Source organism: Cupriavidus sp. U2 (assembly GCF_009663685.2).
Taxonomy (GTDB): domain Bacteria; phylum Pseudomonadota; class Gammaproteobacteria; order Burkholderiales; family Burkholderiaceae; genus Cupriavidus; species Cupriavidus necator_C.
Window position 1 is genome coordinate 57,672 of sequence record NZ_RCOG02000019.1, and the last position, 47,339, is coordinate 105,010.

Below are 47,339 nucleotides of genomic sequence, written 5' to 3' on the forward strand. Positions count from 1 at the left end.
TAGTTCGTTTCGAAAAGCCGCCGGTGATCTTCGAGCGGCACATCGTCGTGGCGGCCGAAGATCGTCACGCCCGCGTTGTTGATCCAGGTATCGAAGCCGCCGAAACGGTCAATGGCCGCCTGCGCGACCGCGGCCACGTCCTCGTGCTTGCCGACATCGGCCGCGACGGTGATGACTTCGGTGCCGTGTTCGCGAAGTTCCTCGGCCAGTTTCTGCAAGGCATCCTCGCCGCGCGCCACCAGCACCAGCCGGGCGCCCAGGGCGGCAGCCTTGCGCGCGGTGATAAGTCCCACGCCGCTCGTGGCGCCCGTCAGCACGATGACCTGCGAGCCAATCTTCTTCAGCGTCTTCATGTTGCCTCTCTAGCTGGGGTGGAATGGATCGGGCCCGAGCCCGTTGCTGCCAATCGCACATCCCGTGCCCGCACGGATGAGCCGCGTGCGCCGATGTGCACCGCAGCAAGTCCGGTCAGGAATTACAAACCCGGAAACAAACCCGGGAAAAATCCGCCCCCCGTTGTAGGACGGCTCCCGCTTTCGCACGCGGGGTGCGCTGCATAAGCTGAAATGACTCCACCGCCTCAGATCCAGTCCCATGGCCAAGTCCGCTGCAGCCTCCGCCTCAACAGACGCCCCGCTGGGCAAGTACCAGCGCAAGCGCGACTTCGCGGCCACGCCGGAACCGAGCGGCAAACAGGCCCCTCGGACCGCGAAGGCCAGCAAGGGCAAGGCCGCCGCCGGCAACGGCGCCCACGCGTTCGTCATCCAGAAGCACGCGGCGCGCAGGCTGCACTACGACTTCCGGCTGGAACTGGACGGCACGCTCAAGAGCTGGGCCGTGCCGAAGGGGCCCAGCTACGATCCGGCAGACAAGCGCATGGCCGTGCACGTGGAAGACCATCCGCTCGATTACGCCGATTTCGAGGGGGTCATCCCCGCCGGCCACTACGGTGCGGGAACGGTGATCGTCTGGGATCGCGGCGAATGGATTCCCGATACGGACCCGGAGGCCGGCTATCGTGACGGCAAGCTCAAGTTCGAACTGCGCGGTGAAAAGCTGCAGGGCCACTGGACGCTGGTGCGCATGGGCGGCAAGAAGGCGCGCGACGACAACGCCTGGCTGCTGATCAAGGAGCGCGACGAGTACGCGCGGCCCGCGTCGGAGTTCGATGTGGTGGAGGCCATGCCCGACAGCGTGCTGGCCGGCACGGCCAAGGCGCCGACGAAAAAGGCCGCTCGCGGGAAGGACAAGCCCGCCTCGAACAAGACGTCGAAGACGGGCAGCCAAGGCGGCAAGGCCGAGAGCAAGATGCCCGCGCTGCCAGCCGGCGCCAAAAAGGCCGCCCTGCCCCTGGCACTGGCGCCGCAGCTGGCCACGCTGGTCGACAAGCCGCCCGCCGACCCCAGCCAATGGCAATACGAGATCAAGTTCGACGGCTACCGCATCGTGGCGCGCATCGACGGCGCCGATGTACGGCTGTTCACGCGCAATGGCAACGACTGGACCTCGAAGCTGCGCGCGCTCGCGGCCGAGATCGCCGCACTGGGCTGGCCCGACGGCTGGCTCGACGGCGAAATCGTCGTGGTGGACAAGGACGGTATCACCGACTTCCAGGCGCTGCAGAATGCCTTCGAAACTGCGCATGCCGAATCGATCCAGTTCTACGTGTTCGACCTGCCCTGGTTTGCCGGGCATGATCTGCGCGCGGTGCCGCTGGCCGAGCGACGGGCCCTGCTCCGCGAGCTGCTGGCCAGTCACACGCCGGGCCGTGTGCGCTTCAGCGACAACTTCGAAGGCGCGCCGGCCGACATGCTCGATGCAGCGTGCCGCATGAAACTCGAAGGCATCATCGGCAAGCGCGTGGATGCGCCCTACGTAAGTTCGCGCGCGCCCTCATGGATCAAGCTCAAGTGCCAGAACCGGCAGGAATTCGTGATCGGCGGCTACACCGACCCCAAGGGCAGCCGCAGCGGGCTGGGATCGCTGCTGCTGGGCGTGCATGATGCCGACGGCAAACTGCGCTATGTCGGCAATGTCGGCACCGGCTTCGACACGGCCATGCTCGATGCGCTGCGCAAGCAGCTCGAACCGCTGCGCACCGACGACACGCCGTTCGACCCGCTGCCGCGCGGCATCAAGGGCCATTGGATCAAGCCCCGGCTGGTGGCCGAGGTGACCTTCGGCGCCTGGACCCGCGAAGGCCGCATCCGCCATTCCGTGTTCCACGCCCTGCGCACCGACAAGCCGGCGGCCTCGGTCACGCTGGAGGTGCCCGCCAAGGCGGACGCGCCGGGCCGCACGCCCTCGGGAAAGACCGCCATGAAAGTCGCCACGAAGACTGCCGCCAAGGCCGCCGTCAGCGCCGCCACCAAGACCACCACGAGTGCGCCCTCCCGAAAGGGAACCAAGGCCGCCATCGGCAATGTCGTGGTCAGCCATGCCGACCGCGTGATCGACAAATCCACCGGACTGACCAAGGGCGACCTGGTCGGCTACTACGCCCAGGCCTCCGATCTGATGCTGCCGTTCCTGCGCGGGCGCCCGCTGGCGCTGGTTCGCGCGCCCTCCGGCATCGACGGCGAGCAGTTCTTCCAGCGCCATGGCGACACGCTGCACCTGAAGGGCGTCAACGCCCTGGACCCCGAACTCTGGCCCGGCCATCCGCCCCTGCTGGAGATCACCTCGGCCGCCGCCATCGTCGAAGCGGCGCAGCTGAACGTCGTGGAATTCCACACCTGGAATGCCAGGGCACGCAACATCGACAAGCCCGACCAGATCGTCTTCGACATCGACCCGGGCGAAGGCGTCAGCTGGCGCGAGATCCAGGAGGCGGCCAGCCTGGTCAAGGCGCTGCTCGACGCACTGTCGCTGCAGAGCTTCCTGAAAACCAGCGGCGGCAAGGGGCTGCATGTGGTGGTGCCGCTGGCCGCGCGCGCGGGCTGGGATGCCGTGCGCGACTTCGCGCAGGACGCGGTGACGCACATGGCACGGACGATCCCCGAACGCTTCGTATCAAAGAGCGGTCCGCGCAACCGGGTTGGCAAGATTTTCATCGATTACCTGCGCAACGGTGTCGGCGCTACCACGGCGGCCGCCTTCTCGGCGCGGGCGCGTCCCGGCCTCGGCGTGTCGATTCCAGTCAGCTGGGATGAACTGGATGACCTGACGGGCGCCGCGCAATGGACGATCGCCAACGTGGCGAGCCGCCTGGACGAACTGGCGCGCCACGACCCCTGGGCTGGCCACGACAAGGTTCGCCAGACGCTGACCCAGGCCCGCAGGCAGCTCGACGCCGCCTGAAGCGCGGCACACGCATCCCCCACGCCACAACGCCCCTCCCCTGTCGGCGTCCGTCTGTCAGCCATCGCGCCATGCGCGGCACGGTTCTTGCCACACTGCACCCAGAAGCTGGGCCCGTCGCCGCCCCGGTTGGACTGGAAACGATGAAACAAGACCCCGATCCCTGGTACTCGAGCGAATTCTGGCAGCGCGCCCTGATCGGCGTGCTGATGCTCGCACTGGCTTATCTGCTGGCTTCCCCGGCGGACGCACGCGCCGCAGGTATGCGGCTGCACGTCTACGCGCCGGGCGGCTGACATCTGCCGGCCGCGCAACGCATAAATGTCATAAATACAATCGATATGGGCGGAATGAAGGTAAAAACTACAATTCAGGATAGGTCTGCGCCACCTCGGGACGCCGGCCGGGGCCGCGCTGTGCCGGTGCGGACCCTGTGCCCACCCGTCTTTGCCAATATCAAAGCCAAAGCGGCGTTGTCTGCCGCCCGTCAGCCATGAATGCCACGCCTGCCCACCACCCGACGCGTCGACCGCTCGTCCTCAATGTCGAGGGCCGCGAGGGGCCGCGCTACGTCAAGAGCCGTATCCTGAACCGTGCGGACTTCGCCGTGCTGGAGGCATCCGACGGCCAGGCCGCGCTGTCACTGGTTCGCCAGCACGCGCCAGACCTGGTGCTGCTGGCGGGCCCGCTTTCCGACATCGACGGCCTGGACGTATGCCGCCTGATCAAGAGCGATCCGCAGACGGCCCGGACCATGGTGCTGCTGACCTCGCCCGGCGTGACGGACTCGCATCGCCGCGTGCAGGCGCTGGACGGGGGCGCGGACAGCTTTCTGGTGGAGCCGGTGGAGCCCGAGGAACTGGTGTCGAACATCAACGCGCTGCTGCGCATGCGCGGCGCCGAGGACGCCTACCGGCGCACCTCGCAGGCGCTGCACGAGAACGAAGACCTGTTCCGCCAACTGGCCGAGGCCTTCGCCGATGTGGTCTGGATCATCGATCCCGCGGCCAACCGCTTCCTGTTCATGAGCCCGTCCTTCGAGGCCTTGTGGGGCCGCCCGGCCGATTCGGTCAAGCATGATCCCACCTGCTGGCTGAAGTGGGTGACATCCGACGATCGCGCGCGCCTGGAAGCCGAATGGCAGAGCATGCTGCGCGACGGCCGCCTCGATTCGGAATTCCAGCTCGAACGCCCGAACGGCGAAATCCGCGAAGTGCATATGCGGGCGTTCCCGGTACGCGGCGCCGACGGGCGATGCCTGCGCGTCGCCGGTATCTGCCAGGACGTTACGCGCCACAATCGCGCCGAGCGCACCCTGCATAACGAAGAGCGCCGCAAGGACGAATTCCTGGCCATGCTGGCGCACGAACTGCGCAATCCGCTGGCGCCGATGCGCAGCGCCGTAGACCTGCTTCAGCAGTTTTCGCCAAGCCGCGAAGACATGTTCCGGGCGCGCGACATCATCAGCCGCCAGTTGCATCATCTCACCCGCCTGGTGGACGAACTGCTCGATGTGTCGCGCTTCAACCAGGGCAAGATCACCCTGCGCCGCGACCTGGTGGAACTGCGCGGCGCCCTGAACACGGCGGTGGAAACCGTGCGTCCGCTGCTGGAATCGCGCCGCCACACGCTGCGCCTGGCGCTGCCGGAGCAACCGCTGCCGGTGCGGGGCGATATGGTGCGGCTCACGCAGATCTTTGCCAACCTGCTGCACAACGCGGCCAAGTTCACGCCAGAAGGCGGCCAGATCGCCGTCGAGGCCACTGCCTCCGATGGCAAGGTCGTGGTGCGCGTGCGCGACAACGGCAACGGCCTGTCGACAGATATGCAGCGGCAACTCTTCGACCCGCTGGCGCCTGCAGCGGGCGGCGGCGACGCGGACGCACACGGCGCCGCCGAACACGATGACCGGCCGGCTACCGAACGCGAGGCGCCGCAAACCGCTCAGCCATCGCGGCAGGCCCAGGCCGAAGACCCGCAGGCGGGCATCACGGACCCCGATGCCTTTGCCGCGCGCGAAGGCGCCGGCATCGGCCTGACGCTGGTCCAGAAGCTGGTGACCCTGCACGGCGGACGCATCAGCGCCGAAAGCCCGGGCCGGAACCTTGGCAGTACCTTCATCGTCGAACTGCCAGTGGAGCCCTGGCAGACCTGGCATCCGACAAGCGGCAAGACCCGCGTGGCCTCCACGGCCGCGCACACGATCATGCTCGTGGATGACAACATCGACGCCCTCGAGGCCATGACGATGACACTGGAGACGCTGGGCCACACCGTGGTGACCGCGCCCGATGGCCAGAGCGCCATCGCGTGCGCCGCCAGCGTGCGACCGGACGTCGTCCTGCTGGATCTGGGCATGCCGACCATGGACGGCTTCGAAACCGCCCGGCGGCTGCGCGAGATTCCCGAACTGCGCAATGCCCGGCTGGTGGCGTTGACCGGATTCGGCCAGCCCGACGACCGGCGCCGTACCCGCGCCGCCGGCTTCGACATGCATCTGGTGAAGCCAGCGGATCTCAACGCACTGACGCGCCTGCTCGAGGAACTCGATGCCTGAGTGGCAAGCGCCCGCACAAGGAACGCAATGCATATCACACCCGAACCGGATATCACGCCACCGAAGCCAGAAACGCCGCCGCCGGAGCCGCCTGACACGACGCCGGAACCGGTCAACGATCCGCCTCCCGGCGACCTGCCCCCACCACCGCCGCATCGCGCGGGCCTGGCAGCCCCGTGCGGCCTGGTCGGCTGACCGGCCATGTCGCGCGCAATCTGGAAAGGCGCCATCAGCTTCGGGCTGGTGAACATCCCCATATCGGTCAAGCCTGCGTCACGCACGCAGTCGCTCGATCTCGACTTGCTGGACAAGCGCGACATGGCGCCGGTGGGCTATCAGCGCATCAACAAGCACACCGGCAAGCCGGTGGAGCGCGACGATATCGTCAAGGGATACGAGTACGAAAAGGACGAGTACGTCGTCCTGACTGACGAGGACTTCCGGCAGGCCAACGTCGAAGCCACCCAGACGGTGGATATCGTCAGCTTCGTCGATGCCGCCGCGATTCCGCCCTATTTCTTCGACACCCCCTACTACCTGGAGCCGGACAAGCGTGGCGAACGCGGCTATGCACTGCTGCACGAAACCATGCGCAAGACCGGACGCGCCGCCCTGGCGCTGGTGGTGCTGCGTAACCGCCAGCATCTGGCGGCGTTGCTGGTCGCCGGCAAGGCGCTGGTACTCAACACGATGCGCTTCGCGGACGAAGTGGTGCCAGTGGCCGACCTGAACCTGCCCGGCGGCAAGAAGCACGCCGCCAGCGCCCGCGAAGTGCAGATGGCCACCAGGCTCGTGGAAGACATGAGCGAGGACTTCCACCCCGAGCAGTACCACGACACCTATCGCGAGGACTTGCTGGCCCGCATTCACGCCCGGGTCAAGGCCGGCAAGACGCATCTGCTGACGCCTGCCGCCGACGAGACCACCGCGCCCGCCCGCAAGGGTGCCAAGGTGATCGACATGATGGCGCTACTCAAGCAGAGCCTGGGACAACGGGACAAGCGCGGCGCAGCCGCTGGCGAGACGTCAGCCAACGATGGCGAGCCCGCGGAAGCGGCCCCCGCAGCGCGCAAGAAAACCGTCAGACGCGGTACGGCGGGCACCCGCAAACCGGGCACCACCGGGCGGCCAGCAGGCACGAAGGCCTCGTCGATGCCGTCTGCCACCGCGCCTGCCACCGCCAAGCGCAATGCCAGGAGCGCCGCGAGCACCGCAAAGAAAGCCCCCGCGCGCAAAGCGACCGCGAAGAAAACTGTCAAGGCCCCCGCCCGCACCACCGCCCGCAAGGCCGCCTGATCCCGGGCGTCCGTGCAGCAGGTCGCCCCCCTCGATACACCCCTGCCCGACGCACACGAAAAAGAGCCGCGACACGTGGGAGAGTCGCGGCTCAGCGCAGTGGCGACCTGGGTCGCCGCGCATCATCAACCGTTACTACCAATCTCGGACGGCAACACCTTCCTGCCTCAGCGTGACGACACCTTCAGGTTGTCCTTCACGGAGTCCACGCCTTCCACCGACTTCACCGTGTCCACGGCCATCTGCTTCTGTTCGGCGCTCGGCACCGAACCGGTCAGGTCCACCACCCGATCCTTGGTCTTCACGTGGATGCCGGTGGACTTCAGATCCTTGGTCGCCAGCAGCTTGGTCTTGATCTTGGTTGTGAGGGCCCCGTCCGTCACGGCCTGCTTGGCATTGTCCGCGCCAGCATCCGTCCTGGAATCAGTGGTGGCCCCGGTCGTGCGGTCACCGTCGGTACGGCCGGCCGTGCCAGACGCATTGTTGGCAGGGGCGGGGTGCATTGCCGATCCGCTGGTCGTGCTCTTATCGGCAATCTTCATGAAGCCGCCATTGTCGACTGCGTGGGCACCGCCCGCGGCAGCCAGCGCGGCAATCGTCAGGGCAATGCGAAGCTTGGGTACGATTTTCATGTGCGCTCTCCTTGTTGCGTTGGAATCGCAGATGGATGATTGCCGGAACCTTGGGCGGCCGCCTGGCGCTTGTACGGCTGTACGGCTTGCACGGTCACCGGCACCTTGCCCATGACTCTGCAAATAGCGTTCCAAATCCCCTACAAGGACGACACGTGGTGTGCCGAGGTCCGTACGGCAGGCCGCTGCCGGAGAGCAGGCGCCCACGTCGGCAGGCAGGCTCGCAGGCCCTGCGACCGTTCCCGCGTGAAAAGCATGCATGCGTTGTAAATCGCGGCAAAGCGCATGTCTCGCATGGGTTACCTGCGTGCCTGCCAGATGCCATACCCCCGACTTTGGCATTTGGCACGCGGATTGCTGCTCTGTCCAATGCGGCAGCCCGCCGCGACTTGGACTTGGAGACAGCAATGGGACAGCAGCAAGGTAGCCAATCCGGACAGCAAGGTGGCCAATCCCAATCGGGACAAAGGCAGCAGGAGCAGCAAGGCGGCCAGCGCGGCAACCAGCAGCAAGGTAGCCAGGATCAGCAACGCCAGCAAGGTGGTGGTCAGATGGGCAACCAGGACAAGAGCTCGGGCCAGCACCAGCAGCAAAGCGGCACAGGCAGCCAGCAGGGATCGCAGCAAGGCTCCCAGCAGCAGAAGGACCGTCAGCAGTAATCCTGCCGACTTCCTCTCCTTTCCGGGCCCCGCAGTGACATCTCCACGGTTGTCACACCACGTCTGAAGTCAGGACGCGGCCTCATGGAAGCGGGACCCCGCGCCGGAACATCCGCCATGGATGTTCCGGCGTCTTTCGTTTCTGGTTGGGCAGGCGTATCTTGCTTATTTGCTCGGGCTTGCAACCCCCTGCTCAGCCTAGCCGGCCCGACACCACCGCCAACGCCTGCCGCCACACTTCACGCTGCTGTTCGAGATAGTCGATGGCCTGCCGGCCGGTCAGGCTCAGCGGCTCGGCGCCGTCCTGCGCCAGGCGCTGCCGCAGCGATGGCTCGCGCAGTAGCCGGGCCAGTCGCGCGGACAACGCGATGCGGCGTACCTCTGGCACGCCAGGGGACGCCAGCACGCCATACCAGGCGTCTTGCTGCATGCCCGCAATGCCCGCTTCGGCAAATGTCGGCACCGCCGGTGCCAGCGGACTACGCGCCCTGCCCGTCACCGCCAGGGCACGCACGCGGCCTTGCCGCATCAATGGCAACGCGGCCTGCAAGGTACTGACGAGCACTGCCACGTGCCCGCCCTGCAAGTCCACCAGCGCACGCGCGCTGCCGGGATACGGAACATGGGCCATGAAGACGCCGGCCTGCCGGCACATCAGTTCACCCACCAGATGGGCGCTGGAATGCATGCCAAGCGAGGCATAGGCGATGTCGCCGGGACGTTCCCGGGCATCGTCGAGCAGGCGTTGCAGCGTGGCGCGAGCCTGCTCCGGCTGCGAGCGCGTGCCGTCGCCCGCCATCAGCAGCACGTGGGGCGTGCTGGCAACGATCGCCAGCGGATGCAGCTGGCGCGCCGGCGCCTCGGGGCTGCTGGCCAGCAGCGGCCCGATGCTGACCGAGCCGACCGTGCCCAGCAGCAGCGTCTGGCGGTCGGCGCCCGCGCGTGCGGCTTCATGCATTGCAATCTGGCCAGAGGCACCCGGTCGATTGTCGACGACCGTGGGCTCGCCGTCGGCGCCAAGACCGTCCGCCACGATGCGCGCGACATGGTCCGCGCCGCCACCGGCGGCATAGCCCACCAATAGATGCAGTGGCGTAACGTGAGACGGAAACGGGGCAGCGGCGGCAGGCCGCCACGGACGCGCGAACGGCATGGCCAGCAATGCCGCAGTGACGCGCCGGCGAGCACGAACTGACATGAAGGCGGCGGCATGTGTCGGGAAAACTGCGGCATCGTAGCACCGCGCGCCAACGTCTGCCGCCCGGACAAACCCGCCGGACGATATCAACGTGTCCAGGCGCCCGTCATCTCATTGCTGCGGGGCGCGACAGGCCGCCCCGTTGCCGTTGGCGGCGGGGTCCATGCCGAAGACCGCCTGCGCGCCGCACTGCGAACCGAACATGCGGGCCTGGTCATGCCCCACGCCCACCACCTCGAACGATTGGTGCGCGCTGGCCTGCCCCGGCGTGGCCAACACCTGCTCATAGCGCCAGTAAGCGCGTGCCCGCTGCAGGCGCGTGGGACCTTCGGCTTCGGCGCCGCAAGCCTTGTCCAGAACCCGATGGTTGGGATCGTTGTCTTCGCTGCCCACCATGTAGGTGACCTGGCGCTGCATGTAGCGCCGATAGAGCGTCATGCCATCGGCGCCGCGCGCGTAAGCCACCATGTCGCGCATGCCATAGCGGTACTTGTCGTAATCGGCACAGGTACTGGTGTTGTATGGCGCGAAGCGGCGGTAATCCGGCGCCACCGGACGGTCCGGCGTGAAGTACAGATAGGACGACGGATTCGCCACCACGTAGCGCAGGTCGATGCCGGACGCCCGCACCTTCTCGTCCACGTTGTTCAGCACGGCGTACCGATGCACGATCTGCGCCCCGCCCGAATGGCCGGCCACGGTGACCTTGCGCACCATCGGCAGGCGCTGCCTGTCGGTGACGTAGGCCAGCAGATCGTCGATCACCTGCAGCGAACTGACGCCTGCGCCGGGGCCGGACACCGCGTCTTCGCCGCCGATCCAGCCCTGCACGGTCCACACCGGCATGTTGTCGAAATGCTTGGCGGCGTCGGGCGTGCCCGGGAAATTGGGCGCCACCAGCAGCACCTCGTCGGGGTTCCGGCCGCTGGCCTTCAACAAGGCCGCGCCCGCGTCGTAGTAGTCGTCGCCATTGCGCTGCAAGCCATGCTGCACGAATACCACTTCACGGATACCGCGCAGGTCGCCGTTCAGCGCGTGATTGGCATAGACCGGAAAGTCATACCCAGCCCCGTTGCCCAGGTGCACGCGCTGCCACTGCGGCTTGACTGCCGGTGCGCCGGCGGCGCGGGGTGTGGCAGCCATGGCAGCCGTTGTGCCGGTCTGGCCGGCACAACCGGCCAGCACCGAGACCACCGCTACCACGGCGGTGACGGCCAAATATTGCGTAATGCGGCGCATGAAGCTGTCTCCTTTGATGTTCTGGCCGCCCGCGCGCATCGGGCGAAACGCCAATACTACGGCCACGCCGGCCGCACGTAAAATATATGCCTCCCAAGACTTCCATATTTTATGAATATAGATCCATGGAGCTGAGACATCTGCGTTACTTCCTGGCCGTGGCGGAAACCCGGTCCGTCACGCGCGCCGCCGAACAGCTTGGCATTCAGCAACCTCCGCTTTCGCAGCAACTCAAGGCGCTGGAAGCCGAACTTGGCGTGACCTTGTTCGAACGGCTGCCGCGCGGCGTGGCGCTCACGCCTGCCGGCACGGCGCTGCATGCCGATGCGGTGGACCTGTTCGCCCGGATCGAGCAGATGCGCGCACGCATGCAGCGCATGGCGCGGGGCGACGAAGGGGCGCTGGCCATCGGCTTCACCAGTTCCGCGGCCGCCCACAAGCTCACGCCCGAGGTACTGCGTGCCTGCCGCCGGCACTTTCCGCGCGTGGCGCTGTCCCTGACCGAATGCAACGCCGCGGAAGCCATCGAACGGCTGGCCGACGGCACGCTGAACGCCGCCCTGCTGCGCGCACCGGTATCGCATCCCGAAGGCGTGCGCTTCGACCTGCTGCTGGAAGAGGAGATGGCGATTGCGTTGCCGCTCGATCACGCCCTGCTGCGGCGCCGGGCGTTGCGCGGCCAGAACGCTGGGGCGCCTGTGTCGCTGAGCGAGCTGGCATCCGACCCGTTCATCCTGGTACGGCGACCGGGCGCGCCGGGCATGTACGGCGACCTGCTGCGCGAATGCGAGGCGCTTGGCTTCACGCCACGCATCGGCGCCGAAGTCGAACGGATGCTGACCAACCTGAATCTCGTGGCGGCCGGTGCCGGCGTGAGTGTGGTACCGGCATCCATGGCCGGCCTGAACCGTCACGGCGTGGCCTACTGCCGGATGGTCGAGGCCGACCGGCTGCGCGCACCGCTGACGCTCGGCTACCGCGAGGGCCAGGATGACGCTGCGCTGACGGCACTGGTGGCGCTGACCCACCGCATCGCCACACGCCACCGCAAGACCGCGCAGGAAGAAGCATAGCTGCCAGCCGGGATCGCCCCAACGCTCCCGCGAGCACGGGGGCGATCCCCTGGCAGCGCGGCGCGCGTCAGTGCAGCAACCCGACCTCGAAGCGCCCGGCGGCCGTGCCGATCAGCAGGCCGCTGTTGTACAGGTAGGACGCGACCACCCCACCCGTTGCACCGATCACGCCCGGCACCGGACTGTTGTAGGCCAGCGTGCCAGACGCTCCGTTACGCGCGATGCGCGTGCCGTTCAGGTCGGCATTGACCTGCTCGCCTGTGGTGGCCATCACGCGATAGGCGCCATCGGCGGCGCCGGCCGCCAGCCCTGCCGTCGATTGCTGCGCGTAGATGTTCATGCCGTACGCCGTGGCCGAACGCGTCAGGACCACCGGTACCGGCACCCCATTGACCATGCCGCTGATCAGCGACCCGCTCAGCGCGCCATCTCCCGCCGCGATGGTGCCGCCCACGAAGTAATCGAACGCGTTGCGGGCAGCGTTCCATACGATGTAGCCCTTGGTCGTGTTCGTACACGCGGCGTCATAGACGATATAGCCGCCGCTGGCCGTGGCCGCGCACGTCTGCCAGGTGGCCGCCGACGACCGCAACCGCGCCGAGCCGTTGCGCACTGTGACCGATCCGTCGGCGACGGCGGTCTGGATGCCGTTGACGTTGTAGATATCGGCCACCGCCTTGTAGTCGGCAGAAACGTTCTGGAACGCCACCAGCGGCAGGAACCCGCCCCCCGATACCGGCTTGACGCCGCCCGCCAGCACACCGCCGCCGGTCAACGAGAACTGCGCACCGTTTTCATCGCTGGCGTACGTGCAGCCACCCAGCGAGACGAGCTGTCCGTTCAGCACGGTGCTGGCCGCACGCTGGGCGCTGGCATCGATGGTCACGGTGTACTTGAGCGTGGCGGGGTCGATGCGGACCGACAGTTCCTCGCCATTGGTGTTGCCGCCCTTCCAGGTGGTGGCCACCGACGGCAGGTTCAGGCAGGACTGCACGATGCCCGAAGCCCCTTCGCACGTGTAGTTGACGGCGGCGTCCGCGCTGCCGGTGCCCTTGTACCTGGGCCACGACGGGTACTGGCACAGCGGCCGGGTGCGGCCGTAGGTGCCCGCGTTGGTGTCCATCACTTCACGGGTACCCGGCGCCACGCCCATCTCGACCCAGTTCTCGAGTGCGGTCAGCGAATTCCACGCCGGCAGGAAGCTGCCCGTACCGTGGCCCATGCCGGGCACGGTATAGAAACGGATGCCCTGGTCCACCGCCGCTTGCCCTACCTGCGAAATGACGGCCTTGTACCACGCGATGGTGGAATTGGGGCTGATGACTTCGTCGGCCAGACCGTGCAGCATGATCAGGCGGCCACCCCTGGACAGGAAGGCGGACAGGTCGGGGTTCGTGGCGTCGGTCAGCGCGGACACCGCCTGCACGCGCGACGTCCAGGTACCTGGACTGGCCGGATCGAAAGTCAGCGCATCGAACGTGGCATTGCGGGTGACGAAGTACTTCACCCACTGGTCGCCGGTCACGTACATGTTGGCGTCCGCCGTGGTGGCCGGATTGCCCGGCACCGCGCGCGTTCCAAGGTCACGCGTGGTGAATGGCCCCGCCACCAGCGCGCCTTCCATGAGGTTGTAGCCGCCGGCAACCGTCACGCCATTGGCCAGCGGATAGCCGAGCTGCAGCGGCTGCTCGATGGTCTTGACCGTAGCGATCTGCGCATCGGACAGGCACGTGTCGCCGGTATCGGCGCCACCCGCGCAACGCAGGCTGGCCAGCACCTGCATGGCGCCCACGCGGCAGCCCTCCACGTTACTGACTACCTTGTCGGCCACGCCGTCGAGCGTGTCGCACGCGTCCATGGCCGCCTTCTGCACCATCAGCGTCTTGTTGATATTGAGCCAGCCTGCACCGCCATTGAGGTACAGCGCGCGCCCCACCGCCACGTTCGACAGCCGCGTGCCCGTGTAGTTGAGCGCGGGCTCGTTGGCGATCACGCCGGCGTAGTCCGCCGGCCATCGCTGGATATAGCGCAGTGCATCGCGGCCGCCCGTCGAGGTGCCGAGGAAATACGCACGCACCGGCGCCTTGCCATAGCGTTGCGTGATCAGCGCGATCGCCACATCGTGCGTTTTCTTGAGCGTGTCGCCGCCATAGTTGGCCAGTTGCTCGTCATTGGTGGCAAAGCGGCCATCGGTGATGCTGGAACTCTGGTGACCCGAGTCGTCGCCCCACGTGGCGTAGCCGCGCGACAGCGGTGCGGGGTCGCCGGGCAAGGCAAAGCGCACGGTCTCGGTGCCGTCGATCAGCGTGCCGTCAAAGCCGCCACCGCCGAACTGGATGCCCTTGCCATTCCACTGCGTGGGCAGATTGACGGCGAAGCGGATGCTGGACGCCGACGCATCGACCGGGGCAATCGCGCCGCGCACCTGGCAGTACTCCCCCAACGAGTTGCCGGGGGCATCGGCCGCGATCAGCGTGGCCTTGCTGACGGTGGCGCCGCCCGAAGCCAGGGCCAGGCTCGATGCCGGCAGGCTCGCGCCATTGAGCGCGTTGCAGGCCTCCAGCGCACTGAGGGCCGGGACGGCCGGTGCCGGTCCCGCATCACCGCCGGCCCCGGTGTTGCCCGTGTTGCCTGGGGTGGCCGTGGCGGGCGCATCCTCGCCGCCACCGCAGGCGGACACCAGCAGTGCCATGGAAAATGCGGCGGCCAGCCGCCACGCGGGGTGGCTGCCCATGTATCCGGTTGTCATCGTTCGTCTCCTCCAGTCCAGCCGGTACTTGTGCCGGCATGCTGGAGCGAGACGGTATCACCGGGGTGATGCCACGTAAAATATATGCCAACCTATCCATTCATATTTATGGCATATGGATACGTGCCTTCAGCGTGGCAATCCGACATAGTTTTCCGCCAGTGACCGGCATGCCGCCTCAGAGCTGACCAGATACTCAAGCTCGGCCTGCTGGATGCGGTGCGCAAAGTCGTCGGCGTCCGGAAAGCGGTGCAGCAGCGATGTCATCCACCACGAGAACCGCTCGGCCTTCCACACCCGGCCCAGGCACTTCGCGGAATAGCGGTCCAGTTCGTGCGAATCATCGTGCAGGTAGTGGGCGATAAAGCCGTCAGCCAGGTAGAGCACGTCGCTGGCGGCCAGGTTCAAGCCCTTGGCACCGGTCGGCGGCACGATATGCGCGGCGTCACCGGCGAGGAACAACCGTCCGTAACGCATCGGCTCGCACACAAAGCTGCGCAGTGGCGCAATGCTCTTTTCGATGCTCGGGCCTGTGACCAGCGATTCCGCCGCCTGCGGGTCCAGCCGGCTGCGCAGTTCATCCCAGAAACGCGCATCGGACCAGTCCTGCGGCTTTTCGGTCGACGGCACCTGCACGTAGTACCGGCTGCGCGTCTTCGAGCGCATGCTGCACAGCGCAAATCCGCGTTCGTGACTGGCGTAGATCAGTTCGTCGGCCACGGGCGGCGTGTCCGAAAGGATGCCCAGCCAGCCAAACGGATACACCCGTTCGAAGATCCGCTTCGATGGCGCGGGCACGCTGGCGCGGCTGACGCCGTGGAACCCGTCGCAGCCAGCGATGAAGTCGCAGACCACCTCGTGCTCGACGCCATCCTTGCGATACGACACGCGGGGGCGACCGCCATCGAAATCGTGCAGTGCAACGTCCTGGGCCTCGTAGACGGTCGGCACGCCGGCCGCCTGGCGCGCCGCCATCAGATCGCGCGTGACCTCCGTCTGGCCGTACACGGTTACGTCGCGGCCGATCAGCGCGTGGAAGTCGATCCGGTGCCGGGCGCCACCGAACGACAGTTCGATGCCGTGGTGCACCAATCCTTCCTCGCGCAGGCGCCCATCGACGCCCGCGCGCCGCAGCGCCTCCACGGTCACGCATTCGAGAATGCCCGCGCGAATGCGGCCCAGCACGTACTCGGGGCTGCGCTGCTCGATAACGATATTGTCGATGCCGGCCACGGTCAGCAACTGGCCGAGCAGCAGGCCGGCAGGGCCGGCGCCGACGATGGCGACGCGGGTGGAACGGGAATGCGGCGAGCCATTGGGGGCCATGGCGTGTCTCCTGATTTGGAATGTGGTTATTGGGCTCAACGATAGAGCCTCGCGCGCCTGGCCGGAATGGACAGATCGAACCAAGAACGTGAAAATTCGAACATTCCCGGAAGCATGCAGCGCGCCCCCATGAGAACCGTCCCCACCTATTCGCTCTACGGCGTCAATTCCGCCGAGCCGTTGCTGGACCAGCTCCATTTCGAATCGATCGCGTCGCGCAGCCAGCTCTACGCGTGGGAGATCAAACCCCACCGGCACGAGCGATTCCTTCAAATTCTGTACATCCACAGCGGCAGCGGCGAGGCGCTGCTCGACGGCCGGCGCGAGCGCCTGGCCAGCGGATCACTGATCTGCGTGCCGCCCCACCATGTGCATGGATTCGTGTTCTCGCCGGACGTGGACGGCATCATCGTGACGATGACCGACAGCTACCTGCGCACGCTGCTGGCCGGCGTGCCGGGCACGCTGCCGCTGTTCGAGCATCCGCGCCACGAGCGCGTGGCGCGCAAGCATCCGCTGGCCAGTGCGCTGGCGATGTTCAGGATGGAGATGGCCTCGGTGGCCCCTTGGCGCGGCGCCGCGCTGTCGGCGCTGCTCACGCTGGTGCTGGTGGGCATCGCACGCATTGCGGAGGCATCGGCGCCTGCCGCCACGCGTGCCAGCAGCCGGCCCGCGCGCCATTTCCAGCAGTTCCAGCAGCTGCTGGAAACCGACTATCGCGAGCAGAAGGAGATGGCGTACTACGCCGACACGATCGGCATCACGCCGACCCAGCTCAACCGCATCTGCCGCCAGCTGGCCGGACAGAGCGCGCTGCAGCTGATTCACGCCCGCGTGCTGGCGGAAGCCCAGCGCGACCTGCTGTTCAGCGATCTCGATATCAAGCAGATCGCCATGACGCTGGGATTTTCGGATGCGGGCTACTTCTCGCGCTTCTTTGCGCGGCTGGCGGGCCAGACGCCCACCGCGTTCCGCGAATCGGGGCGTGCGCGCCTCCCCGCATTCGCCACGCGGGAAAGCTGAGCCCCGATGCGGCTGCGGCGCGCGTCACGCGCGCGGCTTGTCAACGTCCGCGAAGATTTCCTCGGCCATATGGAAGGCCGAATTGGCGGCCGGCACGCCGCAGTAGATGGCGGTCTGCAGCAATACCTCCTTGATCTCGTCGCGCGTCACACCGTTGTTGGCCGCCGCGCGCAGATGCAGCTTCAGCTCCTCCGAACGGTTCAGCGCCACCATCATCGCGATGGTCACCAGGCTACGCGTATGGCGCGGCAGGCCTTCGCGCGTCCAGATCTCGCCCCACGCATAGCGCGTGATCAGGTTCTGGAACTCCTCGTTCAGCGGCGTCAGCTTCTGCAGCGAACGGTCCACGTGGGCGCTGCCCAGCACCGCGCGGCGCACCGACAGACCCGCCTCGTAGCGCGCGTGGTCATCGGTTACGGGCAAGCGGCCATGGATGAAGTCCAGCAGCGCCGCCGTGAATCGCCCGGGCTGCTCGCGGTTGGAAAGATGCGCGGCCGGCAGCTCGACATAGCGTGCGCCGGGGATGGCATCGGCCAGCGCCCTGCCCTCGGCGGCGGTGGTCGATGGATCGTCGCTGCCGGCAATCACCAGCACCGGCACCGCGATCGTCTTCACGGCCTCGCGCAGGTCGGCATCGCGCAGCGCGGTGCAGCCCAGCGCGTAGCCGCGCGGGTCCAGTCCCTGCAGCACCGCGCGCAGATCGTCCAGCGCGCCGCCCGCGGTACTGCGGAAACTCTCGGTGAACCAGCGGCCCAGCGAGGCATCGACCAGCGGCGCCATGCCGTCGCGCAACACCCCGTCGATGCGCGCGCGCCACGCATCCGCCGTGCCGATCTTCGGCGCCGTATTTGCGACGATGACCTTCGAGAACCGCCCGGGCGCATTCACGGCCAGCCATTGACCAATCAGGCCACCGATCGACAGGCCGCAGAACACGGCCTGGTCCACCTGCAGTGCGTCCAGGATCGCCAGGACGTCGCGCCCCAGCACGTCGACCGTTGCCTCGGACGCATCGGTCGATGACCTGCCGTGTCCGCGCATGTCGTGGCGCACCACGCGGAAGCGGCCGGCCAGCGCATCGGCCTGCGGCTTCCACATGGTGTGGTCGGTACCCATCGAGTTCGAGAAGATGATGACGGGCGCGGTGTCGGGGCCGTCTACGGTATAGAACAGCCGGGCACCGGCGTGATCGAGGTAAGGCAAGGTCGTCTCCAGTCAGGCGTGGTTGCGGTGCGCCCGCGCGTGCCGCCAGGCTTGCACGGCGGCATCGGCGAAGCTTGTGGATTGGCCCGCGTACTGCGCGGGGTCGCTGAGCCTGTCGAGCGTGGCGTCGTCGAGCAGGCCTCGGTGCGATGGATCGTCGGCCAGCGTGCGCGCCAGCGCGTCGCGCAGCGTCGTACCGTCGGCCACGGCGCGACGCGACGCCCGCTCCACCAGATGATGGGCGGGCAGCCGGCCGATGCGCCGGCCGAGTTCGAGCATGGCGGCTTCGCCAAGGATCAGGCCATGCGTGATATCCAGGTTCTGGCGCATGCGGGCAGCGTCAACCTGCAGGCCGGCCACCACGTCGGTCATCTGGCGCAACGCGCCGGCTGCCAGCGTGACGATCTGCGGCAACGTGTCCCACTCGGCCTGCCAGCCGCCCAGCGCGCGCTCGTGCTCCTGCGTCATGCCGGCCAGCATCGTGGCGACCAGGGGCGGCACCCGCACGGCAGCGGTCAGCACCGCCGCGCAGCCCACGGGGTTGCGCTTGTGCGGCATCGTGCTGGAGCCGCCCCGGCCCGGCCCCGATGGTTCCGCCACCTCGGCCACTTCGGTCTGCATCAGCAGCGAGATATCGCGCGCCATCTTTCCCAGCGTGCCGGTCAGCATGCCAAGCGTGGTGGCCACTTCGACCATGCGGTCGCGGTGCGCATGCCACGGCAGCGCGGGAAGATCGAGTTGCAGCCCCTGCGCAAGCTGCGCAGCCACGGCCGGCGCATCGTTGCCCAGGCTGGCCAGCGTGCCGGCCGCACCGCCGAACTGCAACGCCCGCCCGTGCGTGCGCGCCAGGTCGAGTCGGGCCAGATCGCGGCGCAAGGCATCGAGCCAGCCGGCGGCCTTCAGGCCAAACGTGGTGGGCAGCGCGTGCTGCAGCCAGGTGCGCGCCACCATCGGCGTGGCGCGATGGGCGACGGCCTGCGCCGCACAGGCATCGCCAAGCGCCAGCAGGCCGGCGTCGATGTCCTGCAAGGCGTCGGCAAGCTGCAGCACCAATGCCGTATCGATGATGTCCTGGCTCGTGGCGCCCCAGTGCACGTAGCGGCCTGCTTCGGCATCGCGCTGCGTCACGGCGGCGGTCAGCTGCTTGACAAACGGAATCGCCAGGTTGCCAGCCGAGGCGGCGGCCTGCGCAAGCGCGTCGAAGTCGATGACCTGGGCCGGGTCGCCGGCACAGACCTGTTCGATGATCTGGGCGGCCGCTTCGGGAATGACGCCGCAGCGCGCCTCGGCGCGCGCCAGCGCGGCTTCCACATCGAGCATGCGGCGCACCGTGCCGGCGTCGGAAAAGATATCGAGCACGGCGGGGCTGCCGAACATCGGATCGGTCAGACGGGAAAACGTTGGCATGGTCGGTGGGGGGCGAACCGTTTGAGTTGCCGGCAAGGAATGCGCCGATTGTGATGCAAAACGCGGCACCGGTGTGAGCCGGCGCCGCGTTCATGCAAGGCGGGCAACGATGGCGACGTATCAGATATCGAAGAACACCGTTTCGCCCGGACCCTGCAGCACGACGTCCCAGCGGTAGCGGTTCTGGCCTTCGGCCCTGGCGATCAGCGTGTCGCGCCGGTCGGCGGGCACCAGCGACAGCACCGCATCGGCGCCGTGCGCGGCCGTGTCCTCGGGAAAGTACATGCGTGTGGCCACATGCTTGACCAGTCCCCGCGTGAAGACCGACACCATGATGTGCGGGGCCTGCGGACGCCCATCGCCATCGGGCACGGTGCCGGGCCTGACCGTGGTGAAGCGGAACGATCCATCGGCCTCGGTGGGCACACGGCCAAAGCCGGTGAAGCCCGGCACCAGCGGCAGTTCGCGGGGATCTTCGGGATGACGGTAGCGGCCGGCAGGGTTGGCCTGCCAGATCTCGACCATGCCGTCGGGCACGGGTTCGCCGCGACCATCGACCACGCGGCCTTCGATCACGATGCGTTGCGCGGCCAGGTCGGGCGCGTCGGCGGTCAGGTCGGCGCAGTTCAGGCCGGTCAGGCCGATATGCAGGTACGGACCTACGGTCTGGGATGCGGTGGCGTACAACATGGCCTTACTCCATCGGCGTGGCATCGCGGCCACGCAGCACGATATCGAAACGGTAGCCGAGCGCGTACTCGGGTGCCGTGGTTTCCCAGTCGAACGTGGCGATCAGGCGATTGCGCGCCTTCTCGTCGGGCACGCACTGGAAGATCGGGTCGTACGCCAGCAGCGGATCGCCCGGGAAATACATCTGCGTGACCAGCCGCGTGGCGTAGGCGTTGCCAAACAGCGAAAAATGGATGTGCTGCGGCCGCCAGGCGTTGTGGTGGTTACGCCAGGGGTAGGCGCCCGGCTTGATCGTCTTGAACTGGTACTGGCCGTTGGCGTCGGTGATGGTGCGGCCTTCGCCGGAAAAGTGCGGGTCCAGCGGCGCGTCGTGCTGGTCGCGCTTGTGCGTGTAGCGGCCCGCGGCGTTGGCTTGCCAGACCTCGATCAGCGCGTTGGGCACCGGGCGCCCGTTCTCGTCCAGCACGCGGCCCGTCACCAGCATGCGCTCGCCAATCGGCTCGCCGCCGTTGCCGACCGTCAGGTCGTTGTCGCCCTCGCGGACGAACTCGGGACCGAACGTCGGCCCCGTGACTTCGGACAGCGACTGCGGCAGCGCGATCAGCGGCTGGGCCGGCGAGCGCAGCTGCGTCGAGGCATAGGGGTCGAAACGGTATTCGGGCTGGGTGTTCCAGTACGGCCGGCGGTACTGGGCGGGGCGATCGGAGCGGTGGGGCATCGCGCTGTCTCCGTTGTTGGTGTGAATCGACGGGGTGGACTGTATGCAACGCCAGAAGTCATGTAAATTGAGATTTGGCGTAATTACGATGAATTTTTATTATGCAACTCCGGTCCCCGCCACATCCGGCCGTCGACGCCTTTCGCAGCCGCATCCGGCTGCGGCATCTGCACTGCTTCGTGGCCGTGGCCCAGGCGCAGCATCTGGGGCGCGCCGGCGAGCAGTTGGGCCTGACGCAGCCGGCGGTGTCGAAGACGCTGACCGAACTCGAGGAACTGGTCGGCGCCCGGCTGCTGGTGCGCCAGCGGGCCGGCACCAACCTGACCGCGGCCGGCATGCGCTTCCTGCGCCATGCGCTGCGGATCATCGAGGACATCGACGCCGCCGCCGACAGCCTCGCGGCCACCGACGCCACGCGCCACGAGCGCATCCGTGTGGGCGCCCTGCCCAGCATCGTGCCCGCGCTGCTGCTCGATGCCGTAACCGCCTTCCGCACCACGCATCCCGAGGTGGCGCTGGCCGTGCAGAGCGGCATGAACCGCACGCTGATCGACCTGCTCAAGGCCGACGTGCTCGACGTCGTGATCGGCCGCATGGACGACCCGGCTGCCATGGAAGGGCTGTGGTTCGAATCGATGGCGGCAGAGCCGCTGGTGCTGGCCGTGCGTGCCGGACACCCGCTGGCGGCCCAGCCCCGCCCGAGCCTGCGCGACGTGGTGGCGTGGCCGATGGTGGTGCCGGCCGTCGGCTCCATCCCGCGCCACAGCACCGAAAGCCTGCTGGCCCGCCACGGCTTTGCGCTGCCGGAAGGCTGCCTGGAAACCGCCGACGCCTACCTGGGCCGCCTGCTCACGCAGCAGGGCGACAGCGTATGGGCCGCGCCGTTGTCCGCCACGCGCCGGGCGGTGGCGGCCGGCGAAATGGTGCTGCTGCCGGTCGATACGCAAGGCACCGAGGAACCGATCGGCCTGCTACGCCGAAGCGACCGCACGCTGGGCCCGGTGGCCGAGGCGTTTGCGGAAACCATCCGGCGCATCGCGGCCCAGCCCGGGTGAGCCGATCCTGGCCGCCATTGAGCCGCCAGCCTGATCGCTGCGCGGCACTTTTGCCGTTCGTCCCGCCGCGCCCAAAAAAATCTTGCGACCCCTTCCCTCCCGCCGCCAGCCCTTTGGCCGCGCGGGCCAGCGCGCTTCGGCCCCGGTCGGCCGCCACCCCGCTTGCGGGTTAACGCCGATATTTCGCCTGGAAAAACGCTGCGTATGATCCGTTCCTATCGAGAACATGAGTTCGCCTTTAGAACAAAAAAGGCGAATCGCGAACAAAAACGCCCGACTGACCGCCAGATCGGGCCTGAAACGATCCGAAGAACGGAGACCCCATGTCCCAGCCCCCGCGCCCCGCGACTGGCACGCTCGACGTGCAGTCATTTATCGACAGCCACCGCTTCTCCGCGTATCAGTGGCTCATCCTGATTCTATGTTTCCTCATTGTCGCGATTGACGGCTTCGATACGGCGGCCATGGGCTATATCGCCCCGGCCCTTGTCCAGGAGTGGGGCATCGAGAAATCGTCGCTCGGGCCGGTCATGAGCGCCGCCCTGTTCGGGCTGGCGTTTGGCGCGATCTTCGCCGGCCCGATGGCCGACCGCGTGGGCCGCAAGCGCGTGCTGGTGCTGTCGGTGTTCTTCTTCGGCGCATGCAGCCTGGCCACGGCCTTCGCGCCGTCTGTGACGTGGCTGACCGTGCTGCGATTCCTGACGGGCGTCGGGCTTGGCGCCGCGATGCCCAATGCGGTGACGCTGATGTCCGAGTACGCACCGGCCCGCCGCCGCGCGATCCTGGTGAACACGATGTTTTGCGGGTTCCCGCTGGGGTCGGCTGGTGGCGGCTTCTTCGCGGCAGCCATCATTCCGCATTTCGGCTGGCACAGCGTGCTGGTCTTCGGCGGCATCGTCCCGCTGGTGCTGGCCGTGGTGCTGGTGGCCGCACTGCCGGAGTCGATCCGTTACATGGTGGTGCGCCAGTACCCCGCCGACCAGATCCGCAAGGTGCTGGCACGCGTGACCGGCGCCGCGCTGGGCGCCGCACAGGTGTTCACGATCCACGAGGCGGCGCCCGCAGCCAGGTCAGCCGTGGGCACGGTGCTGGCGCCGCGCTATCGCGTGGGATCGGCCATGCTGTGGCTCACGTACTTCATGGGCCTGGTGATCTTCTACCTGCTGACCAGCTGGATGCCGACGCTGATGAAGGACGCCGGATTCACGCTGCAGCGCGCCTCGCTGCTGACCGCGCTGTTCCCGCTGGGCGGTGGCATCGGCACGATTGCCGCCGGCTGGTTCATGGACCGCTTCAACCCGAACAAGGTGATCGCGTTCACCTATGCGCTGACCGGCGTCCTGATCTACGCGGTGGGCCATGGCGCGGGCGGCGACCAGTTCGTACTGGGCCTGCTGATCTTCCTGGCCGGCACGGCCATGAATGGCGCGCAGTCGTCGATGCCCACGCTGGCGGCGAGTTTCTACCCCACGCAGGGCCGTGCCACCGGCGTGGCCTGGATGCTCGGCATCGGCCGCTTCGGCGGCATTGCCGGTGCGCTGCTGGGTGCCGAACTGCTGCGCATGCACCTCGGATTCGACGCGATCTTCACGCTGCTGACGGTGCCAGCGTTCATCGCCGCAGGGGCACTGGTGGTCAAGCAGTTCTCCGGGGCGGGTGCCGCGGGGGATGGCGGCGAACCGGCCGGCCAGACCGTGGCCGGGCACTGAGAGGCGGCCGCAGCACCGCGCGGCGAAGCGCACCGGTCCCGCTTCGTCCCGCCAATCGGCTGCACTATGGCGAAAACGCCATTACGTGCTACCGTTGCGAAGAATGGAACGGCACGCTACGGCGCACACTTTTGGAACCCCGATCCGCGTCAGACAACCTCTTTTTCATCGGCTTCATGGGGGCCGGCAAGACGACGATCGGGCGAACCGTCGCGCGTCGGCTTGGCCGTCCGTTCTTCGATACCGACCACGAGATCGAATCGCGCTGCGGGGTGCGCATCACCACCATCTTCGAGCTGGAAGGCGAAGAAGGTTTCCGCCGCCGTGAAACCCGCATCCTCGACGAACTGACGCAACGGAGCGGCATCGTGCTGGCCACCGGCGGCGGCATCGTGCTGCGGCCCGAAAACCGCGAAATGCTGCGCGCGCGCGGCCACGTGATCTATCTGGACGCGGCGCTGCCCGAACTGTGGCGCCGCGTGCGGCGCAATCGCAACCGCCCGCTGCTGCAGGTGGACAACCCGCGCGCCCGGCTCGAAGCCCTGTTCTGCGAGCGCGATCCGCTCTACCGCGAAATCGCCCACCTGATCATGCCGGCCCATGCGGGCACCGTGGCACAGGCCGCCGCCAGCGTGCTGGCTCAACTGGGCCTGGCGACCGACCCCGCCGATCCTTCCGAAACCGGCGAACCTGGCGACCCTTCCGAACCTGGCGGCCAGACCGCCGCCCCTGACCCCGCCACGCACGATTGAGCCCCCGGCCGACACCGTATTCGGACTGCGCCGACACCGGCCCGCCATCGGACGTGGCAACGTCGGAACATGTCTGGGCGACGTTTGAACTTCGCGCCCGGCGCGTGTCTCTGACGGTGACACCACCCTGAATGCAGGAGGTTCCCCATGCGGCTGCAAGGCAAGACGGCTCTGGTCACGGGTGGCGCGGGTGGCATCGGCCGCGCCATCGCGTTGCGCCTGGCCCAGGAAGGTGCCGATATCGTTGTTGCGGTGCACAAGCTCGACGCCGATTCCGCAGAGACGGCCGATGGCGTGCGCGCCGCAGGCCGCCGCGCCCATGTGGTGGCGGGCGATATCGGCAATGTGGCGCAGGCCTTCGCCATCGTCGACCAGGCGGCGGCGGCCGTCGCGCCGTCCGGCAGCCTGGACATCCTGGTCAACAACGCCGGCGTCGAAGTACGGGCACCGTTTGCCGAGGTGACCGAGGCCGACTACGACCGCGTGCTCGATACCAATCTGAAGGGACCATTCTTTCTCACGCAGCAATTCGTGAAGCACCGGTTGGCGCGCAAGCTGGGGGGCAAGGTCATCAACATCAGCTCCGTGCACGAAGACCTGCCTTTTCCCCATTTCACGAGCTACTGCGCCAGCAAGGGCGGCCTGCGCATGATGATGCGCAACCTGGCCATCGAACTGGCACCGGCCGGCATCACGGTCAACAACATCGCACCGGGTGCCATCCAGACGCCGATCAACCGCAAGCTGATGGCCGACCGCGCCGAACTGCAGGCGTTGCTGGCCAACATTCCGCTGGGGCGGCTGGGGCAGCCCGACGAAGTTGCCGGACTGGTGGCCTACCTGGCAAGCGCCGATGCCGACTACATCACGGGCGCCACGCTCGTGATCGATGGCGGTCTACTCTGGAACTATGCGGAACAATAACGTCGAGTCGGCCGGCGGCACGCCGCACGTTCCCGCGCGAACCGAGCCCGCCAAGGCGGATGCCGCGCCGCATCCCGCAGTTGCGGTTTCCGCGCCCGCTGCCACGGCCGCAGCCTCGGGGCCGGGCCAGCCACCGTTGCCGCCGCATTGCCACGGGCACGCGCCTGCGATCACCCATTTGCCCACCCCCGCGCCGTGTACGCTGCCGGGGTGCGCGGACGCCGACACCATGTCGCCGGCCGAACGCTATGCCGAGCTGTTCGTCGCCGTGCAGGCCAGCGGCATGTTCGCGGACAGCAAGACCTTTCCCGACTGCATTCCGCTCGATGCACCCGAGGCCATCCTGTCGCGCTACCGCGCCGAGCGCGACGCGCCCGACTTTTCGCTCGAAGCCTTCGTGCGCCACTATTTCGCGCGCGAGACGGTTCCGGACGATCACTACCAGTCCGATCCGGACAATTCGCTGCGCGAGCACATCGACGGGCTGTGGCCCGTCCTCACGCGCGAACCGGCCGAACATCCGCCGCGATGCTCGCTGCTGCCGCTGCCCCAGCCCTATGTCGTGCCTGGCGGGCGCTTCCGAGAGCTGTACTACTGGGATTCTTACTTCACCATGCTCGGCCTGTCGGCCAGCGGCCGGCACGACCTGCTGCGCGCCATGGCCGACAACTTCGCCTACCTGCTGGACACCTACGGGCTGGTGCCCAACGGCACGCGGTCGTATTACCTGAGCCGTTCGCAGCCGCCCGTATTCGCGCTGATGACCGACCTGTTCGAAGACGAGGGCGTCGATGCGGCGGTACGCTACCTGCCCCAGCTCGAGCGCGAATATGCGTTCTGGATGGACGGCGCCGCCCACCTGGCCCCCGGCACCGCCTACCGGCGCCTGGTGCGCCTGCCCGACGGCGCATTGCTCAACCGTTACTGGGACGATCGCGCCCATCCGCGCGAGGAAGCGTACCTGGAAGACGTGGCCACGGCCCGGCGCGCCGACCGGCCCGCGCACCTGGTATTCCGCGAACTGCGCGCCGCGGCGGAATCGGGCTGGGACTTCAGTTCGCGCTGGTGCGACCCGGCGCCGGCCGGCGGTCAGCCAACGTGCGACCTGGCCACCATCCGCACCACGGCGATCCTGCCCATCGACCTGAACGCCCTGCTCTGGCATACCGAGTGCCGCCTGGCCGAACTGTGCGAGCGCGCCGGCGACATCGACCGCGCCACGCGCTATCGCGAAGCCGCGGACCGTCGCCGGCTGGCCATCGCCGCGATCATGTGGGACGCCGGCACGGGCGCGTTCGTCGATTTCGACTGGCATCGCGGCACGCCGCGTTCCTGCCTGAGCGCAGCCACCCTGATGCCGCTGTTCCTGGGCCTGGCCACCAAGGAACAAGCCGCGCAGGTAGCCGGCGTGGTGGCCGCCCGGCTGGTCGAGGAAGGCGGGCTGGCCACCACGGAGATCGATTCCGGCGAGCAATGGGACCGGCCCAACGGCTGGGCGCCGCTGCAGTGGATCGGCATCATGGGCCTGCGGCGCTATGGCTGCGACGCGCTGGCCGACGACATTGCGCACCGCTGGCTCCAGACGGTGGCCAGCCTCTATGTCTCTGAATACAAGCTGGTGGAGAAATACCGGCTGCAGCGACGCCGCACCGGGGGTGCCGAGGGCGGCGGCGGAGGCGAGTACCCGCTCCAGGACGGCTTCGGCTGGACCAACGGCGTGGTCAGCGCACTCCTGGCACTGTATCCATGGCACCCGGCGCAACGCAGCAAGGCGGGCCGGCCCGAGACTGGCGAATGATGGTTTGGCCCTGGGCGGGTCCCGATGAAACAACGGCTGGCGGGGCGTGCCACGGCCCTCAATCGGAATTTCGTTCCTTTGTTCAGAATTCCGCGATGCAGTAGGGCGTTTCCCAGGGATTGTTCCGCATACGCCAATAACTCATGTGAGTTATTGGCGTAGCTGGCAGGGAACGTCACACTGACGCGGGGTCATTTCGACACGACTCCAAACGACTTGGCAACTCTTACTACCCCGGCGATCCCGCGCGTCGGGGTATTTTCTTTTGGGACGCCGACTTGGCCTCCCAGCCCGCGCCAGGCACCACATTGCGCTGGATCAAGACTCGCTCACCCGTCACATCCGGACACAAATTTCGGGCCTTTCCGCATGCAAGATGGCGCCTCGTTCATTCACTCATGACGGAGGTCCAGCATGAAACAGCACGACAAACCCAATGCCGGTGGTCTCGATGAAGGCACGGCCGGCCCCGACGCGGGCGATCAGCCACGCAGCGGCGGCACATCGCGTACGAGCCGCGCCAGATCCGCCCGCAAGCCGACGTTCGCGGCGTTCCTCAAGACGATTCCGCCTGGCGACGCGTACGACGACCAGGACTTCGCACGGATTCATTGACGGGAGGGCCGGCACATGTACCTGATCGATACCGATGTCATCAGCGAAAGCCGCAAGGGGCGCCGGGCCGATCCCGGCGTGCGGGCCTTCTTCGACGATGCCGAGGCCGATGGCCACGCCCTGTTCGTGTCGGTGGTGACGATGGGAGAACTGCGGCGCGGCGTGGAACTGAAACGCTTCCGGGGCGACCGGCAGCAATGCCAGGCGCTGGATGAATGGCTGCTGGCGGTCCAACGTCGCTACGCACACAACATCCTTGGCGTGGACGGCCGCGTGGTCGAGCTATGGGGTCACCTGCGGGTGCCCCATCCGGAGAACCCGCTGGACAAGATGATCGCGGCCACCGCCATGATTCACGGGCTGGCCGTCGTCACGCGCAATGTGCGGGACTTCGCCCATACCGGCGTGCGGCTGATCGATCCTTTCGGCAGGGGGCCGCCGGGGCCACGCATGCCGGCCCCCTTGCCGAATTCACGGGCCGGACGACTGCCGGCGGCGACCCGCCTCAGCTTGCACTGATGCCCTTTGCCTTGACGATGGCGCTCCAGCGGTCGTAGTCCTTGTTGAGCCGCGCCTGCATCTGCCTGCCGTCCTGGAACGACGCGATCGCGCCGGCGCTGACCAGCTTCTGCTGCAGTTCCGTGTCCTTGCCGAGGATGTCGCGCGTTTCGCTGGCGATGCGATCGACGATAGGCTGCGGGGTGTCCAACGGCGCGATCAGGCCGCCCCAGGAATCGAAGTCAAAGCCCGGGAAGCCCTGCTCCGAGACGGTCTTCACGCCCGGCAGCAGCACCCGGGCGTTGGGTGAGCTCAGCGCGATGGCCTTGAGCTTGCCGGCGCGGATATGGGGCAACGCGGCGACCACGTCGGCAAACATGATGCCCACCTGGCCGCCCAGCAGGTCGGCCACGGCCGGGGCGCTGCCACGGTAGGGCACGTGCAGCACGTCGAAGCCGCCCAGGTCCTTGAGCTGTTCCATGGCCAGGTGACCAAAGCTGCCGGTCCCCGAACTGGTATAGCTCAACGGGGTCTTGCTGGCCTTGGCAAAGCGGATCAGGTCCGCCAGCGTCTCGACATGCGGCACCACGGCCGGGTTGATGACGATGGCCATTGGCAGCACATAGACCGTGGCCACGGACAGGAAGTCCTTCTTGACGTCGTAGGCGTTGGTCTTGTACATCAGCGGCGCCAGCAGGGCCGGCATGCCGAACATCGACAGGTTGTAGCCATCGGCCGGGCTGCGGATGAAGCTGGCCGTGCCGATCGACCCCGAAGCACCGGGCTTGTTCTCGATGATGACCTGCTGCCCGAGCCGTTCCGACAGCTTCTGCGCGACGATGCGCGCGGCGGTATCGGTGGGGCCGCCGGCGGGGAATGCCACCACCATCTTGATGAACTTGTCGGGCCAGCCGGTCTTGGCCAGCACCGAGGGCATCACGGCGGCCATCGACGCGGCGGCACCCGCTTTCAGTACCTGGCGGCGGCTCAGTAGCAGCTTGGTCATTGTCTTGTCTCCTGTCGATCGAAAATTCGGGGTGTCAGATCACGCCGCGGGATTGCAGATCCGCGATGGCGTTGTCGTCGAGCTTCAGCAATTCCTTGAACACCTCGTGCGTGTGCTGGCCCATGTGGGGAGGCGGCATGCGCACCGGCAGACGCTGGCCATCGAGCGCATACGGCGGCGCCAACACGGCTTGCGCGCCAGCCTCGCTGTCTTCGAAGCGATGCAGCAGGCCCGCCTGCGCGGTACGTTCGGATTGCAGGGCGTCGAGCATGCCCAGGACCTCGCCGCACGGGATTTGCGCAGCCGTCAGGCGCTGGAGCAGGTCGGCACGCGTGAAGCGTCGGAGCCGTTCGCGTACCTGCGCAAGCAGCACGTCGCGATGCGCCGAGCGGGCGGTGTTGGTGGCAAACCGTTCATCGTCCGCCCATTCCGGGCAGCCGATGACCTCGCGGCAAAATCGCTGGAACTGTCCGTTGTTGCCGACCGTGATGACCAGCGGACCGTCGGCCGCCTCGAACACCCCATAGGGCACAATGGACGGATGCGCATTGCCGAACTTGGGCGGATCGCCGGCCTTGAGCAAGGCCTCCATGCCGTAGTAGGACGTGATCATCACGCCGCAGTCGTACAGCGCCATTTGCACGTGGCGGCCGCGGCCGGTGGCCTGGCGCGCGAACAGCGCGGCCAGGATGGCCTGGGCGGAATACATGCCCGTGAACATGTCCACGGCCGCCACGCCGAACTTCAGCGGGCCTTGGCCAGCCTCGCCGTTGGTTGCCATCACGCCGGACTCGCCCTGCACCACCAGGTCGTAGCCCGGGCGTTCGGCTTCCGGGGTGAACCGTGCATAGCCGGAAATCGAGCAATAGACCAGGCGCGGATTGATCTCGCTGAGCTGTTCGTAGCCGAGGCCGAGTTTCTCGGCGCCGCCCACCTTGAAGTTCTGGATCACCACGTCGCACTGGGCGGCGAGTTGCCGCGCCAGCGCCAGGCCCGCTTCGCTTTGCAGGTCCAGCGTCACCGAACGCTTGTTGCGGTTGGCGCTATTGAAGTAGGAGGTATTGCGCGTGCCGATGCGCACGCCCCAGTCGCGGGTGTCGTCACCCCGCGCGGGATGTTCCACCTTGATGACGTCCGCGCCGAGGTCGGCCAGCGCCATCGCGCACATCGGCCCTGCCAGCACACGTGACAGGTCCAGCACCCGCACGCCGGCCAGCGGCAGCGATGCCATGTCTTCTTGCTTCATTTGGCTGCGTCTCCCCGCGTCCGGATCGGTTCCTGCCAGGGAGGTCCGGTTGTCTTTACGAGCAAGCATTGTCCATATGTTCCTAATCCTTGACAATTGCAACCGGTTTTCAACATATCTGCATACTCGAGGTTGACAATGGACCTGAACGCGCTCGCATTGCTGGTCGATATCATCGACGCCGGAAACCTGAGCCGCGCGGCGAGCCAGCTGGGCATGAGCCGCGCCAATGTGAGCAAGCGGCTCAATCATTTCGAGCGGCAACTGGGTGCCGAACTGCTCAGGCGGAGCACCCGGCAGCTCGAACCCACCGAACTGGGATGGCAACTCTACGAACATGGGCGCGCCATCCGCCAGGAACTGATGGCCGCCCAGGAATCGGTGCAGAGCCTGGGCAAGCGCCTGAGCGGCACGGTGCGGCTCAGCGTACCGAGCGGGTTCGGCCAGCACACCATGTCGGCGTGGTTTATCGAATTCATGACGATGTACCCCGCCATTACGCTCAACGTCATCTTCGATAACGACATCGAGGACCTGATCAAGGGTGCGGTCGACTTCTCCATCCGCGTCATGGCAGAAGCGCCAACCAATGCGGTGGCCCACAGCCTGGGCGATGTCGAATATGTCGCCTGCGCCACCCCGCAGCTCGTGCGGCAATACGGCATGCCGCGCACGCTCGACCAGTTTCGGGACCTGCCGCTGATCACGTCTGAACTGACCGGTCAGAAACTGCATGCGGCGGGCCGGGCGGGCGCGGCGGGCGGGGTGCCCAATATCCGCCCCCGGCTGATGTCGGCAAACTTCTTCTTCCTTCGCGACGCCATCCTGAAAGGGCTCGGCGTGGGGCTGGTGCCCCACTACATGGTCGATGGGGACCTGGCCGCCGGCACCTTGCTGCAATTGCCGCTGCCGCCCCAGGATCTGGCGTTCCTGCGCACCACCATGTACCTGTTGTACATGCCGGCCCGCTACCAGACACGTGCCGTCACGACGCTGGTTGCCTTCCTGCGCGACAAGGCGGCCGGCCGCTGACCGATGCCCGCCGAGCCCGGCCGGCGCCCGGGCAGGCCTGCCATCGGGGGCTACACTTACGGCTTTACACCCTGCCTGGCCCGGCTCTCGCCGGGTTGCCACCGATGTCGCATCCAACTTCCCCCGCACCCGTCTCCCTGGTCGACTTCCGTGCCGAACCGGCGCCTGCCCACGACAACCCACGCCCCGACCGCCTGGTGGCCGGCAATCCGGATCGCACCACCTGGACGCACTACAGCGCCGAGCAGGGCGATTTCGACTGTGGCATCTGGGCGTGCCAGCCGGGCGCGTGGCGCATCGCCTTTCCGGCCGGCAAGGAAGAATTCTTCTGCGTGATCAGTGGCCGGCTGCGCATCACCAGCCATACTGGTAGCGCACGGGAGTTCGGCCCGGGCGATGCCTGCGTGATCCCTGCGGGCTTCGAAGGCGTCTTCGAAGTCATCGAACCGGTGCGCAAGCATTTCGTCGTGATCGATCGCAACGCGGGCTGAGCGGCCCGCAGGAGTTCCTGCCATGCCCAGCCACCGCGCCCTGCCGACCGTCCCGACCCTGGTCCTGGCCATTCTGGTTCTCGCCAGTCCGGCACACGCCGCGCAGACAGCGGCCACGCCGAGCTTCGACTGCAAGAAGGCAGAGGGCCAGATCGAACAGCTGGTGTGCAAGGACGCCGCCCTGGCGCGGCTGGATCGCGAAACCACCCGGCTCTACGGCCTGGCGCTCGATGCCCGGTCGCTGCCGACCGCGCAGAAGAAATCGCTGATCGCCGAGCAACGGGCCTGGATCAAGGGCCGCAACGACTGCTGGAAGGCCGACGACGCGCACGCCTGCACCGCCACCACCTACCTGCAGCGCATTTTCGACCTGCGTCACGGCTACGCAGGCGCCCGCACTCAGGACGACCGAGGCATCAGCCGGGGCCCGTTCAATATCCGCTGCCCCGGCGTGGAGGCGGTGATCGCCGGCACCTTCGTGCAGACCGACCCCGGCTACGCCTATCTGCGATGGCTGGATCAGCAAATCGTGCTTCAGCAAGCCCCCGCGGCCTCTGGCGCGCGCTATGCCGCCACGCTCAAGGACGGCGAGGCCCAGTTCTGGGACAAAGGCCCAAATGCCCGGCTCGTCTTGCCCGGCAAACCCGAAATGGATTGCCGCGTGGAAATGACCGCGCACTGACGACGGCCCCACGTCCCCGAGCGTGGCACCGGCACGACGTTCGCCACGTGCCCCAGAAGTTCCATTTGCCCGCGGCTGCGTGCCTCCATATAATAACGATTCTCATTTCCACGGTATTCTTACCTCAGCAGGCCCGCCGCGGCAACAAGGAAAGGACAATGGCCGCCGACGCCGGTCCACATCAGGACATTCACGCGCTATACAGCAACCACTACCGCTGGCTGCTGGGCTGGCTGCACCGCAAGGTGGGCTGCTGGCACCGTTCGGCGGACCTGGCGCAGGACACGTTCATGCGCCTGCTGGCCCGCGAGGAGTCCCCTTCCATCCTTGAGCCGCGCGCCTTTCTGACCACCGTCGCACAACGCGTGATGGCCAATCAGTGGCGCCGCGACAAGCTCGAACAAGCGTATCTGGAAGCATTGGCGCACCAGCCGCCGTCGTTGGTGCCCTCGGTCGAGGAACGCGCCATCCTGCTCGAAACGCTGCAGGAAATCGCCGAACTGCTGGATGGCCTGCCCGTGCCGGTGCAGCGCGCCTTCCTGATGGCGCAACTGGATGGCCTGAGCCAGTCCGAAATCGCCGCTGCGCTGAGGATCTCCGTCACCACCGTCAAACGCTATCTGGTCCGCGCCGGCACGCAGTGCTATTTCGCGATGGCCGCGTCATGACCCGCGCAACTGCCCCGACCGTTGCCGTCAGGCCGGAAGTGGCGCATGCCGCCGTGGAATGGCTGGTCACACTGCAAGGCAGCGACGCCGATGACGCCACCCGTGCGGCGTGGCGCCGCTGGCGCGATCAGCATCCGGAACACGCCCGCGCATGGGCGCATATCGAAGCCGTCAATGCCCGGCTGGCGCGGCTGCGCGGCGTGGCATCGCCGCTTGCCAGCACCGTGGCCAGTGCCGCGCTGACGCCACCCCGGTCAGCCGGGCGCCGCCATGCCGTGCGCGCGCTCGCCACGTTGTTCGTGGGCGGCGGGGTGGCGTGGATGACGCGCGAACACACGCCGCTGCAGGGATGGCTGGCCGATGCCGCCACCGCCGTGGGCGAGCAGCGCCGGCTCACGCTCGACGACGGCACGCACCTGCGGCTCAATACCGATACCGCCATCGACGTCGCCTTCTCGGCAACCGAGCGCCGCGTGGTCCTGAAACGTGGCGAAATCGACATCGAAACCGCGCGCGATACCGCGCTCACACCGCGCCCGTTCGTCGTCGCCACGCAAGCCGCCACGCTGCGGCCGCTGGGTACGCGCTTCGTGGTGCGGCATCTCACCGATGCGGGCTGGATTGGTGTGACCGAAGGCGCCGTATCGGTGAGACCCGCCGAGACCGTGGCCGCCGAACGCATCGTCATGGCCGGCCAGGCCGCGCAGTTCACGGCACGGAGCGTGGCGGCACCCGCGCCGCTGTCCGACGCCGCCACCGCCTGGACCGACGGCATGCTGGTGGCGGCCGACATGCGGCTCGATGCGTTCCTGGCCGATGTCGACCGCTACCGCCCGGGCCATCTGCGCTGCGATCCGGCCATCGCGGATTTGCGCGTGTCGGGCACGTTCCCCATTGCCGACACAGACCGTATCCTCGACGCACTGCGCGGCATGCTGCCTGTGCGTATCCATTTCCTGACGCGCTACTGGACCACGGTACTGCCGGCCTGATCGTCGTTCCCCGTCGCGTTACATGGCCTCGCCGCTCCAGGCACGGATGATGTCCACCGCACCACCGTTCGCCGCACAGGCCGCCTGGCCGATCTCGCGGGCCCAGTATCGTTCCGAGCCGTCGGCCACACGCCAGGCGTGCAGCCGTCGCGTGTAAAGCTGCAGGTCGTATTCGGCGGTCACGCCGATGGCCCCGTGCACGGCGTGCGCCATCGACGTGACCGGCGCAACGGCTTCGCTGGCCCCGAACTTGGCGATGGCCGCGTGCATGCGATGCGGGGTCGCCCCATCGCCGGAGAATGCGATCTGCGCGGCCATGCGGGTGGCCGCCACCTGCTCGGCCATCACGCTGATCTGGTGCTGGATCGCCTGGAACTTGCCCACGGGCCGGCCAAACTGCACGCGGTCGTTGGCGTACTGCAGGGTCAGATCGAACACACGGGCGATGGCCCCGGCCATCTGCGCGGCATGCAGTGCGGCGCCTATCGTGCGCAGCGTGCCCGGCGGCAAGGCAAAGCCTGACGCCGGCGCGCCGGCGATGCTGACGGCAAGGTCGCCGTGCACCCCGGTCGGCGCCACATCGGCGGCGTCGCGCGGCAGCAGCCAGGCGCGATCGGCCCGCTGCGCCAGGAACCAGCTTGCCGTGGCGCCGTCGGCAGCCAGGGTCCGCGCTTGCTGGCCGAAACTGGCCAGCGCGATGGGGCCGTCCGGTATCGCGACGCCGGCCGCGTGCAGCAGCGCGCGCGCAAACATCGTCTGGCCCAGCGGCAGCGGGGTCGCGTACCGGCCGGTGACCCACAGCATCGGCAGCAGGTTGCGCAGCGCGAGTCCGGCGTCGGGCAGCAGGCTGTCCGCGAAGCCGCTGGCATCGAACTGCGTCCAGAGCGCGGATGCCGCGGACCCGGAACCAGCCTCGATGGCCCGCACCACGGCCGGCGTGCAGTGATCGCGCAGCACCGTTTCCAGCGCATCGGCGTAGATGTCGTCCATGCCCTCTCTCCGTGTCAGCGTAGTCCCAGGCCGCGCGCGATCATCCCGCGCAGGATCTCTCGCGTGCCGCCCCGCAGCGAATAGGTCGGCGAGATCTGGCTCACATAGGCCGCCGTGCGATACAGGTCGGCATCGGCGGCCAGGTCGGCATCGGCGGCCAGGTCGGCATCGGCGGCCAGGTCGGCATCGTCGCCCAATGCCGCCTCGGCCAGGGCGCCGATCGACTGTTCCAGCCCGGTGCCCAGGTCCTTGACCAGCGCGGCCTCGACCAGCGGGCTTTCGCCGGCCGCCAGCCTTGCCGTCACGGCCAGGGACATGGCGCGCAGCGTGGCCAGTTGCCCCATGATGCGGCCGACAGTGACCAGATCGCGTTGCACCGCCGGCTGCCGCCGCAGGGCGGCCATCCATGCATCAAGCAGCACCACGCTCGAATACAGCCGTTCGGGGCCGCTGCGCTCGAAAGCCAGTTCCGCGTTGACCTGCTCCCAGCCGGCGCCCTCCTGCCCGACCAGCGCGTCGGCGGGCAACTGCACGTCTTCGAAGCTGACTTCCGAGAAATGCGCGTCGCCGGCCAGGTCGTGGATCGGCCGCACGGTCACGCCCGGGAGCGACAGGTCGACGATCACCTGCGACAACCCCTTCTGCCGGTCTGCGGTCTCGCCCGACGTCCGCACCAGCGCCAGCATGAAGTGGCAGCGGTCGGCATTGGTCGTCCAGATCTTGCGGCCGTTCAGGCGCCACCCGCCATCGGGCAGCGGCACCGCACGCGTGGCCACGCTGGCCAGGTCGGAGCCCGAATTGGGCTCGCTCATGCCGATGCAGAAGAATGCCTCGCCGCGGCAGATGCGCGGCAGGTAGAACGCCCGTTGCGCGTCGCTGCCGTAGCGCAGGATCAGCGGACCGCTCTGACGGTCGGCAATCCAGTGCGCCGAGACCGGCGCGCCGCAGGCCAGCAGCTCTTCCACCAGCACGAAGCGCGAGAACGCGTCCAGACCGGCCCCGCCGTACTGCGCGGGCAGCGTGATGCCGACCCATCCGCGCCGGGCCAGCGCGCGGCTGAAGCCGGCATCGAAACCCATCCACGAGCGTGCCCGTACATCGGGCGGCAGCGCGGGCAGGTGATCCCGCAGGAAGGCCTTCACTTCCTGCCGGAACGCTGCGGCCCCGGCAGGCAAGGCGGTCAGTGCGAACGTGCCAAACAACGGATGCAATGTCGACTCCTTTACCGATCCATTCGCCGGCTGCCGGTCAGTCCAGCGTGACGCCGGTGTCCTTGACCACCTTCTGCCAGCGGTCGATTTCCTGCGTCAGGTATTTCGCGTAGGCATCGGGGCTGGAGCCGCGCGCTTCGGCGCCCTGCGCGGCCAGGCTGGCGCGCACGTCGGCCGAGCCCAGCGCCTTCAGCGCGGCGGCGTTGAGCTTGCGCACGATGTCGGGCGGCGTTTTCGCCGGCACCATCATGCCCTGCCAGGCACCCACCTCGAATCCCTGCATGCCCGATTCCGCCAGCGTTGGCACGTCCGGCAACTGCGCACTGCGCGCGGCGCTGGTCACGGCCAGCGCCTTCATGCGCTTGTCGCGGATAAACGGCAGCGACGAATTGATCGTATCGGTCATGAACTGCACCTGGCCGCTGGCCAGATCAGTCAGCGCGGGCGCACTGCCCTTGTACGGCGCATGCACCGCGTCCAGTCCGTTGGCCTGCAGGAACAGGAACGCGGCCAGATGCGTGACATTGCCGTTGCCGGCCGATCCATACGTCATCTTGCCGGGATGCGACTTGAGCCACGCCACGAATTCAGGCACCGTGTTCGCCGGCACCTGCGCGTTGACTTCCAGCACCAGCGGCACATTGGCCGTCATGGCCACGGGCAGCAGGTCGCGCTTGACGTCGTAAGGCAGCTTCTTGTACAGCGCCTGGCTCAGGGCAATCGACGACGTGTTGTACAGCACCGTGTAGCCATCGGCGGGCGCCTTGGCGACGATCTCGTTGCCGATATTGCCGTTGGCGCCCGGCCGGTTGTCGACCAGCACCGGCTGGCCCAGTTCGTCCGACATCTTCCGGGCGATCACGCGCGACACCAGATCGGTGGGCCCGCCGGGCGGGAACGGCACCACCAGCCGGATCGGCCGGTCGGGATAGGTGGCGGCCAGCACCGGGCGAGGCAGCGCGGCGACGGCCAGTGCGCACCCCGTCAATGCCAGCAGCCATGCGCGGCGCGTGGAAATGTTGATGCAATGCCTGGCAATTCTGCTCTGTGTGGGCATGGTTGTCTCCTCCGGTAAAAACCGTGTCCTGCCCCGCCCCGTCAGGAAGCGCAGCAGCGCGCGACCGGCGCAACCGGCGCGACTCGCCGTCACGCCATCACGCCGTCGGGCCGTGTCAGGCCTCGCGTCCGGCCAGCAGCCGCCGCGCGGTATAGGTCATGACCAGCGCCTGGCGCTGGTTGAACACCTCGATCGACGAATCCACCACGGCGCGGCCGCTCTTCGACGTCGGCCGCACGCCGGTCACGGTGATACGCGCGTGGATCGTGTCGCCCACCAGCACCGGGCCGTGGATCTTCTGGGTCAGCTCCAGCATGGCCAGGCCCGTGCCCTGGATCATCGTCTGCAGGATGAAGCCCTCGATCAGCGCATAGGTCAGCGCGGCCGGCACTGGACGGCCCTTGATCGCGCCGGCCTCGTAGCCTTCCTCGATAAAAATGGCCTCCAGCATGCCGGTGACCGAGATGAAGTTGACCAGGTCGGTCTCGGTCACGGTGCGGCGGAAGGTCTCGAAGACCTGCCCTTCCCGGATGTCCTGCCAGTAGAAGCCCTGTCCCAGGCGTTGCGGCTGTGCTGCGGTCATGTCGTCTCCGTGTCGTGTGTCGATGGGGGTGTTCGCGGCTCAATCGCCCAGCGCGGCAATCTCGGCGTCGCTCAGGCCCAGGCTGCCCAGCACTTCGCGCGTGTGCTCGCCCAGGCGCGGCGGTACGGCGGCATGCGCGCGCTCGCCGTCGAAGCGCACCGGCGCGCCCGGAAAGCGCAGCGTGCCCATGGCCGGGTCGTCCACCTGATCGAAGAAGCCCGTGGCCCGCAGATGCGGGTCATCCACCAGCTCGTCCAGGTCATTCACCCGGGCCACCGGAATCTGCAGCGTTTCGCACAGCGCCAGCCAGTCGTCGGTGCTGCGCTCGCGCACCAGTTCGCCGGTCATTTCGTAAAGCGTCTCGATATGGCGCGTGCGCGCAGCGATGTCGGTGAAGCGTGCATCGGCAGCCAGGTCGTCGCGGCCGGCGGCCCGGAAGAAGTCGCGCCAGTGGGCGTCGGTGTACGGCATCATGCAGACGTAGCCGTCGGCCGTCTGGTAAGGCCTGCGCAACGGCGCCAGCACACGCGGATAACCGGCCGTGGCGCGCGGCGGCTCGAAATGCTGGCCGTACAGATGCTCGACCAGGTTGAACGCCACCATGGACTCGAACATCGGCACTTCGACCAGCCCGCCCTTGCCGCCGTTGCGCGCACGGCCGGCCAGCGCGGCGGAAATCGACAGTGCGGCCACCAGGCCGCTGGTCTTGTCCGCCGAGATGGTCGGGAAGTAGCGCACGGTGCCGGTCTGCGCGGCCATCAGCGCGGCATTGCCGCACAGCCCCTGGATGATGTCGTCGTAGGCCGGGCGGCCGCCATAGGGGCCATCCTCGGCAAAACCCAGCAGGCTCACGTAGACCAGTTGCGGATGGCGTGCCATGACGCTGGCCGGGTCCAGGTCCAGCTTGCCCAGCTTGTGCGGGCGCATGCTGTGCAGGAACACGTCGGCCGTGGCCAGCAGCTTGTGCAGCGCCGCCTGCGCGGCCGGCTGCTTCAGGTTCAGCACCACGCTCTTCTTGCTGCGGTTCACGCCCAGAAAAATGGCGGACATGCCATCTTCGGTGGCCGGGCCGGTGCGGCGCGTGGAATCGCCGTCGGGCGTTTCCACCTTGATCACTTCGGCGCCCAGGTCGGCCAGCCACTGGCTGGCGTAGGGGCCCATCACGACTGTCGACAGGTCGACGACACGGATACCTGACAAGGGCAGCATCGCGGTGTCTCCTTATGGCTTTTATGGATCTGATGGGGGCCTAGCGTAGTCCACCCGGCCGCTTGCGTCTAATATTAGATATTTAGGAACTGATATCGCCTGTATATCACCATGGACCTGCGCCAGCTTCAGCAGTTTGTCGTGCTTGCCGAGACCGGCAACTTCCACCGCGCCGCCGAGCGCCTGCATATGGCGCAGCCGCCGCTGTCCATCTCGATCCGCAAGCTGGAAGCGTCGCTAGGCACGCCGCTGTTCGTGCGCACCACCCGTGGCGTGCGCCTGACCCAGGCCGGCGAGGCCGCCCTGAACGATGCGCGGCGTGCGCTGTTCCATGCGGAGCAGGCCCGCGCCGCCGCCCAATCGGCCGCCCATGGCGAGCGCGGCGCGCTGCGCGTGGGATTTGTCGGATCGGCCACCTATGCGCTGCTGCCCCGGCTGATCCCGGCGTTTCGCGGCGAACACCCCGGCATCGAGCTGATCCTGCATGAATCCACCTCGGCGGCGATCCTGGACCGCATCGAGCGCGGCCAGCTCGACGCCGGCCTGGTGCGTTTTCCGATCCTGAGCAGCGGGCCGTTTCAGCTGCTGCCGCTGGAGTCCGATTCGTTCATGGCCGCCGTACCCGCCGACAGCCGCTTCGCCAGCCAGGACAGCATCGCGCTGAAGGCGCTGGCCGACGAGCCGTTCATCATGCATCCCAGTGCCGACGTGCCGAACCTGCAAGCCGTGGCGATGCTGCTATGCCAGCAGGCCGGCTTCGTGCCGCGCATCACGCAGGAAGCCGTGCAGGTGCAGACCATCGTCAGCCTGGTGGAAAGCGGATTGGGCGTGGCGCTGGTGCCGGGCGTGACCGCGCGCTACACCAACCGGCGCGTGCGCTTTCTGCGCCTGTCGAGCCCGCGCCCGACCAACCGTATCGGCATCGCACTGGCCACGCAGCAGGACACCGACGACCGGCATGTGCAACGGTTTGTGTCAGTGGCGCAAAGGATTGCGCAGGGAGAGCCATGGCAGGAGTCAGGCAGCGATTAGCGTTCCGCGCGGCCGTTGGCGCCTGTTCATGGACTAATACTGATAAACCACGTGCATCCCCGCCGTCACCGCGGCGGTACTGAATGGCTCCGGCTTGTACACGGGCGTGCCCACGAACACGTCATACGACACGCCGCCGAACCGTTGCGAGCCCACGCCGCCGCGCATGCCGATCACCGCGCCGGCCAATTGCGTGCCGACCAGTGCCTGGGTCGATGGTCCGTACACGCGGCCATAATCGAGACCGACGTAAAGCGCCTGGCCGCTGGCTCCCAGGGGCGCCTGCAGTTCGTTGCGCCAATAGAATCCACGCTCGCCGGCAAGCTGGCTCTCGCCATCGAAACCCCTTACGGTATATCGGCTGCCAATCGTCAAGTCATCCACGTAATGCGGATCTTCAAGGCAACACCGGGTCATTCGGACCGGACAACCTGCCTGTCGCGCGCTTAGCGTTTCAACCGGAAAAGTAAATCGAAACGGCGCGCAGGTTACTGGAGGCGACGAAGTACCGAAAGACCCTCTATTTATGAACGTCCGTTCATTTTTGGTCACACGTTTGTCACGGGTGCAACGGCGCGAGCGGGCGCGCCCGCCGGCAGAAGAAGCCTAAGAGACAGTTTCGAAAAATCGCCAGATCCGTAGGTGAAAACGGCCGATCTGAGACTTCTTTACATCTGACTTCAGTGGCGTATCGACACAACGGAGTGCAATGATTTGGCGACAGGCGTACCAGGCTTGTGCTGGTGCAGAAAGGGCCAATGCGAAGAAGAAAGACCGCCAACTGCGACGCTCCGCCACTCCGCATGGATTCCGTGTGTATTCAAAAAAATCGTCGAATTACGATCCGCGATATCGCGTGGATTCGGAGAATTCCGATGTCGATGCGCGGTGCGGCGCGGGCCTGCGGGGCTTCTTTGCCGTCGCACGCTGCGCAACTTGTCGGGGGACAAGTGCCTGCGCAGCGAATCGCTGCACAATCCGGCCTCATTGCAATACCGCCTTGGGCAGCACGAGAATGTGGGACATTGACAAAGCAAAGCCGGACTCCGCACTTCCCGGCAGCGCACCGCGCCGCCCGCGTCTGGCGCGCTCCCTGCCGGTACGCCCGCCGGACAGCCTGCATGCGCCCCTGCCCATCCGACACATCAACACGGCCCAACTGCGCCGCTTTGTCATGCTGATGCAGCACGAATCTGCCATCGCGGCGGAGCGCCACACCGGCATCCGGGCCGCCTGCATCCACTATGCGATCCGCCGGCTGGAGGATCGGCTCGGCACCACGCTGTTCTCGCGCGAGGCCGCGTCGATGCACCCCACTGCCGCCGCGCGCCGGCTCTATCCGTGCGCCGTCCGGCTGCTGTCGATGTGGGACAGCCTCGTGGCGGAATCCACGGGTGCCGGCGACCCGCCCGCCACCGGCGGCCCCGGCACGGACTGAACGCCCGGCGGGCCGACCGCCACGGCGCCATTCGGCAAACATCGTAGAATGGCCATTGGTTCGCAATCTGAGGCTCGACCCATGGCCGACCCCGACGGTCTGCATCACAAGACGTTCCTGCTGTTGCTGGCGATAGTCACCATCGCATTTTTCTGGATTCTTCTGCCCTTCTACGGCGCGGTGTTCTGGGGCGCGGTGCTGGCCATCATCTTTGCGCCGCTGCAGCGGCGGCTGGTGTCGGCGCTGCGTGGCCGCAACAACATCGCGGCGTTGCTGACGCTGCTGCTGGTGCTGCTGCTGGTGATCCTGCCGATGATCGTGATCACGATGTCGCTGATCCAGGAGGGCGTGAACCTCTACGACAACATCCGGTCCGGCCGGATCAACTTCGGCCACTACTTCCAGTCCGCCGCCGATGCGCTGCCGCCTTTCGTGCGCGACATGCTGGCGCGCGCCGACCTGGCCAGCATTTCCGACCTCAAGGACAAGCTCAGCGCCAGCGCGCTGTCCGCCAGCCAGATGCTGGCCACGCGCGCACTGAGCATCGGCCAGAACACGGCGCAGTTCATGATCGGCTTCGGCATCATGCTGTACCTGCTGTTCTTCCTGCTGCGCGATGGCCCGCAGCTGTCGCGCCGGATACGGCTGGCCGTGCCGCTGAGCGCGGCCCACAAGCAGCACCTGATCCAGAAGTTCACCACGGTCGTGCGCGCGACGGTCAAGGGCAATATCGCCGTGGCAGTGGTGCAGGGCGTGCTTGGCGGTGCCATTTTTGCGGTGCTGGGTATCCAGGGGTCGCTGCTGTGGGGCGTGGTGATGGCCTTCCTGTCGCTGCTGCCAGCCGTGGGCGCGGGCCTGATCTGGGCGCCGGTGGCGGTCTACTTCCTGCTGACCGGCTCGGTGCTCAAGGGCTGCGTGCTGATCGGCTTTGGCCTGGTGGTCATCGGGCTGGTCGACAACGTGCTGCGCCCGATCCTGGTGGGCAAGGACACCCAGATGCCCGACTACGTGGTGCTGATCTCCACGCTGGGCGGCATGGCGCTGTTCGGGCTGAACGGCTTTGTGATCGGGCCGCTGATCGCCGCGCTGTTCATCGCCTGCTGGGACCTGAACAACGCCGAAGACCCGGCGCCTCACTGACGCCAATCGCGAAAGACGCCGTGGACCGACTGCAAGCAATGAAGACCTACGTGGCCGTCGTGGAATGCGGCGGCTTCACGCCCGCGGCGCGCAAGCTCGATGCGTCGCTGAGCGTGGTCAGCCGAATCGTGACCGACCTGGAAACGCATCTGGGCGTACGCCTGCTCACGCGCACCACGCGTGTGGTCCGCCCCACCCCCACCGGCTCTGCCTACTACGAGAACTGCCGCCGCATCCTGGCCGAGATCGACGACGCCGAACTGGCCGCCGCCGGCGCGCACGAGGCGCCGCGCGGCCGGCTGTCGATCACCGCATCGGTGCTGTTTGGCCGGCGCTTTGTCACGCCGGTGGTGGTCGAGTACCTGCGCCGCTATCCGGAGGTCGATGTCGATTGCATGTTTGTCGACCGCGTGGTGAATTTCATCGACGAGGGCATCGACGTTGGCGTTCGCATCGGCCCGCTGCCCAGTTCTTCGCTACAGGCCATCCCGGTGGGCCACGTGCGGCGCGTGGTCTGTGCCGCGCCGGACTACCTGGCGCAACACGGCGTGCCAGCTTCGCCCGACGACCTGGCGCGCCATGCGGTGATCCAGACCACGGGCATCTCCACCGCGCCCGAATGGCGCTTCATGCGCAACGCCGAGCCGCTGCCCGTGCGGCTGACCCCGCGCCTGGCCACCACCACCAACGATTCCGCGATTGCCGCCGCCGTGGCCGGCTTCGGGCTGACACGCGTGCTGTCTTACCAGATTGCCGACGAACTGCGCGACGGCAGGCTGCGGATCGTGCTGGAAGACTACGAACCCGACCCGTTGCCGATCCACGTCATCCACCGCGAGGGCCGGCACGCCATGCACAAGGTGCGCGCGTTTATCGACCTGGCCGTGGCGCAACTGCGCGGCCAGGCCTCGCTGAACATCCCCGACAGCGCCCGAACCCGCTGATTCTTCTGGATTTCGCAAGAGTCCCTTCGGGCTTCACCGGTTTTTCCCGCCCCGCCGGGTGTCTATAGTCGATCCGTACGCAGCGTTTGCGTCCGACACCACAATAATCGACCAAGGACATCCATCATGAAACTGTACGGCCACCCGCTTTCCGGACACTCGCACCGCGCCTGGCTCTTTCTGTCGCTGCTGGGCCAGCCTGCCGAGTGGATCGACGTGGACCTGCTGGCGCGCGCCCACAAGACGCCGGAATTCCTGGCCATGAATCCGTTCGGCCAGGTACCCGTGCTGGTCGATGACGATACGGTGGTCAGCGATTCGAACGCGATCCTGGTCTACCTGAGCAAGAAGCTGGGCCGTACCGACTGGCTGCCCGAAGCCCCCGCCGAGGCCGCCGCCGTGCAACGCTGGCTGTCTGTGGCGGCGGGCGACATCGCATTTGGCCCGGCCCGCGCCCGCATCATCACCGTCTTCAAGGCACCGTACGACAGCAAGGACGCGATCGAACGCGCACACGTGGTGCTCAAGCGCGTGGACGACGCGCTGGTGGGCCGCGCCTGGCTTGCCGCCGATCATCCGACCATTGCCGACGTGGCGCTGTACAGCTACACGGCGCGCGCGCCCGAGGGCTTTGTCGACCTGAAGGACTACGCGAATGTGCGCCAGTGGCTGGCGCGCGTGGAAGCGTTGCCCGGCTTCGTCCCGTTCCAGACCACGCCAGTCGGCCTGGCCGCCTGAACCCGCCGGCCGCTCCCCGCCGTTCCGGCATCCCGCATAACTTCAGGAGTCCGTCATGACCCCGCATCCGGTTCCGCAAATGGAAATCCTGCCCGGCACGCCCTGGCATACCGGCGAGCGCCTGCTGCAGGCCAGCATCGGCGCCGAGGAACGCCTGGCCGAAGTGGGTTCGCGCGTGGTGCGCGACTACATGCCGGACCAGCATCGTGACTTCTTCGCCATGTTGCCGTCGATCGTGATTGGCACGGTGGCACCGGATGGGCGGCCCTGGGCAACGGTGCGCGGCGGTCAGCCGGGCTTCCTGCATTCGCCCGATCCGCGCCAGCTCGACGTTGCGATGGTACGCGACGCCGCTGATCCGGCCGACGCGGGCATGGAGGACGGCGACGCCATCGGGCTGCTGGGCATCCAGCCGCATACTCGGCGCCGCAACCGCATGAACGGCACGATCCATCGCGATGCCACGACGGGCGCGCAGGGCTTTCGGGTGGCGGTGGGCCAGAGTTTCGGCAACTGCCCGCAGTACATCCAGAAGCGCGCGCCCGTGATGACCCGCGACCCGGCCACGCCGGCCAGCGAGCCGCCCGAGATGCTCGATGCGCTGGATGCCCGCGCGCGGACGCTGATCCGCCATGCCGATTCGTTTTTCGTGGCGACCTATGTGGACCTGCCCGACGGGCTGCGCCAGGTGGATGTCTCGCATCGCGGCGGCAAGCCCGGCTTTGTGCGCGTCGATGACGATGGCACCCTGACCATTCCAGACTTCCAGGGCAACACGTTCTTCAACACGCTCGGCAACATGATGGTCAATCCGGTGGCCGGCCTGGTGTTCGTGAGCTATGCCACGGGCGACCTGCTGCAACTGAGCGGCCGCACCGAAGTCATCATCGATTCGCCAGAAATTGCCACCTTCGACGGCGCGCAACGGCTGTGGCGATTCACGCCCGAGCAGATCGTGCGGCGCGACCGCGCCCTGCCGCTGCGCTGGGACATCGATCCCGATGGCGCGTCGCCGCAGGCCCTGGCCACCGGCAGCTGGCGCTGATCAGGAAGTTTCAGGGAACGGCGGCAGGTGTGCCACAATCGCGCCAGTTTTTGGCCCGACCGGATGCCGCCCATGTCCCTGGAAGCCCTGCAAAACATCAATCCGCAATCGCTGCTCGATACCGCCATCAGTCTGGCCGCCGCCTTCATCCTGGGCGGCATGATCGGCTTCGAGCGACAGTACCGCCAGCGCACCGCCGGCCTGCGCACCAATGTGCTGGTTGCGGTGGGCGCGGCCATCTTCGTCGACCTGGCCAACCATATCGCGGGGCATGACGGCGCGGTGCGCGTGATTGCGTACGTGGTCTCGGGCATCGGCTTCCTGGGCGCGGGCGTGATCATGCGCGAGGAAGGCAACGTGCGCGGGCTCAATACCGCCGCCACGCTGTGGTGTTCGGCGGCGGTGGGCGCCTGCGCCGGCGCCGACATGATCGCGGAAGCCGGCATTGCCGCGCTGTTCATCCTGGCCGCCAACACGCTGCTGCGCCCGGTGGTTGACCGGATCAACCGCCAGCCGCTGGACACCACGGCCGTGGAGGTCACGCACACCGTGCATGTGATCGCGGCCCGCGACTACCAGAAAACGGCGATGCGCCTCTTGGAAGAGGCGCTGGAGGCGGCCCAGTATCCGACCCGCGACCTCGAAGTGCGCGCGTTCGGCGAACAGGATGTGGAAATCGAGGCGGCGCTGGCAGCCACATCGGTCGATGGCGATGTGCTCGACCAGATCGTGACCCGCCTGGGCGGCACCAGCGTGGTCAGCCAGGCGTTCTGGAGCGCGAGTACGACGGAGTAGGCGGCCGCTTGCCGGGCTGTTTGCTCCCCTCTCCCGCGCGGCGGGAGAGGGGTTGGGGGAGAGGGCAACGGTAGTTCTGCTTGCCGACTTGCCGCAGATTGAACGGCCCGCCCTCTCCCCCGCCCCTCTCCCGCAAGCGGGAGAGGGGAGAACACCGCACGCCATTCAACCTCCGTCGGCTTGCTCCCCTCTCCCGCACGGCGGGAGAGGGGTTGGGGGAGAGGGCAACGGCAGTTCTGCTTGCCGACTTGTCGCAGATTGAGCGGCCCGCCCTCTCCCCCCGCCCCTCTCCCGCAAGCGGGAGAGGGGAGTGTAGTGGTCAAGTTTTTTCAGACAGGTGTTAGGGTGGTCTGTTGGAACTTGTCCTCGTAGTCTGTTGGCGACGCGTAGCCCAGTGTCGAATGCAAGCGCACCGGGTTGTAGAAGCCCACGATGTACTGTGTGATGTCGCGCCGGGCTTCGGCGCGGTCGGCGTACCGCCTTTGCCAGACGCGCTCCATCTTCAGGTTCAGGAAGAAGCGTTCGGCTACGGCGTTATCCCAGCAATCGCCCGACCGGCTCATGCTGCAAACCAGGCCGTGGCGCGCCAGCAATCCCTGGTACTCCTCGCTTGCATACT

Annotated in this window: 44 protein-coding genes and 1 pseudogene (1 of these 45 only partly in view); 26 read left to right on the top strand and 19 right to left on the bottom strand. The window is 67.3% G+C overall.

The window, feature by feature from the left end:
• Window positions 1-353: the beginning of an SDR family oxidoreductase gene (locus tag D9X30_RS15600; protein ID WP_153949408.1), read on the bottom strand. Its footprint begins 649 nt before the window's first position; the window shows 353 of its 1,002 coding nt (coding positions 1-353); it begins with the start codon at window positions 351-353; its stop codon lies off the left edge, out of view.
• Between the two features lie 241 nt (window positions 354-594).
• Here D9X30_RS15600 and ligD point away from each other — a divergent pair, with 241 nt between their 5' ends.
• From ligD to ku, 4 genes are all read left to right on the top strand, one after another.
• Window positions 595-3,300, top strand: coding sequence for a DNA ligase D (gene ligD / locus D9X30_RS15605; RefSeq protein ID WP_153949407.1), 2,706 nt, complete (start codon window positions 595-597; stop codon window positions 3,298-3,300).
• A gap of 143 nt (window positions 3,301-3,443) precedes the next feature.
• On the top strand, window positions 3,444-3,596 hold the full coding sequence (locus D9X30_RS15610; protein ID WP_153949406.1) for a hypothetical protein: 153 nt from the start codon (window positions 3,444-3,446) through the stop codon (window positions 3,594-3,596).
• A gap of 197 nt (window positions 3,597-3,793) precedes the next feature.
• A complete protein-coding gene (locus D9X30_RS15615; RefSeq protein WP_153949405.1) occupies window positions 3,794-5,857 on the top strand; it encodes a hybrid sensor histidine kinase/response regulator in 2,064 nt (687 codons plus the stop codon).
• 201 nt (window positions 5,858-6,058) lie between these two features.
• Window positions 6,059-7,153 (top strand): non-homologous end joining protein Ku, encoded by a 1,095-nt coding sequence (ku, locus tag D9X30_RS15620; protein ID WP_153949404.1) that lies wholly within the window; start codon window positions 6,059-6,061, stop codon window positions 7,151-7,153.
• A gap of 167 nt (window positions 7,154-7,320) precedes the next feature.
• On the opposite strand, the gene D9X30_RS15625 is transcribed toward ku, so the two are convergent.
• On the bottom strand, window positions 7,321-7,785 hold the full coding sequence (locus tag D9X30_RS15625) for a BON domain-containing protein (RefSeq protein WP_153949403.1): 465 nt from the start codon (window positions 7,783-7,785) through the stop codon (window positions 7,321-7,323).
• Between the two features lie 407 nt (window positions 7,786-8,192).
• Between D9X30_RS15625 and D9X30_RS15630 the strand changes: the two genes are divergently transcribed.
• Window positions 8,193-8,444, top strand: coding sequence for a hypothetical protein (locus D9X30_RS15630; RefSeq protein ID WP_153949402.1), 252 nt, complete (start codon window positions 8,193-8,195; stop codon window positions 8,442-8,444).
• A 193-nt stretch (window positions 8,445-8,637) separates the two neighbouring features.
• Here the strand turns inward: D9X30_RS15630 and D9X30_RS15635 are convergent, their stop codons facing one another.
• Window positions 8,638-9,642, bottom strand: coding sequence for a tripartite tricarboxylate transporter substrate binding protein (locus D9X30_RS15635; protein WP_153949401.1), 1,005 nt, complete (start codon window positions 9,640-9,642; stop codon window positions 8,638-8,640).
• 111 nt (window positions 9,643-9,753) lie between these two features.
• Window positions 9,754-10,881 carry an alpha/beta fold hydrolase gene (locus D9X30_RS15640; protein ID WP_153949400.1) on the bottom strand — a complete coding sequence of 376 codons (1,128 nt, stop codon included), beginning with the start codon at window positions 10,879-10,881 and terminating at the stop codon, window positions 9,754-9,756.
• A 125-nt stretch (window positions 10,882-11,006) separates the two neighbouring features.
• On the opposite strand from D9X30_RS15640, the gene D9X30_RS15645 reads away from it, so the two are divergent.
• The gene (locus tag D9X30_RS15645; RefSeq protein ID WP_153949399.1) at window positions 11,007-11,954 is read left to right on the top strand and encodes a LysR family transcriptional regulator; all 948 of its coding nucleotides are present in this window, start codon (window positions 11,007-11,009) and stop codon (window positions 11,952-11,954) included.
• A 67-nt stretch (window positions 11,955-12,021) separates the two neighbouring features.
• Here the strand turns inward: D9X30_RS15645 and D9X30_RS15650 are convergent, their stop codons facing one another.
• Both D9X30_RS15650 and pobA read right to left on the bottom strand, forming a co-directional pair.
• On the bottom strand, window positions 12,022-14,703 hold the full coding sequence (locus tag D9X30_RS15650; protein WP_228771038.1) for a tannase/feruloyl esterase family alpha/beta hydrolase: 2,682 nt from the start codon (window positions 14,701-14,703) through the stop codon (window positions 12,022-12,024).
• Window positions 14,704-14,832: 129 nt separating this feature from the next.
• Window positions 14,833-16,029, bottom strand: coding sequence for a 4-hydroxybenzoate 3-monooxygenase (gene pobA / locus D9X30_RS15655; RefSeq protein ID WP_153949398.1), 1,197 nt, complete (start codon window positions 16,027-16,029; stop codon window positions 14,833-14,835).
• A 129-nt stretch (window positions 16,030-16,158) separates the two neighbouring features.
• Between pobA and D9X30_RS15660 the strand changes: the two genes are divergently transcribed.
• Window positions 16,159-17,052 carry a helix-turn-helix domain-containing protein gene (locus D9X30_RS15660; RefSeq protein WP_153949397.1) on the top strand — a complete coding sequence of 298 codons (894 nt, stop codon included), beginning with the start codon at window positions 16,159-16,161 and terminating at the stop codon, window positions 17,050-17,052.
• A 24-nt stretch (window positions 17,053-17,076) separates the two neighbouring features.
• On the opposite strand, the gene pcaDC is transcribed toward D9X30_RS15660, so the two are convergent.
• The 4 genes from pcaDC to pcaH all read right to left on the bottom strand — a co-directional run bounded on the left by pcaDC (window position 17,077) and on the right by pcaH (window position 21,070).
• Window positions 17,077-18,255 carry a bifunctional 3-oxoadipate enol-lactonase/4-carboxymuconolactone decarboxylase PcaDC gene (gene pcaDC, locus D9X30_RS15665; protein ID WP_153949396.1) on the bottom strand — a complete coding sequence of 393 codons (1,179 nt, stop codon included), beginning with the start codon at window positions 18,253-18,255 and terminating at the stop codon, window positions 17,077-17,079.
• Between the two features lie 12 nt (window positions 18,256-18,267).
• Complete coding sequence (locus D9X30_RS15670) at window positions 18,268-19,662, bottom strand: 3-carboxy-cis,cis-muconate cycloisomerase (protein WP_153949395.1); 1,395 nt, start codon at window positions 19,660-19,662, stop codon at window positions 18,268-18,270.
• 120 nt (window positions 19,663-19,782) lie between these two features.
• On the bottom strand, window positions 19,783-20,352 hold the full coding sequence (gene pcaG, locus D9X30_RS15675) for a protocatechuate 3,4-dioxygenase subunit alpha (protein WP_153949394.1): 570 nt from the start codon (window positions 20,350-20,352) through the stop codon (window positions 19,783-19,785).
• Between the two features lie 4 nt (window positions 20,353-20,356).
• A complete protein-coding gene (gene pcaH, locus D9X30_RS15680) occupies window positions 20,357-21,070 on the bottom strand; it encodes a protocatechuate 3,4-dioxygenase subunit beta (RefSeq protein WP_153949393.1) in 714 nt (237 codons plus the stop codon).
• A 101-nt stretch (window positions 21,071-21,171) separates the two neighbouring features.
• Between pcaH and D9X30_RS15685 the strand changes: the two genes are divergently transcribed.
• The 7 genes from D9X30_RS15685 to D9X30_RS15715 all read left to right on the top strand — a co-directional run bounded on the left by D9X30_RS15685 (window position 21,172) and on the right by D9X30_RS15715 (window position 28,442).
• Window positions 21,172-22,125 carry a LysR substrate-binding domain-containing protein gene (locus D9X30_RS15685; protein WP_153949392.1) on the top strand — a complete coding sequence of 318 codons (954 nt, stop codon included), beginning with the start codon at window positions 21,172-21,174 and terminating at the stop codon, window positions 22,123-22,125.
• Between the two features lie 323 nt (window positions 22,126-22,448).
• On the top strand, window positions 22,449-23,834 hold the full coding sequence (locus D9X30_RS15690) for an MFS transporter (protein ID WP_153949391.1): 1,386 nt from the start codon (window positions 22,449-22,451) through the stop codon (window positions 23,832-23,834).
• 176 nt (window positions 23,835-24,010) lie between these two features.
• On the top strand, window positions 24,011-24,586 hold the full coding sequence (locus D9X30_RS15695; protein ID WP_153949450.1) for a shikimate kinase: 576 nt from the start codon (window positions 24,011-24,013) through the stop codon (window positions 24,584-24,586).
• A 147-nt stretch (window positions 24,587-24,733) separates the two neighbouring features.
• Window positions 24,734-25,510: an SDR family NAD(P)-dependent oxidoreductase gene (locus tag D9X30_RS15700; protein WP_153949390.1), complete on the top strand. Its 777-nt coding sequence runs from the start codon at window positions 24,734-24,736 to the stop codon at window positions 25,508-25,510.
• A complete protein-coding gene (gene treF / locus D9X30_RS15705; RefSeq protein WP_153949389.1) occupies window positions 25,497-27,308 on the top strand; it encodes an alpha,alpha-trehalase TreF in 1,812 nt (603 codons plus the stop codon). The genes D9X30_RS15700 and treF overlap by 14 nt, the downstream gene beginning before the upstream one ends.
• A 414-nt stretch (window positions 27,309-27,722) precedes the next feature.
• On the top strand, window positions 27,723-27,923 hold the full coding sequence (locus D9X30_RS15710) for a hypothetical protein (protein WP_153949388.1): 201 nt from the start codon (window positions 27,723-27,725) through the stop codon (window positions 27,921-27,923).
• Between the two features lie 15 nt (window positions 27,924-27,938).
• A complete protein-coding gene (locus D9X30_RS15715; RefSeq protein WP_153949387.1) occupies window positions 27,939-28,442 on the top strand; it encodes a type II toxin-antitoxin system VapC family toxin in 504 nt (167 codons plus the stop codon).
• Here D9X30_RS15715 and D9X30_RS15720 read toward each other — a convergent pair.
• Entirely contained in the window at window positions 28,429-29,427 is a 999-nt protein-coding gene (locus tag D9X30_RS15720) for a tripartite tricarboxylate transporter substrate binding protein (protein WP_153949386.1), read from the bottom strand. The two genes, D9X30_RS15715 and D9X30_RS15720, sit on opposite strands and share 14 nt — an antisense overlap.
• A gap of 34 nt (window positions 29,428-29,461) precedes the next feature.
• On the bottom strand, window positions 29,462-30,673 hold the full coding sequence (locus tag D9X30_RS15725; RefSeq protein ID WP_153949385.1) for a CaiB/BaiF CoA transferase family protein: 1,212 nt from the start codon (window positions 30,671-30,673) through the stop codon (window positions 29,462-29,464).
• Between the two features lie 138 nt (window positions 30,674-30,811).
• Here D9X30_RS15725 and D9X30_RS15730 point away from each other — a divergent pair, with 138 nt between their 5' ends.
• From D9X30_RS15730 to D9X30_RS15750, 5 genes are all read left to right on the top strand, one after another.
• Window positions 30,812-31,705 carry a LysR family transcriptional regulator gene (locus D9X30_RS15730; RefSeq protein ID WP_153949384.1) on the top strand — a complete coding sequence of 298 codons (894 nt, stop codon included), beginning with the start codon at window positions 30,812-30,814 and terminating at the stop codon, window positions 31,703-31,705.
• A 104-nt stretch (window positions 31,706-31,809) separates the two neighbouring features.
• Complete coding sequence (locus D9X30_RS15735; protein ID WP_153949383.1) at window positions 31,810-32,196, top strand: cupin domain-containing protein; 387 nt, start codon at window positions 31,810-31,812, stop codon at window positions 32,194-32,196.
• Between the two features lie 22 nt (window positions 32,197-32,218).
• Window positions 32,219-32,878 carry an MliC family protein gene (locus tag D9X30_RS15740; protein WP_153949382.1) on the top strand — a complete coding sequence of 220 codons (660 nt, stop codon included), beginning with the start codon at window positions 32,219-32,221 and terminating at the stop codon, window positions 32,876-32,878.
• Between the two features lie 158 nt (window positions 32,879-33,036).
• The gene (locus D9X30_RS15745; protein ID WP_153949381.1) at window positions 33,037-33,546 is read left to right on the top strand and encodes a sigma-70 family RNA polymerase sigma factor; all 510 of its coding nucleotides are present in this window, start codon (window positions 33,037-33,039) and stop codon (window positions 33,544-33,546) included.
• Window positions 33,543-34,538, top strand: coding sequence for a FecR domain-containing protein (locus D9X30_RS15750; protein ID WP_153949380.1), 996 nt, complete (start codon window positions 33,543-33,545; stop codon window positions 34,536-34,538). Before D9X30_RS15745 ends, D9X30_RS15750 begins: the two co-directional genes overlap by 4 nt.
• An 18-nt stretch (window positions 34,539-34,556) precedes the next feature.
• Here the strand turns inward: D9X30_RS15750 and D9X30_RS15755 are convergent, their stop codons facing one another.
• The 5 genes from D9X30_RS15755 to D9X30_RS15775 all read right to left on the bottom strand — a co-directional run bounded on the left by D9X30_RS15755 (window position 34,557) and on the right by D9X30_RS15775 (window position 39,588).
• On the bottom strand, window positions 34,557-35,528 hold the full coding sequence (locus D9X30_RS15755; RefSeq protein ID WP_153949379.1) for an acyl-CoA dehydrogenase family protein: 972 nt from the start codon (window positions 35,526-35,528) through the stop codon (window positions 34,557-34,559).
• 14 nt (window positions 35,529-35,542) lie between these two features.
• Window positions 35,543-36,739, bottom strand: a complete 1,197-nt coding sequence (locus tag D9X30_RS15760) for an acyl-CoA dehydrogenase family protein (RefSeq protein WP_153949378.1) — start codon at window positions 36,737-36,739, stop codon at window positions 35,543-35,545.
• A gap of 37 nt (window positions 36,740-36,776) precedes the next feature.
• Complete coding sequence (locus tag D9X30_RS15765; protein WP_153949377.1) at window positions 36,777-37,796, bottom strand: Bug family tripartite tricarboxylate transporter substrate binding protein; 1,020 nt, start codon at window positions 37,794-37,796, stop codon at window positions 36,777-36,779.
• Window positions 37,797-37,911: 115 nt separating this feature from the next.
• Window positions 37,912-38,379, bottom strand: coding sequence for a MaoC family dehydratase (locus D9X30_RS15770; protein WP_153949376.1), 468 nt, complete (start codon window positions 38,377-38,379; stop codon window positions 37,912-37,914).
• 39 nt (window positions 38,380-38,418) lie between these two features.
• Complete coding sequence (locus D9X30_RS15775) at window positions 38,419-39,588, bottom strand: CaiB/BaiF CoA transferase family protein (RefSeq protein ID WP_153949375.1); 1,170 nt, start codon at window positions 39,586-39,588, stop codon at window positions 38,419-38,421.
• Between the two features lie 111 nt (window positions 39,589-39,699).
• Between D9X30_RS15775 and D9X30_RS15780 the strand changes: the two genes are divergently transcribed.
• Window positions 39,700-40,620 carry a LysR family transcriptional regulator gene (locus tag D9X30_RS15780; RefSeq protein WP_153949374.1) on the top strand — a complete coding sequence of 307 codons (921 nt, stop codon included), beginning with the start codon at window positions 39,700-39,702 and terminating at the stop codon, window positions 40,618-40,620.
• 33 nt (window positions 40,621-40,653) lie between these two features.
• On the opposite strand, the pseudogene D9X30_RS15785 reads toward D9X30_RS15780, so the two are convergent.
• Window positions 40,654-41,004: pseudogene (locus D9X30_RS15785) on the bottom strand (ShlB/FhaC/HecB family hemolysin secretion/activation protein); the annotation flags it as partial.
• Window positions 41,005-41,635: 631 nt separating this feature from the next.
• Between D9X30_RS15785 and D9X30_RS15790 the strand changes: the two are divergent.
• The 6 genes from D9X30_RS15790 (at window position 41,636) to D9X30_RS15815 (ending at window position 46,720) form a co-directional block, all read left to right on the top strand.
• Window positions 41,636-42,058, top strand: a complete 423-nt coding sequence (locus D9X30_RS15790; RefSeq protein WP_153949373.1) for a LysR family transcriptional regulator — start codon at window positions 41,636-41,638, stop codon at window positions 42,056-42,058.
• A gap of 81 nt (window positions 42,059-42,139) precedes the next feature.
• On the top strand, window positions 42,140-43,198 hold the full coding sequence (locus tag D9X30_RS15795; RefSeq protein ID WP_153949372.1) for an AI-2E family transporter: 1,059 nt from the start codon (window positions 42,140-42,142) through the stop codon (window positions 43,196-43,198).
• Window positions 43,199-43,218: 20 nt separating this feature from the next.
• Window positions 43,219-44,142, top strand: a complete 924-nt coding sequence (locus D9X30_RS15800) for a LysR family transcriptional regulator (RefSeq protein WP_249640980.1) — start codon at window positions 43,219-43,221, stop codon at window positions 44,140-44,142.
• Between the two features lie 126 nt (window positions 44,143-44,268).
• Window positions 44,269-44,880 carry a glutathione S-transferase family protein gene (locus D9X30_RS15805; protein WP_153949371.1) on the top strand — a complete coding sequence of 204 codons (612 nt, stop codon included), beginning with the start codon at window positions 44,269-44,271 and terminating at the stop codon, window positions 44,878-44,880.
• A 55-nt stretch (window positions 44,881-44,935) separates the two neighbouring features.
• Entirely contained in the window at window positions 44,936-45,925 is a 990-nt protein-coding gene (locus tag D9X30_RS15810) for a pyridoxamine 5'-phosphate oxidase family protein (protein WP_153949370.1), read from the top strand.
• Between the two features lie 72 nt (window positions 45,926-45,997).
• Window positions 45,998-46,720, top strand: coding sequence for an MgtC/SapB family protein (locus D9X30_RS15815; RefSeq protein ID WP_228771037.1), 723 nt, complete (start codon window positions 45,998-46,000; stop codon window positions 46,718-46,720).
• 329 nt (window positions 46,721-47,049) lie between these two features.
• Here D9X30_RS15815 and D9X30_RS15820 read toward each other — a convergent pair.
• A partial coding sequence (locus tag D9X30_RS15820) for an integrase core domain-containing protein (RefSeq protein WP_153949369.1) occupies window positions 47,050-47,339 on the bottom strand: 290 nt, incomplete at its 5' end.

Excerpts from the sequence above, each read along its gene's own strand:
- ligD (WP_153949407.1), top strand. The coding sequence starts at position 595 with ATGGCCAAGTCCGCTGCAGCCTCCGCCTCAACAGACGCCCCGCTGGGC.
- D9X30_RS15610 (WP_153949406.1), top strand. The coding sequence starts at position 3,444 with ATGAAACAAGACCCCGATCCCTGGTACTCGAGCGAATTCTGGCAGCGC.
- D9X30_RS15615 (WP_153949405.1), top strand. The coding sequence starts at position 3,794 with ATGAATGCCACGCCTGCCCACCACCCGACGCGTCGACCGCTCGTCCTC.
- ku (WP_153949404.1), top strand. The coding sequence starts at position 6,059 with ATGTCGCGCGCAATCTGGAAAGGCGCCATCAGCTTCGGGCTGGTGAAC.
- D9X30_RS15625 (WP_153949403.1), bottom strand. The coding sequence starts at position 7,785 with ATGAAAATCGTACCCAAGCTTCGCATTGCCCTGACGATTGCCGCGCTG.
- D9X30_RS15630 (WP_153949402.1), top strand. The coding sequence starts at position 8,193 with ATGGGACAGCAGCAAGGTAGCCAATCCGGACAGCAAGGTGGCCAATCC.
- D9X30_RS15635 (WP_153949401.1), bottom strand. The coding sequence starts at position 9,642 with ATGTCAGTTCGTGCTCGCCGGCGCGTCACTGCGGCATTGCTGGCCATG.
- D9X30_RS15640 (WP_153949400.1), bottom strand. The coding sequence starts at position 10,881 with ATGCGCCGCATTACGCAATATTTGGCCGTCACCGCCGTGGTAGCGGTG.
- D9X30_RS15645 (WP_153949399.1), top strand. The coding sequence starts at position 11,007 with ATGGAGCTGAGACATCTGCGTTACTTCCTGGCCGTGGCGGAAACCCGG.
- D9X30_RS15650 (WP_228771038.1), bottom strand. The coding sequence starts at position 14,703 with ATGACAACCGGATACATGGGCAGCCACCCCGCGTGGCGGCTGGCCGCC.
- pobA (WP_153949398.1), bottom strand. The coding sequence starts at position 16,029 with ATGGCCCCCAATGGCTCGCCGCATTCCCGTTCCACCCGCGTCGCCATC.
- D9X30_RS15660 (WP_153949397.1), top strand. The coding sequence starts at position 16,159 with ATGAGAACCGTCCCCACCTATTCGCTCTACGGCGTCAATTCCGCCGAG.
- D9X30_RS15670 (WP_153949395.1), bottom strand. The coding sequence starts at position 19,662 with ATGCCAACGTTTTCCCGTCTGACCGATCCGATGTTCGGCAGCCCCGCC.
- pcaG (WP_153949394.1), bottom strand. The coding sequence starts at position 20,352 with ATGTTGTACGCCACCGCATCCCAGACCGTAGGTCCGTACCTGCATATC.
- pcaH (WP_153949393.1), bottom strand. The coding sequence starts at position 21,070 with ATGCCCCACCGCTCCGATCGCCCCGCCCAGTACCGCCGGCCGTACTGG.
- D9X30_RS15685 (WP_153949392.1), top strand. The coding sequence starts at position 21,172 with ATGCAACTCCGGTCCCCGCCACATCCGGCCGTCGACGCCTTTCGCAGC.
- D9X30_RS15690 (WP_153949391.1), top strand. The coding sequence starts at position 22,449 with ATGTCCCAGCCCCCGCGCCCCGCGACTGGCACGCTCGACGTGCAGTCA.
- D9X30_RS15695 (WP_153949450.1), top strand. The coding sequence starts at position 24,011 with ATGGGGGCCGGCAAGACGACGATCGGGCGAACCGTCGCGCGTCGGCTT.
- D9X30_RS15700 (WP_153949390.1), top strand. The coding sequence starts at position 24,734 with ATGCGGCTGCAAGGCAAGACGGCTCTGGTCACGGGTGGCGCGGGTGGC.
- treF (WP_153949389.1), top strand. The coding sequence starts at position 25,497 with ATGCGGAACAATAACGTCGAGTCGGCCGGCGGCACGCCGCACGTTCCC.
- D9X30_RS15710 (WP_153949388.1), top strand. The coding sequence starts at position 27,723 with ATGAAACAGCACGACAAACCCAATGCCGGTGGTCTCGATGAAGGCACG.
- D9X30_RS15715 (WP_153949387.1), top strand. The coding sequence starts at position 27,939 with ATGTACCTGATCGATACCGATGTCATCAGCGAAAGCCGCAAGGGGCGC.
- D9X30_RS15720 (WP_153949386.1), bottom strand. The coding sequence starts at position 29,427 with ATGACCAAGCTGCTACTGAGCCGCCGCCAGGTACTGAAAGCGGGTGCC.
- D9X30_RS15725 (WP_153949385.1), bottom strand. The coding sequence starts at position 30,673 with ATGAAGCAAGAAGACATGGCATCGCTGCCGCTGGCCGGCGTGCGGGTG.
- D9X30_RS15730 (WP_153949384.1), top strand. The coding sequence starts at position 30,812 with ATGGACCTGAACGCGCTCGCATTGCTGGTCGATATCATCGACGCCGGA.
- D9X30_RS15735 (WP_153949383.1), top strand. The coding sequence starts at position 31,810 with ATGTCGCATCCAACTTCCCCCGCACCCGTCTCCCTGGTCGACTTCCGT.
- D9X30_RS15740 (WP_153949382.1), top strand. The coding sequence starts at position 32,219 with ATGCCCAGCCACCGCGCCCTGCCGACCGTCCCGACCCTGGTCCTGGCC.
- D9X30_RS15745 (WP_153949381.1), top strand. The coding sequence starts at position 33,037 with ATGGCCGCCGACGCCGGTCCACATCAGGACATTCACGCGCTATACAGC.
- D9X30_RS15750 (WP_153949380.1), top strand. The coding sequence starts at position 33,543 with ATGACCCGCGCAACTGCCCCGACCGTTGCCGTCAGGCCGGAAGTGGCG.
- D9X30_RS15755 (WP_153949379.1), bottom strand. The coding sequence starts at position 35,528 with ATGGACGACATCTACGCCGATGCGCTGGAAACGGTGCTGCGCGATCAC.
- D9X30_RS15765 (WP_153949377.1), bottom strand. The coding sequence starts at position 37,796 with ATGCCCACACAGAGCAGAATTGCCAGGCATTGCATCAACATTTCCACG.
- D9X30_RS15770 (WP_153949376.1), bottom strand. The coding sequence starts at position 38,379 with ATGACCGCAGCACAGCCGCAACGCCTGGGACAGGGCTTCTACTGGCAG.
- D9X30_RS15775 (WP_153949375.1), bottom strand. The coding sequence starts at position 39,588 with ATGCTGCCCTTGTCAGGTATCCGTGTCGTCGACCTGTCGACAGTCGTG.
- D9X30_RS15780 (WP_153949374.1), top strand. The coding sequence starts at position 39,700 with ATGGACCTGCGCCAGCTTCAGCAGTTTGTCGTGCTTGCCGAGACCGGC.
- D9X30_RS15790 (WP_153949373.1), top strand. The coding sequence starts at position 41,636 with ATGTGGGACATTGACAAAGCAAAGCCGGACTCCGCACTTCCCGGCAGC.
- D9X30_RS15795 (WP_153949372.1), top strand. The coding sequence starts at position 42,140 with ATGGCCGACCCCGACGGTCTGCATCACAAGACGTTCCTGCTGTTGCTG.
- D9X30_RS15805 (WP_153949371.1), top strand. The coding sequence starts at position 44,269 with ATGAAACTGTACGGCCACCCGCTTTCCGGACACTCGCACCGCGCCTGG.
- D9X30_RS15810 (WP_153949370.1), top strand. The coding sequence starts at position 44,936 with ATGACCCCGCATCCGGTTCCGCAAATGGAAATCCTGCCCGGCACGCCC.
- D9X30_RS15815 (WP_228771037.1), top strand. The coding sequence starts at position 45,998 with ATGTCCCTGGAAGCCCTGCAAAACATCAATCCGCAATCGCTGCTCGAT.